This is a genomic window from Agrobacterium sp. 22-221-1 (assembly GCF_053522445.1).
This window is the reverse complement of record NZ_JBNWCL010000002.1, coordinates 456,355-500,755: the sequence shown is the minus strand read 5'-3', so window position 1 is coordinate 500,755 and position 44,401 is coordinate 456,355. Positions and strand designations below refer to the sequence as shown.

Annotated in this window: 39 protein-coding genes (1 of these 39 cut by a window edge); 26 read left to right on the top strand and 13 right to left on the bottom strand. The window is 60.5% G+C overall.

Annotated elements, in window-relative coordinates:
• Positions 1-226 precede the first annotated feature (226 nt).
• From ACQZ5N_RS05725 to ACQZ5N_RS05715, 3 genes are all read right to left on the bottom strand, one after another.
• On the bottom strand, positions 227-1,825 hold the full coding sequence (locus ACQZ5N_RS05725) for an ABC transporter substrate-binding protein (protein ID WP_448732368.1): 1,599 nt from the start codon (positions 1,823-1,825) through the stop codon (positions 227-229).
• Between the two features lie 81 nt (positions 1,826-1,906).
• Positions 1,907-2,536: an SGNH/GDSL hydrolase family protein gene (locus ACQZ5N_RS05720; RefSeq protein ID WP_448732367.1), complete on the bottom strand. Its 630-nt coding sequence runs from the start codon at positions 2,534-2,536 to the stop codon at positions 1,907-1,909.
• A gap of 6 nt (positions 2,537-2,542) precedes the next feature.
• The gene (locus ACQZ5N_RS05715; protein WP_448732366.1) at positions 2,543-3,691 is read right to left on the bottom strand and encodes a mandelate racemase family protein; all 1,149 of its coding nucleotides are present in this window, start codon (positions 3,689-3,691) and stop codon (positions 2,543-2,545) included.
• A gap of 436 nt (positions 3,692-4,127) precedes the next feature.
• Here ACQZ5N_RS05715 and ACQZ5N_RS05710 point away from each other — a divergent pair, with 436 nt between their 5' ends.
• Positions 4,128-5,156, top strand: coding sequence for an LLM class flavin-dependent oxidoreductase (locus tag ACQZ5N_RS05710; RefSeq protein ID WP_448732365.1), 1,029 nt, complete (start codon positions 4,128-4,130; stop codon positions 5,154-5,156).
• 75 nt (positions 5,157-5,231) lie between these two features.
• Here ACQZ5N_RS05710 and ACQZ5N_RS05705 read toward each other — a convergent pair whose 3' ends face one another.
• Positions 5,232-6,539, bottom strand: a complete 1,308-nt coding sequence (locus tag ACQZ5N_RS05705) for an NtaA/DmoA family FMN-dependent monooxygenase (RefSeq protein WP_448732364.1) — start codon at positions 6,537-6,539, stop codon at positions 5,232-5,234.
• A gap of 358 nt (positions 6,540-6,897) precedes the next feature.
• Here ACQZ5N_RS05705 and ACQZ5N_RS05700 point away from each other — a divergent pair, with 358 nt between their 5' ends.
• The 8 genes from ACQZ5N_RS05700 to ACQZ5N_RS05665 all read left to right on the top strand — a co-directional run bounded on the left by ACQZ5N_RS05700 (position 6,898) and on the right by ACQZ5N_RS05665 (position 16,766).
• Positions 6,898-7,965: an ABC transporter substrate-binding protein gene (locus ACQZ5N_RS05700; RefSeq protein WP_448732363.1), complete on the top strand. Its 1,068-nt coding sequence runs from the start codon at positions 6,898-6,900 to the stop codon at positions 7,963-7,965.
• 7 nt (positions 7,966-7,972) lie between these two features.
• Entirely contained in the window at positions 7,973-8,863 is an 891-nt protein-coding gene (locus tag ACQZ5N_RS05695) for an NmrA family NAD(P)-binding protein (protein ID WP_196380505.1), read from the top strand.
• On the top strand, positions 8,854-10,038 hold the full coding sequence (locus ACQZ5N_RS05690) for an LLM class flavin-dependent oxidoreductase (RefSeq protein ID WP_196380506.1): 1,185 nt from the start codon (positions 8,854-8,856) through the stop codon (positions 10,036-10,038). The genes ACQZ5N_RS05695 and ACQZ5N_RS05690 overlap by 10 nt, the downstream gene beginning before the upstream one ends.
• 90 nt (positions 10,039-10,128) lie before the next feature.
• Positions 10,129-11,328, top strand: coding sequence for a M20 aminoacylase family protein (locus tag ACQZ5N_RS05685; protein WP_448732362.1), 1,200 nt, complete (start codon positions 10,129-10,131; stop codon positions 11,326-11,328).
• A gap of 34 nt (positions 11,329-11,362) precedes the next feature.
• Positions 11,363-12,952, top strand: coding sequence for an ABC transporter substrate-binding protein (locus ACQZ5N_RS05680; protein ID WP_448732361.1), 1,590 nt, complete (start codon positions 11,363-11,365; stop codon positions 12,950-12,952).
• Positions 12,953-13,382: 430 nt separating this feature from the next.
• A complete protein-coding gene (locus ACQZ5N_RS05675) occupies positions 13,383-13,733 on the top strand; it encodes a DUF3088 domain-containing protein (protein ID WP_448732360.1) in 351 nt (116 codons plus the stop codon).
• Positions 13,734-13,772: 39 nt separating this feature from the next.
• A complete protein-coding gene (locus tag ACQZ5N_RS05670; protein WP_448732359.1) occupies positions 13,773-15,368 on the top strand; it encodes an ABC transporter substrate-binding protein in 1,596 nt (531 codons plus the stop codon).
• Between the two features lie 45 nt (positions 15,369-15,413).
• Entirely contained in the window at positions 15,414-16,766 is a 1,353-nt protein-coding gene (locus ACQZ5N_RS05665) for an LLM class flavin-dependent oxidoreductase (RefSeq protein WP_448732358.1), read from the top strand.
• A gap of 16 nt (positions 16,767-16,782) precedes the next feature.
• Here the strand turns inward: ACQZ5N_RS05665 and ACQZ5N_RS05660 are convergent, their stop codons facing one another.
• The 7 genes from ACQZ5N_RS05660 to ACQZ5N_RS05630 form a co-directional block, all read right to left on the bottom strand.
• On the bottom strand, positions 16,783-17,754 hold the full coding sequence (locus ACQZ5N_RS05660; protein WP_448732357.1) for a LysR substrate-binding domain-containing protein: 972 nt from the start codon (positions 17,752-17,754) through the stop codon (positions 16,783-16,785).
• 37 nt (positions 17,755-17,791) lie between these two features.
• Complete coding sequence (locus ACQZ5N_RS05655) at positions 17,792-19,030, bottom strand: acyl-CoA dehydrogenase family protein (protein WP_448732356.1); 1,239 nt, start codon at positions 19,028-19,030, stop codon at positions 17,792-17,794.
• A gap of 68 nt (positions 19,031-19,098) precedes the next feature.
• Entirely contained in the window at positions 19,099-20,154 is a 1,056-nt protein-coding gene (locus ACQZ5N_RS05650; RefSeq protein WP_003524705.1) for an aldo/keto reductase, read from the bottom strand.
• An 18-nt stretch (positions 20,155-20,172) separates the two neighbouring features.
• Positions 20,173-21,108 (bottom strand): ABC transporter ATP-binding protein, encoded by a 936-nt coding sequence (locus ACQZ5N_RS05645; protein WP_080854468.1) that lies wholly within the window; start codon positions 21,106-21,108, stop codon positions 20,173-20,175.
• On the bottom strand, positions 21,086-22,084 hold the full coding sequence (locus ACQZ5N_RS05640; protein WP_174057852.1) for an ABC transporter ATP-binding protein: 999 nt from the start codon (positions 22,082-22,084) through the stop codon (positions 21,086-21,088). Before ACQZ5N_RS05640 ends, ACQZ5N_RS05645 begins: the two co-directional genes overlap by 23 nt.
• A complete protein-coding gene (locus tag ACQZ5N_RS05635; protein WP_448732355.1) occupies positions 22,081-23,076 on the bottom strand; it encodes an ABC transporter permease in 996 nt (331 codons plus the stop codon). The genes ACQZ5N_RS05640 and ACQZ5N_RS05635 overlap by 4 nt, the downstream gene beginning before the upstream one ends.
• Positions 23,073-24,062 carry an ABC transporter permease gene (locus ACQZ5N_RS05630; RefSeq protein WP_020808892.1) on the bottom strand — a complete coding sequence of 330 codons (990 nt, stop codon included), beginning with the start codon at positions 24,060-24,062 and terminating at the stop codon, positions 23,073-23,075. Before ACQZ5N_RS05630 ends, ACQZ5N_RS05635 begins: the two co-directional genes overlap by 4 nt.
• A 269-nt stretch (positions 24,063-24,331) precedes the next feature.
• Between ACQZ5N_RS05630 and ACQZ5N_RS05625 the strand changes: the two genes are divergently transcribed.
• From ACQZ5N_RS05625 to ACQZ5N_RS05615, 3 genes are all read left to right on the top strand, one after another.
• Positions 24,332-25,939, top strand: coding sequence for an ABC transporter substrate-binding protein (locus ACQZ5N_RS05625; protein ID WP_448732354.1), 1,608 nt, complete (start codon positions 24,332-24,334; stop codon positions 25,937-25,939).
• A 69-nt stretch (positions 25,940-26,008) separates the two neighbouring features.
• On the top strand, positions 26,009-27,040 hold the full coding sequence (locus ACQZ5N_RS05620) for an ABC transporter substrate-binding protein (RefSeq protein WP_448732353.1): 1,032 nt from the start codon (positions 26,009-26,011) through the stop codon (positions 27,038-27,040).
• Positions 27,037-28,215 (top strand): acyl-CoA dehydrogenase family protein, encoded by a 1,179-nt coding sequence (locus ACQZ5N_RS05615; RefSeq protein ID WP_448732352.1) that lies wholly within the window; start codon positions 27,037-27,039, stop codon positions 28,213-28,215. Before ACQZ5N_RS05620 ends, ACQZ5N_RS05615 begins: the two co-directional genes overlap by 4 nt.
• A 60-nt stretch (positions 28,216-28,275) precedes the next feature.
• Here ACQZ5N_RS05615 and ACQZ5N_RS05610 read toward each other — a convergent pair whose 3' ends face one another.
• Complete coding sequence (locus ACQZ5N_RS05610) at positions 28,276-29,346, bottom strand: LLM class flavin-dependent oxidoreductase (RefSeq protein WP_448732351.1); 1,071 nt, start codon at positions 29,344-29,346, stop codon at positions 28,276-28,278.
• A gap of 400 nt (positions 29,347-29,746) precedes the next feature.
• On the opposite strand from ACQZ5N_RS05610, the gene ACQZ5N_RS05605 reads away from it, so the two are divergent.
• From ACQZ5N_RS05605 to ACQZ5N_RS05575, 7 genes are all read left to right on the top strand, one after another.
• Entirely contained in the window at positions 29,747-30,349 is a 603-nt protein-coding gene (locus ACQZ5N_RS05605) for an alpha/beta hydrolase (protein ID WP_448732350.1), read from the top strand.
• A gap of 263 nt (positions 30,350-30,612) precedes the next feature.
• Positions 30,613-31,542, top strand: a complete 930-nt coding sequence (locus ACQZ5N_RS05600; RefSeq protein WP_080854476.1) for a sulfurtransferase — start codon at positions 30,613-30,615, stop codon at positions 31,540-31,542.
• A 78-nt stretch (positions 31,543-31,620) separates the two neighbouring features.
• A complete protein-coding gene (locus ACQZ5N_RS05595) occupies positions 31,621-32,802 on the top strand; it encodes a YeeE/YedE family protein (RefSeq protein ID WP_448732349.1) in 1,182 nt (393 codons plus the stop codon).
• Positions 32,803-33,010: 208 nt separating this feature from the next.
• Positions 33,011-33,208 (top strand): hypothetical protein, encoded by a 198-nt coding sequence (locus ACQZ5N_RS05590; protein ID WP_448732348.1) that lies wholly within the window; start codon positions 33,011-33,013, stop codon positions 33,206-33,208.
• A 167-nt stretch (positions 33,209-33,375) separates the two neighbouring features.
• A complete protein-coding gene (ssuD, locus tag ACQZ5N_RS05585) occupies positions 33,376-34,545 on the top strand; it encodes an FMNH2-dependent alkanesulfonate monooxygenase (protein WP_020808882.1) in 1,170 nt (389 codons plus the stop codon).
• Positions 34,546-34,734: 189 nt separating this feature from the next.
• Entirely contained in the window at positions 34,735-35,280 is a 546-nt protein-coding gene (locus ACQZ5N_RS05580; RefSeq protein ID WP_003524682.1) for a flavin reductase family protein, read from the top strand.
• Between the two features lie 50 nt (positions 35,281-35,330).
• Entirely contained in the window at positions 35,331-36,275 is a 945-nt protein-coding gene (locus ACQZ5N_RS05575; protein WP_020808881.1) for an acyl-CoA dehydrogenase family protein, read from the top strand.
• A gap of 31 nt (positions 36,276-36,306) precedes the next feature.
• Here ACQZ5N_RS05575 and ACQZ5N_RS05570 read toward each other — a convergent pair whose 3' ends face one another.
• The gene (locus ACQZ5N_RS05570) at positions 36,307-36,756 is read right to left on the bottom strand and encodes an RrF2 family transcriptional regulator (RefSeq protein WP_059753414.1); all 450 of its coding nucleotides are present in this window, start codon (positions 36,754-36,756) and stop codon (positions 36,307-36,309) included.
• 302 nt (positions 36,757-37,058) lie between these two features.
• Between ACQZ5N_RS05570 and ACQZ5N_RS05565 the strand changes: the two genes are divergently transcribed.
• The 7 genes from ACQZ5N_RS05565 to ACQZ5N_RS05535 form a co-directional block, all read left to right on the top strand.
• Positions 37,059-38,063, top strand: coding sequence for an LLM class flavin-dependent oxidoreductase (locus ACQZ5N_RS05565; protein WP_443407412.1), 1,005 nt, complete (start codon positions 37,059-37,061; stop codon positions 38,061-38,063).
• Between the two features lie 22 nt (positions 38,064-38,085).
• Complete coding sequence (locus ACQZ5N_RS05560; protein ID WP_220318936.1) at positions 38,086-39,426, top strand: LLM class flavin-dependent oxidoreductase; 1,341 nt, start codon at positions 38,086-38,088, stop codon at positions 39,424-39,426.
• 82 nt (positions 39,427-39,508) lie between these two features.
• Positions 39,509-40,696: a M20 aminoacylase family protein gene (locus ACQZ5N_RS05555; protein ID WP_448732347.1), complete on the top strand. Its 1,188-nt coding sequence runs from the start codon at positions 39,509-39,511 to the stop codon at positions 40,694-40,696.
• A 21-nt stretch (positions 40,697-40,717) separates the two neighbouring features.
• Positions 40,718-41,272 carry a GNAT family N-acetyltransferase gene (locus ACQZ5N_RS05550; RefSeq protein ID WP_196380574.1) on the top strand — a complete coding sequence of 185 codons (555 nt, stop codon included), beginning with the start codon at positions 40,718-40,720 and terminating at the stop codon, positions 41,270-41,272.
• 13 nt (positions 41,273-41,285) lie between these two features.
• A complete protein-coding gene (locus tag ACQZ5N_RS05545; RefSeq protein WP_448732346.1) occupies positions 41,286-43,091 on the top strand; it encodes an amino acid ABC transporter permease/ATP-binding protein in 1,806 nt (601 codons plus the stop codon).
• 23 nt (positions 43,092-43,114) lie between these two features.
• A complete protein-coding gene (locus tag ACQZ5N_RS05540) occupies positions 43,115-44,053 on the top strand; it encodes an ABC transporter substrate-binding protein (protein WP_448732345.1) in 939 nt (312 codons plus the stop codon).
• Positions 44,054-44,178: 125 nt separating this feature from the next.
• Positions 44,179-44,401, top strand: partial view of an ABC transporter substrate-binding protein gene (locus ACQZ5N_RS05535; protein ID WP_448732344.1) — the 5' portion only. It continues 713 nt past the right edge of the window; 223 of the gene's 936 nt are visible here — the first part of the coding sequence; the start codon lies at positions 44,179-44,181; its stop codon lies off the right edge, out of view.

Here is a 44,401-nt window from a genome sequence, read left to right as displayed (position 1 = left end):
GGCGGAGGTCCAAAAGCCAGCAGGCGGTCTCTAACGACCAGGATTCCGACGGCCTTCCGCCCGCACTCTACATAGCACAAATCCAATACACAGGATTCCGGCTCAAGCCCGGAATGACGGAAGCGATATGTTTTGCCCGTCGGAGCAGTTCTACGGGGTCTTGCAGCAAACAAAAAGGCGCGGGGGTAAGCCGCGCCTTTTCCTGAGTAACCGCTGTGTCGGCGAATTACCGCTCCTTACTCACTTCTTCAAACCGCGAAAGCCAGGGGCTGACGATCATGCCCTTGACGTCACTGCGGAAGGCGGCGGTGTCGATGACTTCGGAGAAGGGCTGAATGGACATGACGATCTCGTCCATATAGCCCTGCAGCTCCTCATAAAGCTTCGTCTGTTTCGCCACGTCGCGCTCCACCAGCGCCGCCTCGATCATCTTGTTCAGCTTCTCATCGAAGAAGCTGGTGCGCCAGCTCTGGTAATTGGTGAGCTTGGCGTCATCGGCATTGTTGGGGTTATAGGCGATGGAGCGCAGATTATTGTCCGGGTGCGGCTGCTGGCCGCCGCCGCCGCGGCCGAGCAGCAGTTCGAAGTTACGTTCGCGCATCGCGCCGTAAATCTGGTCACCGGAGCCGCTGATCAGTTCGGCCTGAATGCCGGCCTGGGCCAGCGTGTTCTGGATCGCCGTCGCCGCCTTCATGAAGGGGTCTTCCGAAAGTACGCGCAGCGTGGTCTTGAAACCGTTCGGATAACCGGCCTCGGCCAGAAGCGCCTTGGCTTTTTCGATGTCGAGCTTGTAGCCCTGATCCGGCAGCGCGCCCATGACGCCGGTGCTGAGGGAGCGCTGATGCAGCTTGCCGTAATAGGGCATGACCGCCTTGTCGAGACCGTCGTAATCGATCAGGTAACGCAGGGCCTCGCGTACCTTCTTGTTCGCGAATTTCTCATCCTTCATCGAAACGCTGAGGTAATAAAAACCGGAGCCGGGTGTGGATTCGATGGTGACGGCCTTGTCGGCCTCGAGCGATTTCAGATCCGGGGCCTGCAGGGAATAGGCAACGTCGATATCGCCTTTTTCCAGCATCAGCCGCTGCGATTGCGATTCCGGCAGATGACGCATCAGGATGCGCTTCATCTTTGCCTTCTCACCCCAATAATCGTCGTTGCGGGTGAGGATGATATATTCGTTGGATTTCCACTGCGTCAGCTTGAAGGGGCCGGAGCCGGCGGAATTCAGCGTCAGCCATGCGCCGCCCAGATCGCCGTCCTTTTCATTCTCAAGCGCCGTCTTGCTGTCGATGATCGAGCCGGGACCGTTCTGTGCGAGGATCATGAGCAGCAGGTTCGGGTCGTCGGGCTTCGGGATATTCAGCACGAAGGTCTGGTCGTTTTCGGCGATGAACAGCTTGTCGGCCTCTTCCAGCTTAAAGCCGCGTGTTTTGAGGAAAGACGATTGCGCCAGATTGCGGGCGAGCAGGCGTTTCAGGCTCCATGCCACGTCCTTGGCCGTCACGGCGTTGCCGGAAGCGAATTTGGCATCGGCACGCAGATGGAAACGGATGGATTTCCGGTCCTCGGCAATTTCCCAGCGTTCGGCAAGGCGTGGCTGAACGCTGCGGTCTTTCGGGGAAAGCACGACCAGCGTGTCATAGACATTGTTCAGAACCTGCACGGTCTCGCGGCCGGTAATGGCGGCGGGATCGAGGGTGAGGATATTGCTCATGGTCGTGGCGACGATGAGCTGGTCCTTCGGCGTTTCGGCAAAGGCGCTGAGCGGCATGGCGCCGATCAGCAGGGCGCCAAGCGCTGCGGTTGCAAGAAAATGTTTCATCTTTCCTCCCAATACGGCCGGTTCATACGGCCTTTCCACGTTTCGATCCACACGCCCGGTTCCTCCTCGGGCGTCGCAGGATCAGCCAAGAATCTCTCTGACCGGAGCTGCGAGCGCCCGGCCGATTGCCGCCGTTGCCGGCGCATCCAGATGCACGCCATCGACCGGTGAGGCGCTGGCCACCGACCCGGCATCGAAGAAGGCATGTCCGAGTTCGGCGGTGAGTTTGCGGTAAAGCGGCGCAAGCCTGAGCGATTGCCCGATATCCCGCCCGCCGGCAGGTTCGCCGCCCGGGCCTGCGACGCAGGGCGGCGGGGAGACGATCAGCAGTTTCGGCACGGCCTCGCGCGGTTTGTAGATGAAGGTCTCGACGATCTGCGCCAGCCGCCGCATGCCGGAAACCGCAGCTTCCGCCCGCCCGCCATGCACTGGCTTGATGTCGTTGGTGCCGAGCATGATGATGACCAGATCGAGCGGCATGTGGCAGGACAGCGCGATCTCCAGCGCCCGCGCGCCGTTGCGGCAGGCGGGGCCTGCATGGTCGTCATAGCAAGTGGTGCGCCCGCCAAGCCCTTCCGGGTGAACCTTCGCTTTCCCGGAAAGCGCGGCCTCCAGCACCTCCGGCCAGCGATATTCGGCGGGGTGCCGCAGACCCGTTGCCGGGTCCGCGCCCCAGGTGAGGCTGTCTCCGAAGGCGAGCACCGTTTTCATCGCCCGTTACCTCACCCGGTTGTTGTCGATGAAGGTAAAATCGATGTCCTCGCCAAGGCCCGGCCGATCAGGGACATGGACGAAGCCGTCGCTGTCCATCGGGTCGGACAGCGATTTTAGATAATCGTGGCCGTCATCATATTCGAGGAAGGGGTGCAACAGGCCGCGCTCATACCAGCGGCAATTCTTGGTGGCGGCGACAACATGCAGGTTCATGGCCGTGTTGCCATGCACCTCGCATTCCATGCCGAAGGCTTCTGCCAGATGCATGGTCTTCAACGCCGGGGTGATGCCGCCGACATCGTTGACGCCGGTGCGCAGAATATCGCAGGCGCCGGCCTTGATCCATTCCGCGCGATGCCAGTGCTTGCCGGCCGCACTTTCGGGGCCGACGACCGGAATATCGAGATTGTCGGAAAGCCATTTGTAGGAGGATAGCGACTGCTCATCCATCGGCTCTTCGATCCAGTCGAAGCCGAGTTTTTCGAGGCCACGCCCAAGCGCCAGCGCATCGGTGCGGGAATACCAGTGGAAGGCGTCGATCATCAGGCGAATATCGGGGCCGACCGCCTCGCGCACGGCCGCGCAGGCCTTGAGATCCATCTTCACATCCGGCGCCCAGCTGACGGGCGGCATCCAGGTGTGCAGCTTGATGCCCTTGTAGCCGCGCTTCACCAGCGTTTCGGCAAAGCGGCCGTAGTCTTCAGGCGTCGCAAGCCCGCCCTCCAGCTCGTCGCCGCACATGATGGAGCCATAGGCGAGCACCTTGTCGCGATAGCTGCCGATTAACTTGTATACAGGTTGATTGAGCGAGCGGCCGGCAAGGTCCCACAGGGCGCAATCCACCACCGCCAGCGTACGGTCGGTCAGCTGCGCGGCCGAACCACGCTGCCAGTGGGCAAGGTCCTGCCATAGCCGTTCGCGGTCGCGATGGTCTTCACCGATCAGAACTTTCTTGACGAATTTTTCGATGACATGCGGGCGAACGATCTCCGGCGCGGTGAAGGAGTGGCCTTCCTGACCGTCTTCGGTGCGGATGGTTAGCATGGCCTGTTCCACCTGATGCGCCGGCCCCGGATGCGCGTGACCGGCACTGTCCGAGTGCCGACGGGTCGTCGTGCGGAAAACACGGACCTCGACGTCGGTGATGATCATAATTCCTCCCTCATGCAGGTATGGCAGCGTTTGCGGTTGCTGCAATGTCATACATGTATTCGTTATTTGTCAACATGTATGATAATCTGTATTACATGTTGATGCGGAAAATCAAGGCCATTTGCGCACGGTGTTGCACAGGTCATCGGTGAGACCGGGCTCCTGAGGGGGATTTTGCGTCTTGGCGGAAGAAAATCTGAAGGGAGGCATGAGCGTGGCCTATGCCGAATGGGATGTAATCCATAATTTTAGTAGATTATTGAATCGCGCAATGATCTTTCAACAAAGGCCGGGACTATAAACGAACATGCCGTGCCAGCCGTGCCTGTCATCATGCATTCTGCGTGGGTATGCGCCGCATTGAACGGCTGTCCGGAACGTGGATGGCTGCATCTGCGCTGCTGAGCTTCAACACTCATTTCCGGACCTTACAGCCATGCCCCTTTCCCATATCTCCCACTTCGCCTTTCTGGTTCCCGGCAATTATCACGATGATGATCCTGCCGAGGGGCTGGAAGAAACCCTGCAGCTTTTCGAAGCCGGAGAGGCGCTGGGTTATCACAGTGCCTGGGTTCGCCAACGCCATCTGGAAAGGGGCGTGTCATCGGCGGCTACTTTCCTCGCCGCGGCATCGCAGCGCACGAAACGGATCGGCCTCGGCACCGCTGTCATTCAGCTTGGTTACGAAAATCCTTTCAGGCTGGCGGAAGATCTGGCCACCGTGGATGTCCTGTCGCGTGGGCGATTGAATGTTGGGGTTTCCGTTGGCGCACCGCCCTTCGCCCATCTCATTTCGGATTATGTCGATACGGTTCCCGATGCGGACTACAGCCACGCCCGCGCCGAAAGGCTGGCGAGGGCTTTGAGATCGGAACCGCTGTCCAGCGAGACGGAAGCGGGCAATGCAGCCGGTGCGCAGGTGCCGCGCCTGCGGCCAGTCGCCGAGGGGCTGACGGATCGGTTATGGTATGGCGGCGGATCGCAGAATTCCGCGCGCTGGGCGGGAAAGGCGGGCTTCAATCTTCTGACGGGCAATATCGTCAGTGGCGAAAATACCGATGATTTTCTGACCGCGCAGGCGGCGCTGGTCAGCCGCTTCCGGCAGGAATGGGCGCATGAGCGCCAGCCGCGTGTCGCTCTTGGCCGAGTGATCCTGCCGACCGATAGCGCGAGCCCCGCGACCCGCCGCCGTTACAAGGAATTCGCCGCCGAGCGTGACAAGCGCACGACCTCGCCGCATGGCGCGCGCCGCACGCTTTTCCTGCCCGATATCGTCGGGACGACGGACGAGATTCTGGAGAAGCTGTCGCGCGATCCCGTTCTGCCGCTCGTCTCGGAATTCCGTCTCGAACTGCCCTATGAATTCCAGCCGGAAGATTATCGCCAGATCGTCACGGATTTCGCCTCCACCCTGCCGCAGCTTTCGGGCGGGCGGCCCGTTTTGAAAGTGGCGACGGGCCAATAAAATGCCCCGCTCCCGCTATTCCCATCTCCAGCGGGAATAGCGGGAGGACACCTTCAACAGTGCCATATCTGCCGTTCAATCTGGATAAGGCAGGCCATAGCGGTCACGTATTGTCGCGCCTTCGTATTCGCGCGGGTAAACACCGCGATCCTGCAACACCGGCACGACCTTTTCGACGAATTCGGCAATATCATCGGGCGCGCGCGGTGGCTGCAGGGTGTAACCATCCACCGTGCCATCCTGCCAGAGGTCGATGATGCCATCCGCCACCTCTTCCGGCGTGCCGAGCAGCAGTCGGTGGTGCCCTTCGGAGCGGCGCACGGCTTCACGCGCGGTGAGCTTTTCGTGGGTCAGCAGTTCGGAAAGGCCAAGCCCCATGCCAACGGCCCATTGCCGGTTCTGGTCGGGAATGAAGCGCTCGCCATCGAGTTTTATATCCGGGTTGAAGTCGCGCGGATCAATGCCGTTTTCTTTGGCGAAACGCACCAGAAGCCCGTCTTCCGAGCCTGTGCCGCTGAAGAGTTCATGCTTGCGCAACGCTTCCTCACGGGTCTCGCCGAGAATGACGACAAGGCCGGGAACGATGCGGATGCCGGAGGGATCGCGGCCGAGGGAGATGGCGCGGTCACGAACCTTTTTGCCGAAGGCCTGACCCGCCGGGCGGGACAGGATGTTGCAATAGATGATCTCGCCATGGCGTGCCGCCAGATCGATGCCGCCTTCGGAGGCGCCGGCCTGTGCGATGACGGGATGCCCCTGCGGCCCGCGCGGAACGTTGAGCGGGCCTTTCACATGGAAATATTGTCCCTCATGATCGATGGTCTCGGCGGTCGCCGTATCCCAGAAACGCTCTTCCGGCACCTCGCCTTCGCGGCGTGGATCCCAGCTCGACCAGAGTTTTTTCGCCACGTCGAGAAATTCGGTGGCCTTGGCATATCTCTCGCTGCGCGGTGGCAGCGGATCGTTGCCGAAATTGGCGGCGACATTGGGATTGAAGGAAGAGACGATGTTGACGATCAGCCGGCCGCCGGTAACGAGATCGATGGATTGGGTTCGTCTGGCGAAATTATAGGGCGAGTTATAGGTGGAGGACACCGTCGCCACAAAGCCGATATCCGGCACCTGTGCGGCAAGCGATGTCGAGAGAATGAGCGGGTCGATGGTATGAAACGGGCGGCTTGCCGGGTCGGTCAGCAATGCCGGGTGGTCGGAAAGGAAAACGGCGTCGAACCGGCCCTTATGGGCCAGTTCCGTCAGCCGGCGATAATAGCCTATGTCGTTGATGTCGTGCCGGTCTCCGCTCCGGTATTTCCAGGCATTGGCGAGGTATCCGGTGGTGTTGATGCCGACATTGAGATTGAGCCGGCGTTTGGTCTTGCTCATGCTGCCACGTTTCTTTCAGGTCTGTTGGATTACCGGCCCGTATGACCGGCGCAATTGCGGGAAGCGTAACAGCCGGGGGTCCGGTCGCGAGTTAAAAATCCTTGCTGCTCGGAGAAGAAAAACTTTCATCCGTGGCAGCCCCCAAGCGGCGGTCGACTGCGAGAAAGGGGTGAGGCGGGCTGGGGAATCCGACCCGAAATCTTGCCATTCTCGAAAGGATATTCCGTTGTCTTGGCGAAGCACTCACAAGATGGAAACGAATTTCCCCAATCGCGCTTGAAATAGTACACTTTATCTATAGAAAATATTTTATGGCGTGTAGCGTGCCGTTCAGATCGCAATTTCGAGGACGAACGCCATGGCTGATGCCGCCCTTCGCCAGATAACCCAACCCGTAACCGTGTGGTACACACGCTGCCCGGCGCCCACGCCGCTTTCCATCGCGGCGCAACTGGGCTGGATCGAGGACAGTTTCTCCACCCATGGCATCTCTGTTTCCTCCATTCGCGACGCGGCCGATCCGGCCATTCGCCAGAGCCATTTCGATCATCGTCTGGACTGGTCCTTCCGTCAGGGCGGCAATATTCCGCCGATCTGGGCGAGATCCGGCGGCCGGAAAACACGGCTGGTGGGGTTGACGAGAACCGACGAGTTTCAGGCCGTCATCGCTTTGCCAGCAAGCGGAATAAGCAAGGGCGACGACCTGAAGGGACGGCGCATCGGCCTGCCGAGACGGCCGAATGAAACCATCGATTTCCAGCGTGCGACATCGCTCAAGGGCATCGTTTCGGCGCTGACGGTCTCGGGCCTCGCCGTTGCGGATGTCGAGCTTGTCGATCTCACGGCGAAAGAGCCGGTGTTGCTCGATCCCTCTGACGACAGGTTCCATGGTCTGCGCCGGCGGTTTCCTTATGGCGAGGAGATTGCAGCGCTGCATCGGGGCCAGATCGATGCGTTTTTCGTCAAGGGCGCGGAAGGCGTCACCGTCGCCAATCTGATCGGTGCGCAGGTCGTGGTGTCGACAGGTTTCCACCCCGATCCGAAAATCCGCATCAACAACGGCACGCCGCGCCCCTTGACGGTGGACGCCACCTTTGCCGATGAGCGGCCCGATCTGGTGGCGGAACTCGTCGCCACCGTACAGCGGGTTGCCCAATGGGCAAATGACAATCCGGCGGAAGCCGTGCGTTTCATCGCTCGTGAGATCGGCGTCAGCGAGGAGGCGGTTCTGGCTGCGAATGGCCCGGATGTGCACCGCAATCTGAGGCTCGATCTCGATCCGGACGAGCTGGATGCGCTGAGCCACTTCAAGGATTTCCTGCTGGAATGGAAATTTATCCCCGAAGATTTCGATGTGCGGGACTGGGCCGATCCACGCGCCCTTTCTTTCGAGCAAGATGCTGCGCAACGCAGTGCGGGAAAGTGAGGGCGTCATGACAGCCACCATTCTTGTAACGGGCGCAACCGGCAAGCTCGGCCGACGTGTCGTCAGCCGTCTCTTGCAGAAAGAGGCGAAGGTTCGGGTGCTGACCCGCAGGCGCGAGGATGCGCTCAAGCTCTGGGGCGACAGGGTCGATATCTCGGAGGGAAATTTCTCCGACCCGGCCAGCCTGAAGGAGGCCTCGCGCGGTATCGGGACCGTCTTTCTGCTTTCCCCCATTGGTGAAACGCTGGTGGCGGACCAGAATGCGGTCATCGATGCCGCCCTCTCAGCCGGTGCGTCGCGGATCGTGAAAATATCCGGCTCCGACTGGACCATTGAGAATGCCGGATATTCCATTTCGGGGGCGGCGCATGCCGAGGTGGAAGCGCATCTGGCTGGAAGCGGTATCGCGTATACCGTGCTGCGGCCGAATGCCTGGATGCAGGTTGCGCTGGAACCCGTTGTCGCCGCGCTGCGCAAGGGGGAGGATGTGCCCGCCCGCTTTGGCGACGCGGCTGTCTCCTTCATCGATGCGGACGATATTGCCGATGTCGCGGTTCATGCGCTCACCACAAGCGCACCTGTTTCCGGCGTCCTGGTGCTGACCGGTGGCGAAGCCCTGTCGGCGCTGGAAATCGCCCGCATCGCGGCGCGCATCCAGCATCGGCCCGTGGGAATTTCGGACAATACCGCCCCGGCCTTGCCGCCACATATAGGCGCGTTTGAACAGAAGGCGATCGGCGAATTCGGCCAACTCATCCGCAAAGGTCTTGCGGCGTCCGTCAACAATACCGTCCAGCAGATTACCGGCCGGTCGCCCCGCAGCGTGGAGGACTATCTGCGTGTCCGGCTGGCAACCACCCCGCAGGATCATTCCGAGGGAGAAAAGACATGGCGCTGACTGTTCCGCTGCCTGAAGGTCCCGAGCTGAAAGATCTCGACTTGAAAAGCCCGGCCGATTTCGAAGACAGCCCGCTCAGCCGGGCGGTGAAGCAGCCGCTGATGCTGGGCCTGTTCCTCAATTTGCAGGACATCAATTTCTCCAGCCTGCCGACCAGCAACAGCTGGACCTTCGATTACAATGTCGAACTGGTGAAGCGCGCGGAAGAGCTTGGTTTCGAAATCGCCTTCAGCCGCACGCAATGGCTGCCCAAGGGCGGTTATGATGGCGAATCCTCGCTCGACAGTTTCATCGCGCTTGGTGCCATGGCGGCGGTCACGAAGAACATTCTGCTGATCTCCACCATCCATGTGCTTTATGGGCCGCTGCATCCGCTGCATCTGGCCAAATATGGCGCGACGCTGGATCATATCGCCAAGGGACGCTGGGGCATCAACATCGTCACCGGCCACCGCGCCATCGAGCATGAAATGTTTGGCTGGCAGCGTATCGACCACGACAAGCGCTACGACATGGCCGGCGAATTGTTCGATGTTCTTCATCGCCTTTGGGGTGAGACCGAGAATTTTTCCTATGAAGGCAAGCTCAATCCCTGGGCGATCAACAATGGCTGGATCACGCCGAAGCCTGCTTTCGGACGCCCGCCGCTGGTGACCGCGACAGGTTCGCCCGCAGGCATCGATTTCGCCGCCCGGCATTCCGATCTGGTTTTCGTCACCTCGCCCGGTGGCGCGCATATAGACAGCGCGCTGGAAACGCTTCCCGATCATGTTGCGACCATCAAGAACCGCGCCAAGGCCTATGGCCGGCAGGTGAAGACGATCATCAACCCGATCATCGTCAGCCGCGATACGGAGAAAGAGGCGATCGCCTATGCGGATGCCATCGAGGCCGGAAAACCTCAGCCCGGCACCCGCGCCTTCGCCACCAATAATTACGACAGCGACGCCCATGCCTGGCGCGGCCGCGGCGATGCGCGCCACAAGCAGGGGCGCAATCTTGGCGGCAATATCGAGATCATCGGTTCGCCGGAGCAGGTGGTCGAGCAGCTTGTCGGTCTGAAAAAGGCCGGGATCGATGGGGTTCAGCTGAATTTCTACGATTTCCGCGAGGACCTCGACTATTTCGCCGAGCGCATTCTGCCTTTGATAAAGGAGGCTGGCCTGAGGCTCTGAGGCCTCTCCCGCTGCATTTTCCAGTTCCGAAACCCACACTTCGCAATCGCCCGATTGCGAAAACGATATTTTTTGCCCTGAGGAGATACCGTGAATATCGCCGTCGATCCCGTCAAAACGCCCGTACCTAAAATCATAGACCGGATCGGGACCTATGTTCCCGAACTCGTCTCCATCCGCCACGATCTGCACCAGCATCCGGAAATCGGTTTCGAGGAGGTCCGCACCTCCGGCATCGTCGCCGAAAAGCTCGCCTCCTGGGGCATTGAGGTGCATCGCGGATATGGCAAGACCGGTGTGGTCGGCGTGCTGCGCGGCCGCCATGCGGACAACCGCTCTATTGGGCTGCGGGCGGACATGGATGCCCTGCCGATGCCGGAGGAAACCGGTCTGCCCTATGCGTCGGTCTATCCCGGCAAATTCCACGGATGTGGGCATGATGTGCACACCACCATCCTGCTCGGCACCGCCCGTTATCTGGCGGAAACCCGCGATTTCGCCGGCACGGTGGTGTTTATTTTCCAGCCGGCCGAGGAAGGTCTCGGCGGGGCGCGCGCCATGATCGCCGACGGGCTGTTCAAGGACTTCCCCGTCGATGAGATTTACGGGCTGCACAATTCCTCCCATGCCGCGCCCAATCATCTGAAGGTTTCACCCGGCACCATTCTGGCGGGGGCGGATTTCTTCGATATCCGGCTGAAGGGCAGGGGTGCCCACGCCGCTCACCCCGATGTTTCGCGTGATCCGGTGCCGGCGACGGGTGAACTGATCCAGGCACTGCAAACCATCGTCAGCCGTAACGTGCCGCCGACCGATCCTGCCGTCCTGTCGATCACCCGCATCGAGGCGGGATCGGCCTATAACGTCATTCCCGAAACAGCAGCGATTGCCGGCACGGTTCGGGCCTTCTCCGACAGCGTGCGCGAAACCATAAGGGAGCGCATCCGCACGATTTCCGATCACATTGCTGCGGCTCACGGCCTCACCGCCGAGGTGGATATTCGCGACATATTCTCGGTTCTTACCAATGACGATGCATCTGTGGGGATCGTCGCCGGCGTGGCGCGTGAGGTTCTGGGGGACGAGCGCGTTTCCACCGAGCCCGGCCGTTTCATGGGTAGCGAGGATTTCGCCGATCTCCTGAAACACGCGCCCGGCGCGTTTTTCACCCTCGGCCATTCCGGCACGGTGCCCGCCCATAATCCCGGTTTCATCGTCGACGACGCCATTCTGCCCGTCGGCGCCACTCTGTTTGCCCGGCTGGTGGAAACCCGGCTGAAACCCGCGTGAACATTTAAAAACAAGCCTGCAAGAGGAAACATCCATGGATATTACAAGACGTAAGACATTGCTTTTGAGTGCAGCGCTAACCGGGGCCATGCTGTTGCCCTCCCTGCCGGCTCTGGCGGCCGAAACGCCGAAAAAGGGCGGCATCGTCACCCTTGCGGGTCTTGGCGAGCCGACGACGCTGGTGCCGCTTTCCGATTCCAATACCCGCACCCGCGCCATTTCCACGAAAATCCTCGAAGGGCTGGTGCGGTTTGACAGCGAGTTCAAACCGCACCCGGTTCTGGCTGAAAGCTGGGAAACATCCGCCGACGGGCTGCGCCACACTTTCAAGCTGCGCAAGGGCGTCAAATGGCATGACGGCAAGGATTTCACATCGCAGGACGTCAAATTTTCCCTGCTGGCCTTCAAGAAGGTCGGTCCACGCGGGCGCATCACTTTCGCCAATGTTGCCGATATCGAAACGCCCGATCCGCTGACGGCCGTGGTGGTGCTTTCCAAGCCCGCGCCCTATCTCCTGCGGGCGCTGACCGGTGGCGAAACACCCATTCTGCCGGCCCATGCCTATGCTTCGGAAAATTACAATGAAAGCCCGAATGGGAACGCGCCAGTCGGCACCGGCCCCTTCGTCTTCGAGGAATGGAAGCGCGGCAGCTATGTGAAGCTGAAGAAGAACCCGAACTACTGGCAGGCCGATCTTCCCTATCTTGACGGTTTCGTGGCCCGTTTCGTCGCGGATTCGGCCTCCACCACCATTTCCGTGGAGACGGGCGAGGCCGATTATACCGCCGATGTGTCCTACAGCGATCTGGAGCGTCTGCGGCAAAATCCGAAGCTCGCGGTGGAGGTCTATACTGACTCCTATCTCAACAATGCCGCCGTGTTCGAGTTCAATCTGGAGAACCCGATCCTTGCGAAAAAGGAGGTCCGGCATGCGCTGGCGCATGCGATTGATCGCAACTTCATCAACGATGCCATTTTCTTCGGGACGGCGAAACCTGCCGGTTCAAACATCCCGGCGGTCTTCACCGCCTATAATGACGAGAAGCCTTTCACCTATCCCTTCGATCTCGCCAAAGCGAACGAATTGCTGGACACGGCCGGCTACCCGAAGGGTGCGGATGGCACCCGTTTTTCGCTGCGGCTGGCCTTCCTGCCTTCCGACGTCTTCCGTAAAACCTCCGAATATCTCCGCTCATCCTTCGGCAAACTCGGCGTGAAGGTGGATATTGTCGAAGGCGATCTCGCCACTTTCATCAAGCGGGTCTATACGGAGCGCGGTTTTGATCTGACGGTGAACGGCATCAGCCGGTTGTTCGATCCGACGGCGGGCGTGCAGCGCCTCTATTGGTCCGACGGGATCAAGAAACCCGCGCCCTATGTCAATGCCGCTCACTACAATAATCCAGAGGTGGATGATCTTTTCCGTGCCGCCGCGATTGAAGTGGACGAAACGAAACGGGCGGAGCAGTTCCACGATATCCAGAAAATCACCGGCGATGACCTGCCGAATTTCTCTATCGTCGCTTTGCCGACCGTCATTCTGCGCAATACCAGCCTGAAATCGCTCGTGACGACCATCGACATTGCTTATGGCGATCTGGCGACGGCCTGGAAAGGCGAGTGAGTGTTTGTCAAAAGGGGCATCCAAGCTCCGTCACCCCGGACTCGATCCGGGGTCCAGCGCGATCAAGTCCTTGATCGCGAGAAACTTTCTTCACGGCGCAGACGCGCCGTGGCTGGATGCCGGGTCAAGCCCGGCATGACGGAGGAGGGGTCTGCGATCATCAACATTAACCCGGCAATTCTGCCGGGTTTTTTATTGCCGAAATCCGCCTTTCATCCCTTTTTGCACCTTCGCGCCGCACGCCCGTTTCCGGGAAAAACTTTGCGCATGAAACAGGTCGGGCGAAACAGCGATACCACCCGTGAAAATTTCGAAAAAATAAGTTTCATCAATAATTTAGCGCAAAGCATTTCTTCGCCGCGAAGCAAGAATTGCTTTCTGGACCCGCGCTCTGGCCACCTGCACTGTGAGCTGGAAATCTCACCCTCACATGATGGATGCCATGGCCAAGGATACGCTTTTTTTGATCGCCCCCGGTTTTGAAGACCCAAAACACCCCGGTGTCCGCTTCGTCTGCCCGCATTGCAACCAGATCGAAGGCCTGCTTGCCGCCTTTCCGGATCTTGCCGCAGGTATCGATATCCGCCGTGTCGGTTTCCAGCGCCCGCGTGAGGCTGTCATCGCCGCCGTGGGAGAGGAAAACCAGTCGCTGCCGCTGTTCATCTTCGCCGGCGACGCGCCCAGCGACGCTACGGCCACGGGCGAGACGCATTTCATTCAGGACACCAAACGCATTTTGCAAATCCTCGCCGAGCGCCACGGGTTCCCGCAGCTGCACTGAGTTGCCGCGCCCGCATATCGGATTTTTTCGGAGACAGACATGACCATTTCCAGACGCCAGTTTCACAAAATTGCACTTGCCGCCGGCGCTTTCGTCGCGCTTCCAGGCGGTTCCTTTGCGGCTGCCGAAGAGCCGGTTTCGGGCGGCACGCTCAAGATTGTTTATTTTCCCGAGCCGACCCAGCTCGTGGCGATCAATACCAGTGCGGGCGGTCCGCAGTTTATCGGCTCGAAGATTTACGATGGGCTTTTGACCTATGATTACGAGCTTTCACCCAAACCGAGCCTCGCCAGGGAATGGAGCGTTTCGGCCGATGGGCTGGAATACGTCTTCCATCTGCAGCCGAAGGCGAAGTTCCATGACGGTAAACCGGTGACATCGGCAGATGTGGAATTTTCCATTCTGCGGCTGAAGGAAGCCCATCCGCGCGGTCGCGCCACTTTCTCGCATGTTGAAAGTGTCGATACCTCCGATCCGCTGGTCGCGAAAGTGAAGCTTTCCAAGCCGGCGCCGGGCCTCATCACCGCGCTCGCCTCGTCGGAATCGCCAATCGTGCCGAAGCACATCTTCGAGACCTTCAAGCCGACCGATAATCCGAAACCCGCCCAGATCATCGGCAGCGGCCCCTTCGTGCTGAAGGAATGGGTGCCGGGCAGCCATATTCTTCTGGAAAAGAATGCGGATTACTGGGATGCGCCGCGCCCTTATCTCGACCGCGTCATTATCCGCCTCATTAACGATGCGGGCGCCCGCGCTGCGGCGCTGGAAACCGGGGAAGGCGATATCGGCCCCAACCCGGTGGCGCTTGCCGATCTGGAGCGGTTGAAATCCATTCCGACACTGAAGGTGGATGACCGCATCTATGCCTATGCCGGCCAGCAGAACCAGCTGGTGATCAACCTTGAGAATGAATATCTCAAGGAATTGAAGGTCAGGCAGGCCATCGCCCATGCCATCGATGTTCCGGCGCTCATCGATACCGTGCTTTATGGTTACGCCGTGCCATCGCCGACGCCGATCAGCCCCGGCCTTGCGAAGTTCCACAATCCCGATATCGGGTTTGCCAAGTTCGATGTCGCACAGGCTGAAAAACTGCTGGATGAGGCCGGTTTCCCGCGCAAGGATGGCGGCAAGCGCTTCAAGCTTCGGGTTACCACCAATCCCTTCAACCCGCAGACCTATTCGGATTTCATTGCGCAGGCGCTGTCAAAGATTGGCATCGAGGCGGATATCCAGAAATTCGATTTCGGCACCTATGTGAAGGTGGTCTATACCGACCGCGCCTGGGACCTTTCGGTGGAATCCCTCTCCAATACCTTCGATCCGACAGTGGGCGTGCAGCGCGTCTACTGGAGCAAGAACTTCAAGATCGGCCTACCGTTCTCCAATGCCAGCCACTACGCCAATCCGGAGGTGGACCGGCTGCTGGAAGCAGCGGCGGTGGAGCCGGATATCGAAAAACGCGCCGCCTTCTTCAAGGAGTTTCAGGCCGTTATCGCAAAAGACCTTCCCGTCATCAATCTCGTCTCCCCCATCCAGCCGGTCGTCGGCAGCGTGCGCATCAAGGACTATGCGACAGGCGCAGAGGGGCTCAGCGGCAATCTCGCCAAGGCCTGGGTGACGAAGGAGGCGTGAGAGCCTCCCAACCCTTCGGTTCAGAGCGAATAAGAGGTCATTTCCATGAGCACAAAATCCGAGAAGCTGGTTCTTAACGCCTTCATCTATCCGGGCGGACATCACGAGGCGGCCTGGCGGCATCCGGACTCCGAGCCGCATCGCGTCACCGATATAAAGCTCTATCAGGATATCGCCCGCAAGGCCGAGGCGGCGAAGCTCGATGCCATCTTCTTCGCCGACGCGCCGGTGCTGGACGCCAATATCCGCTATGCCGCCCGCCACCGGCTGGAGCCGATCACCATGCTGGCGGCCCTCGCCGCCGTCACCGAAAAGATCGGCTTCATCGCCACGGCCTCCACCACCTATTACGAGCCGTATAATCTCGCGCGGCTGTTCGCGTCGGTCGATCATATCAGCGGCGGTCGGGTGGGCTGGAACATCGTGACGACTTCGGCCGATGCGACTGCCGGCAACTTCAATCTCCAGAAGCATCCGCCGCATGCCGATCGTTATCGTCAGGCCATCGAGTTCGTGGATGTGGTGACGAAGCTCTGGGACAGCTGGGAAGATGACGCCATTGTTGCGGATAAGGAAAGCGGCCTTTTCGCCGATACCGACCGCATCCATCCTGCCAATCACGATGGCGAATTTTATCGGGTGCGGGGCGCGCTGAACGTGCCGCGTTCACCGCAGGGCCGGCCGGTCTATGTGCAGGCCGGCTCCTCGGAGGAGGGGCGTGGTTTCGCCGCCCATTATGCCGAGGCAATCTTTACCGCGCATCAGACTCTGGAGAGTGCGCGGTCTTTTTATTCCGACATCAAGCGACGCGTCGCGGCCACGGGGCGCAATCCCGCCCATGTGAAAATCCTGCCGGGCATCAGCCCCTTCATCGCGTCAACCGAAGAGGAGGCGCGCAGACTCGAGGCGTCTTTCAACGATCTCATCCAGCCGGCCTTTTCTCTCGGGCAATTGCAGCGCATCACCGGCATCGATCTCTCATCTGCCGATCTCGACCAGCCGCTGCCGCACGAAGCCGTCGAGGCGACGCGGGCGCAGGCGGATAGCAGCCGCCATCAGCTGGTTCTCGATGTCATCGACCGGGAAAATCCGACGATCCGGCAATTACTGCACCGGCTTGCCGGCGGACGTGGCCACAAGGTGATTTCCGGAACGCCGGAGCAGGTGGCGGACTGGATAGAGACCTGGTTCCGTGAGGGTGCGGCCGATGGCTTCAATATCATGCCGCCATGGCTGAATGGCGGCTTCGACAACTTCGTCGACGGGGTTGTGCCGATCCTCAAACAGCGTGGGCTGTTCCGCGAGGATTATGACGGCGATACGCTGCGCGATCACTATGGCCTGCCTCGGCCGGAAAATATCTATGCGGCCAGAGAGTTGCAAAGGGAACGCGCCTGAGGTGGGACGGGCGTGTTCAGGCGGCGGCCTCGAGAGAGCGCATATCCTCGCGCAACAAAGCGAGTAGAGATGCGACCTCCGGCAGCCGCCGCCTGTCAGGACTGGTCAGCAGGTGATAACGGCTGGCGGTCGGCTGCGGTGCGCCAAAGGGAGCGATCAGCCGGCCGTTTTTCAGCTCTTCCGAAATCAGCGAATGGCGCACGAGGCCGATGCCGTGGCCGGATGAGATCGCCTCTATCAGTGCCGTCTGGCGTGAAAAACGCGGGCCGGTCGCTGAAAGCCTGAGCGGAATGCGGCAGGCGCGAAGCCAGTTCGCCCATTCGAAGGCCGGGTCCAGGCCATTGCCACGCAACATCGCAAAGCCGAGATCCCGCAAGCGCTCCGGTTCTTCTGTAAGCCCATGGCGGGCCGCGAATTCCGGGGTGCAAACGGCGCTGACGGTGTCGGCGAAAAGCGGCTCATGAATGAAGCCCGGAATCTGCGCATGGGTGGCGACGATGGCGCAATCGGCATCGAAATGGGTGAGGTCGATGGTTTCGCTTTCAAGGGATTCGATGGAAAGCTCCACGTCTCCGAGCGCCGGAACGATACTGCCCAGCCGCGGCGCCAGCCAGCGGGCGGCAAAGCAACCCTCCGCCAGAACCTTCAGTTGCGGTCGGGCGTTTGAAACCATCAGGTCGGAAAGACTGCCGATCATGGTCTCGAAAGCATCGGCAAGGCCGGGATAAAGCGCGCTGCCGGCATCGGTCAGCAGCAATTCACCGCGCTGGCGGCTGAAAAGCGGCTGGCCGAGATGGGTTTCGAGAATTCGCACCTGCTGGCCGATGGCGGCGGTGGAGACATGCAGCTCCTCCGCCGCTCGCGAAAAGCTCGCATGGCGGGCGGCGACGACAAAGGCGCGCAAGGCGGTCAGCGGCGGCAGCCGGGAAAGTGTCGGCAGGCGAAAAGCCGCCCGGCTCCCGGCGGGAGCGATAAACTCCGTTCTCATTGCTGTTTCTCCTTTGCCGCCTGCATCGTCTGTATGGTCAGAACACCCGGCCTTCCCTGAGGTGGGTCGTGGTGCCGTTGAGGTAATAATCACCGATCACCCGCGCCTTGTGGGCGAGCGGATTGTGATTGTAGACCGTGCGGATATTGCGCCAGTGGCGGTCGAAATTCCGCTCGCTCGATGTCGCCGAGCCGCCTCCGAGTTCATAAAGATTGGTGGCGACCGTCAGCGACAGCTGCGAGGCGATGATCTGGGTGCGGGCTGTGGCGAGCGAGCCTTCCAACAGGGCTGCCTCTATCGCCTCTTCGTCCCCGGTGGCGAAGGCGGCCGCGGTGCGGTCGAGCGTTCTCGCCGCTTCGCGGATCAGGGTCTTCACGGCGAAAGCGCCAGCGCTGATTTCGCCGAGCATCTTCTGCACGAAGGGGTCCTGATTGGCGGTTTCGGCGCTGCTGTGAAGCGTGGTGCGCGCCTGGCGCAACACATACTCCACGCCGTCCTTCAGCGCGCCCTGAACGGCGCCGGCGGCCGAGGCGGCGAGATGCAGCTGCCGCATGGCCGAGCTGTGGCGGCCGATCTGGCTGCCGAGCTTGCGGGTCGTCAGCTCATGCGGCAGGACCTCGACATTCTCAAGCAGCACCCCGCCGCTTGCCGTCATGCGCTGACCCATGCTGTCCCAGTCGTCGAGAATGGTGATGCCGGCGCGATCGAGCGGAATGAGCACGCCGATCGGTTGTTCGTCATCGCCAATGGCGCTGAAGGTGCCGAAATCGGCAAAGGCCGTGCCTGTCGCATACCATTTGCGGCCGTTCAGCCGGTAACGGTCACCATCCGCACTCAGCCGTGTGGTAATTTCGCCGGGGCGCTTGGTGCCCTGTTCGGTGCTGGCGCCTGCGAAGAGCTTGCCGGCAAGCACATGTTCGAGGTGCCGCCGGTCCTCCAGTTCGATGGGTGCGAGAGCGAGATTTTCGGTGAAATTGAAATGGCTGCGAAGCGCGTGCGGAATATTGCTGTCGGCTTCGCCGAGGATCATCAGCACTTCGATATAGTCGGCAATCGAGCCGCCCGGTCCGCCCTTGGCTTCGGGAACGCGCAGCGTGCCGATCTTCGCCTCCTTGATAAGGGCGAAGATATCGAAGGGCAGTTCCCGCTGGCGTTCGCGACGGGCGGCATCCCTGGCCGCGATGGCCGCAATGTCCTTTGCCCGGGCCAGAATCTCGTCACGGCTCGGTACGCCAGAATTGTCGGTGGTGGTGGTCTGCAGTTTCGGATTGGACATTGCGGTTTTCCCTGAGCGGATGTGAGGGCCTGCGGCACGAGGCGCCGCAGGCTTGGTCTTCTGGACGATCAGGCGACCGCGCGCGGCTTGAGCGCCGGGCGGTGTGCGGGCTCGAGATTGCGCGGCACGCGGCCTTCGACGGGATGACTCGGATCGTTGAAGCCGGGTGTCGAGGGATGGCCGGTGGTGACGAGGCTGTCGACCAGCGCTTCATCTTCGGCGTCGATCTTCACATCGAGCGCGCGAATATATCCGTCCCAGTGCTCTTCGGTGCGCGGGCCGGTAATGGCGGCGGTGACGAACTTGTTGTTCAGCACCCAGGCGAGCGCGAAATCCGCCGCCGAAACGCCCTTCGAAGCGGCATGGGCTGCGACCTTCTGCGCGATCTCGACCGATTCCGGACGCCATTCCGTTTCCAGAACGCGCTTGTCGCCACGGCCAACGCGGGTATCGGCACCCGGCTGTTCGCCCGGCTGATATTTGCCGGTCAGCACACCGCGTGCGAGCGGCGAATAGGACACCACGCCAAGACCGTAATGATTGGCCGCCGGCAGCTGCTCGGCTTCGGCCGTGCGGTTGACGATGTTGTAGAGCGGCTGGCTGGCAACCGGCCGGTCGATGCCGAGCTGGTCGGCCAGATGCGAAATTTCGGCGATGCGCCAGCCACGGAAATTCGAAACGCCGAAGTAACGCAGCTTGCCCGCACGGATGAGATCGGCGATGGCGCGCACCGGCTCTTCCAGCGGCGCATCGAAGACGGCGCGGTGGAAATAGAGAATGTCGATATAGTCCGTGTTGAGACGGCGCAGCGAATTTTCGACGGTCTCGATCACCCATTTGCGCGAATGGCCGCCGAGGTTCGGACCCTTTGTGTGGGAATTGACGAATTTCGTCGCCAGAACCCAGTGATCGCGGCTGGCCTTGATGCCGCGGCCGACGACTTCTTCCGACTTGCCATCGTGATAGACATCGGCGGTGTCGATGAAATTGATGCCCTGTTCGCGCGCCTTGTCGATGATGCGGAAGGCCACGTCATCCGGCGTCGGGCCTCCGAACATCATCGTGCCGAGGCTCAGCGGTGAAACTTTCAGCGCGCTGCGTCCGAGATAGCGATAGTCGACCATTATGGTTGCTCCTTCAAGTTATTGGGCATGGTGGCAGGCCACGGCGTGGTTCTTGCCGAAAAGGGTGTAATCCGGCGCTTTTTCGCGACAGAGATCGGTGGCGAGCGGGCAACGGGTGTGAAACCGGCAGCCGGATGGCGGGTTATGCGGGCTCGGCAGATCACCGGAAATCGGTGCTGCCTGTTTGCGCCGCGCGGGATCGGGAACGGCGGCCAAAAGGGCACGGGTATAGGGGTGCTTTGGCGACGCCCAGAGTTCCGATGTCGGCGCGCTTTCCACGATCTTGCCGAGATACATGACCAGCACGCGGTCGGAGAAATAACGCACCACGGAAAGGTCGTGAGAGACGAAGAGATAGGAGAGCGAAAGCCGCTTCTTCATCTCCACCAGAAGATTGAGGATTTGCGCCTGTATCGAAAGATCGAGCGCCGAAACCGGCTCGTCGCAGACCACCAGTTCCGGTTCCAGAACCAGCGCGCGGGCAATGCCGATGCGCTGGCGCTGGCCGCCGGAAAATTCATGCGGATAACGGTCGAGCGAATCCGCCGGCAGGCCGACCTGCGCGACGATGGCCTCGACGATCTCTCGCTGGCGTGCCCGGTCGCCGATGCCATGCACCTTCAGCGGCCCGGTCAGGATGGTGCGCACCGTCTGGCGCGGGTTGAGCGAGGCGAAGGGGTCCTGAAAGATCATCTGGATGCGGCGGCGGATGCCGCGCAGTTCGGATGACGTCATTGCCGTCACATCAGCGCCCTTGAAGGTGATCCGGCCGGAAGATGGCTCGACCAGCCGCATCAGTGACTTGCCGAGCGAGGATTTGCCGCAACCGGATTCGCCCACCAGCGCCACGGTCTCGCCCGCCTCGATATCGAGGGAGACGTCGTCGACAGCGCGCACGGTGCCGCGTCCGCCCGCATAATGGGTGGAAAGACTATGCACTGACAAGAGCGCCATCGGGTACCTCGTGGGAAGTGGGAGCAACGAAGGGGCAGGCGGCGTAACGGCCTTGCGAGATTTGCCGCAGCGGCGGTACGAACTGCCCGCAGAAACCGCGGGCGCTCGGACAGCGCGGCCGGAAGGCGCAGCCGCGTTCCCCCGTGGCGGAAACGATGGAGCCCGGAATCTCGATGAGCGGCCCGTCGCGATAATGCTGCCCGTCTTCCGCACGCGGCGAGGCGGCGAGCAGGCCGCGCGTATAGGGATGGTAGGGGTTGGAGAAAACCGGTTCCGGCAGCCCTTCCTCCACCTTGCGTCCGGCATACATCACCATCACCCGGTCCGCCCATTGCGCCACGATGCCGAGATCGTGGGTGATGAGGATGACTGCCATGTTGAGGTCGCGGCGCAGATTATCGAGCAGTTGCAGGATCTGCGCCTGTATCGTCACGTCGAGCGCCGTCGTCGCCTCGTCGGCGATCAGCAGTTTCGGATTGCAGGCGACGCCGATGGCGATCATCACGCGCTGGCGCATGCCGCCGGAAAGCTGGTGCGGATAATCATCCACCCGGCGGCGGGCGTCTGGAATATTGACCAGTTCCAGAAGCTCGATGGCGCGTTTGCGGGCCTGATGCCGGTCGATCTTCTCGTGGATGCGCAGCACCTCGATGATCTGTTCGCCAACCGTGAGAACCGGGTTCAGCGAGGTCATCGGCTCCTGAAAGATCATGCCGATATCCCGGCCGCGAATGCCGCGCCATTGCCGCTCGGAAAGCGGCAGCAGATCGCGGCCCTCGAGCAGCACCCGTCCGCCGGTCTTGGCGTGGGATGGCAAAAGGCCGATGAGGCCGAGCGCGGTCAGGGATTTGCCGGAGCCGCTTTCGCCGACGATGGCGAGCATTTCGCCGGGGCTGACATCGAAACTGACGCCTTTGACCGGCTGGGCGGAGCCGAAGCTGACGGAGAGATCATGGACTTCGATCAATTTGCTCATCGGCGTTCCTCCGAAAAACGGGGATTGAGCGCATCGTTGAGGCCGTCGCTGATGAGGTTCAGCGAAATGACGGTGAAGACGATGGCAAGGCCGGGAAGGGCGGTCAGATACCAGGCGGTGCGGATGACATCGCGACCCGAACCGATCATCGAACCCCAGGACACGCGGTTTGGATCGCCAAGTCCCATGAAGGAAAGCGCCGCTTCCATCAGGATCGCACCCGCCACCATAACCGAGGAGGTGACGATGATCGGCGGCAGCGCATTGGGCAGGATTTCCTGAAAGACGATGCGCGCATGGCCGTAACCGAGGCTGCGGGCGGCGAGCACATAGTCCTTTTCGCGGATGGCGCGGAACTCGGCGCGCGTAAGGCGCGCCACCAGCGGCCAGGTGATGATGCCGATGGCCGATGTAACCGTGGTGACCGACGGCTGGGCGATGGCGACGAGCACGACGAGCAACACGAAATTCGGCAGGGTCTGAAAGATTTCGATCAGCTTGACGAGAATATCGTCAATGACGCCGCCGAAATAACCGGCGAAAGCGCCAACCGCGATGCCGATCGTCAGGCCGATCAGCGTCGCGACGACCCCGACGGTGAGCGAGATGCGTGCGCCATGCACGATGCCGGCCAGAACATCCCGGCCCATGGAATCTGTTCCGAGCGGATAGGCGGCATTCTGGCAGGGCCACAGGAACGGGCGGGCCACCATTTCCAGGGGATCACCGGGATAGATCAAGGGGGCGATCAGCGCGGTGACGATGACGGTTGCGAGAAACAGCAGCCCGACGATGGCGTTGGGATTGGTAAGGAAGATTTTCAGTTCCCGCCGCAGGCCGCGCCGTGGCACGGAGACGGAGCGGGCAGAGAGCGCATCCGGCGCATGGATATAGGGCCAGGCTTTTTCTTCCGGTTTCTTCGGTTTGGGATTGTTGTCTTCGGCGCTGAGGTCGGCCGCGTTGAGAACCGCTGTTGTGTGGGAGGAATTCATCGGCTTTCTCCGATGCGGGGGTCGAGCCAGGCCTGCAACAGGTCCACGGCTGCATTGACGATGATGACGACGAGGGAGGAGAGAAGCAGAATGCCGAGCAACACGCTGAAATCCCGCGCCATGACGGCTTCGAAAGCGAGACGGCCAAGGCCCGGCCAGCTGAAGACGGTTTCAACCACGACCGCGCCACCCAAAAGGCCGCCGATATGCATGCCGGCCATGGTGGTGATGGGGATGAGCGCGTTGCGCAGGATATGGCGTGTGGTTAGCCGGAGCGGAGAAACGCCCTTGGCGCGCGCCGTGCGCACATAGTCCTGGGATTTCACTTCCAGCATCGCCGCGCGGGTAAGGCGGGCATAGATGGCCAGAAAATAAAGCGCGAGCGAAAGGGCGGGGAGAACGATATAACGCAGCCTGTCCAGCAGGGCATCGAAGCCGGTTAGGCTGCTGCCGATGGTGCTGTCGCCGCCCGAGGGAAGCCAGCCGAGCTTCACTGAGAAGGTCAGGATGAGCATCAGGCCGATCCAGAAACCCGGCACGGAATAAAAGATCAGCGAGCCGATGGAAATGATCCGGTCCGGCAGCTTGCCGGAGAAAAGCGCCATGATCGAGCCGAGAAACACACCGACAAAAATCGCAATGCCAAGTGCTGCGCCCATCAGGGCGAGTGTGCCGGGCAGACGCTGGCCGATGAGGTCTGCCACCGGCATGCCGTATCGCGGTGAAAAGCCGAGGCTGAATTGCGCGAGATTGCCGAGATAATTCATCAGCTGGTGCAGAACCGGCAGATCGAGCCCGAAGCGATTGCGGATTTCCGCCATGGTCTCGACGGTCGCCGAACCCGCTTCCGCGGCCAGCACATCGGCGGCATCGCCCGGTGCCAGTTGCAGCAGGAAAAAGTTCAGGATGACGATACCGAGGACCGTCGGGACGGCCTGAATGGCCACCCTTTTTGCCTGCGATAAAATCCGTTTCGAATTCGACATCGGCTCCAGTCCGTAAGCGTGGAAATATGAAATCGGCCCCTGAAGGCGTTGGTATTAGTTGACTAATTTTATGGAATTTGTCAAAGAGTAATAGAATTATTTTCTGAAATTTACGGAAATATGCGCCATAAAGAAAAGATAATTCCTGTTTATGAGAATGGTTGGTTCTTCATGCCAAGCTCGCTCTCGTCTGCGGAACAAACTTCTTCCTAAACGCGGCCGTTCAGTTTGCCGGTTTTTCGCCGGTTCAATCAAGGAGAGGGTATCGTATGACTGTTTTCAACCAGACGACGCGGCGTGGATTTCTGCTGGCGTCCGTGGCGCTTGGCGTGGTGTCGTTGCCGGGGCTCAAGCTCAACGCGGCGGAGCCGGCAAGCGGCGGCACGGCCACTTTGCTGATTTCGTCGGAACCGCCGGTGCTGACGACGATTGCGCATACGGCCTATAATTCCGTCTATATATCGCCCAAGGTCACCGAAGGGCTGTTGACCTATGATTTCGATCTCAATCCCAAGCCGCTCTTGGCCAAATCATGGGAAGTGAGCGCGGATGGTCTGCGTTATACCTTCAATCTGAGGCCCGGCGTGAAATGGCATGACGGCAAGCCCTTCACATCTGCTGACGTGGCCTTTTCCATCAATACCATCAAGGAAGTGCATCCGCGTGGACGCAATACATTCCTGAACCTCACTGCTGTCGAGACGCCGAACGAGCTGACGGCGGTTCTGGTTCTTTCCAAACCTGCGCCCTATCTGATCACGGCGCTTGCCGCCGCCGAAACGCCCATCGTGCCGAAACATCTTTATGAGGGTACGAAGGTGACCGAAAATCCGGTCAATCTCGCACCCATCGGCACCGGTCCGTTCAAGTTCAAGGAGTGGGTGCGCGGCAGCCATATCGTTTTTGAGCGCAATGCCGATTATTGGGATGCGCCGCGCCCCTATCTCGACAAGCTTATCGTCCGCTTCATTCCTGATGCTTCGGCCCGGGCGATTGCCATCGAAACCGGTGAAATCGATCTCGCGCCCAGCACGCCGGTCGCCTATAGCGATCTCGACCGGCTGAAGGAACTGCCAAGCCTCGGCTTCGAGACCAACGGCTATCAATATACCAATTCGATCAGCCGCGTGGAATTCAACCTTGAAAAGGACGTGTTCAAGGATGTCCGCGTCCGCCGCGCCTTCGCGCATGTGATTGACCGCAACGTCATATTCAATACGGTCAATTTCGGTTATGGCGCGACGATCACCGGGCCGATCAACCCGAAGCTGACGAAATGGTTCGTGGACGATCTGAAGACCTATCCGATCGATCTGAAGGCGGCGGAAGCGCTGCTGGATGAAGCCGGATACAAGCGCGGTGCGGATGGAATCCGTTTCAAGCTCAATCTGGACTATGTGCCGAGCACCGAGGCCTATCCGCGTGGCGCGGATTATATTCGTCAGGCGCTGGCGAAGGTCGGCGTGGATGTGACGGTGCGGACGCAGGATTTCGCCACCTATACCAAACGTATCTACACGGATCGCGATTTCGATTTTGCCTATGAGGGCATGAGCAATCTCTTCGACCCGACCGTCGGCGTGCAGCGGCTCTACTGGTCCAAGAACTTCAAGAAGGGCGTGCCCTTCTCCAACGGCGCTGCCTATAGCAATCCGAAGGTGGATGCGCTGCTGGAGGCCGCAGCCATCGAGATCGATCCGGACAAGCGCGTCGCGCAATGGAAGGAAATCCAGCAGATTCTCGTCGATGATGTGCCGGCAATCGATATCGTCGCAGCGCCGGAGATCACCATCTTCAACAAGCGCATTGCCGATCACACCATAGGCGCAGAAGGTGTGGCGGGAAGCCTCGCCTTCGCGCATATCGCCGCATCCTGATCGTTTCGCCAGACCCGGCTCGCCCCTTGCGGCGGGCCGGGACCTTTCCCTTTCATCGAGGCCAAAGCCATGAGCACGACACTTTCTGAAATCTGGTACACACGCTGCCCGGTGCCCACGCCCGTAGGGCTGGCAGCACAGCTCGGTTATCTCGGCGAGACTTTCGAGGAGGTCGGCATAGCGTTGAAATCCATCATCGATTCGCCTGACCGTTCAGTCCGGCAGAGCCATTTCAACCACACGCTGGAATGGTCCTTCCGCCATGGCGGCAATGTGCCTCCCATTCGAGCCCGTTCGGAGGGGCGCAATACGCGCCTTATCGGGGTGACGTGGACGGATGAGTTTCAGGCAATCATCACCCTGCCGGAGACCGGTATCCGTTCGCTTGCCGATCTCGTCGGCCGCCGTTTCGGCGTGCCGCGCAGACCGGAAGGCATTGTCGATTTCATGCGCGCGACGGCGCTGAAGGGCATCGTTTCGGCGCTTTCGCTGGAAGGGTTAAAGGTCGAGGATGTCGAACTCAAGGACATCGTCATCAAGGATTCGGTGCTGGCCTCGCAGGAAGGGCCGTCGTTGTTCGGCCTGAAGCGCCGGCAATCCTTCGGCGAGGAAATCATCGCGCTGCTGCGGGGTGAGGTCGATGCAATTTTCGTCAAGGGAACGGCGGGCATCGCCGCCGCGAACCTGATCGATGCGGTGCAGGTAGCGGAGTTCGGTTTTCATCCCGATCCGAAGATCCGCATCAATTCCGGTTCGCCACGGGTGCTGACGGTTGACGGGCGGCTTGCCGATGAGCGCCCCGATCTGGTGCAGCGGCTGGTTGGCGCCATCGCCCGGGCCTCGCTCTGGGCGGAACAGCACCCGGAAGAGACGCGCCGTTTCATCGCGCGCGAGGCTGGCGCGACGGAGGAACAGGTTCTGGCCGCCAATGGAGCTGAGGTTCACCGCCATCTCGGTCTCGGCCTTGATGCCGATCTTGTCGGCGCCGTCGGCCATTACAAGGACTTCCTGCATCAGTGGGGCTTCCTTGAAAACGACTTCCATCTGGGCGACTGGATCGACGACCGTTTCGTCACGGCAAATGAAAGGGCGGTGGCATGAGCGTTGCACTTTCCGCCGTTGCGAACGACCCGGCGCAGCGGCCAGATCCCGTCGCCGTTGCAACCGCGCTGGCCGGGGATTTCAGCCTGACTGCTGCGGACCACGACAAAAGCGGCGAATTCGCCGCCGGTAATTTCGAGGCGCTTTTCAAGTCCGGCCTGCTGGGTCTCGTCACGGCTGAAAAGGATGGCGGCTGGGGCGAGGGCATGGAAACGGCACATGCCGTCATTACGGCCATTGCCAGGGGCGATCCATCGACCGCCCTTATCCTCGCCATGCATTACAGCGTTCATGCTGCGATCGGTCGCGGCAAGTGGCCGGCAGCACTTGCTGCAAAGGTACTGGCCGCCAATAGCAGGGAACCGGCGCTCCTGAACAATGCGCAGGCGGAGCCGGGTGTCGGTTCGCCCGCCCATGGCGGCCTGCCGGAAACGACGGCGCGGATCGAGGGCGATTTCTGGGTGGTCAATGGCCGCAAGAGCTTCGTCACCGGCCTACCGGGCTTGAAATGGGCAATCGTGCTTGCCGTGACGACGGAAGAGACGCCGCGCCTCATCCAGCTTCTTGTTCCCCTCGATGCGGCTGGCATCGCTCAGGAAAAAGCATGGGAGGCGACCGGCATGTACGCCACGGCCAGCCATGATCTAGTGCTGGAAGACGTGCAGGTGCCGCTTGCCGACATTGTGGCCGAGCAGCCGGCGGATGAGCCGCTGCGGCGCGATGAAGCGGACGGGTATAATTTCTTCGTGCTACTGGCTTCCGTCTATCACGGTGTCGCGCTTTCGGCGCGGGACGATCTGTTGCGCCATCTGAATGGCCATATTCCGGCAAGCCTTGGCGCACCGCTGTCCTCCGTCCCCCGCATTCAGGAAGGTCTCGGCCAGATCGAGGTGCTGCTGGCGGCGAACCGACGCCTCCTTCTCTCCGTCGCCCGCGATGTCGATGCGGGGGAGAGGGTGGGAACCGATGCGCTGGCCGTCCGCCATGTGGTCATCGACAATGCGGTGGCGGTGACGGATCTGGCGCTGGAGCTTGGCGGCAATCGCGGCCTGCGCCGGGATTACGACCTTGAACGCCATCACCGCGATGCGATAACGGCAAGGGCGCATGCGCCGCAGAGCCATATGATCCGAACGATTCTCGGTCGTCAGAGCATCAAGGCGGCAGGCGGTTGACCGATGAAGCAAAAGGGCGGCCTTGTCCAAGGCGGGCCGCCCATGTTCAAGCTACGCCAATCAATCCCGCAGCAGCGGCAGCAAGCTCTCGCCCTGCCGTTCGATTTCCTTGAGATAGGGCGTGTCGGAAAGCACGAAATGGCTGATGCCCAGCGCGCGGTATTTGCGCAGTGACGCTGCGACATCTTCCGCCGAACCGACAAGCCATGTGGTTCCCGCCCCGCCGCCGCCGAATTTGCCCGGCGCGGTATAGAGATTGTCGTCCAGCACGTCGCTCTGATGGTGCAAATCCAGCAGGCGGCGCTGGCCGACCGCCACGGCCTGAAGATGGTCGTTCCAGCGTACGCCATTGTTTGCGGCCATTTCGGCAACTTTCGCTTCCGCATCGCGCCATGCCTCGGCTGTGGTTTCGCGCACCAGCGTGGTGATCCGCAGGCCGAATTGCAGCGGCGGCAGATCGCGGCCGAGCTTTTCGCTGAAGTTTCTCAGCCGCTCGATCCTTTCGCGCACACCAGCGAGCGGTTCTCCCCAGAAAAGCTGCACGTCGGCCTCGGTTGCGGCAACCTGCTCGGCTGCTTCGGAAGCGCCGCCGAAATAGAGTTTGGGATGCGGCCGGCCTTCGCGCGCGGCGATGCGTGGCGAAACGGTGGAGTTCGTCACTCGGAAATGATCGCCATTAAAAGTGACGTTTTCCTCGGTCCAGAGCCGCCGCACCAGCCGCATGAATTCTTTCGTGCGGGCATAACGCTGCGCCTGATCGCCTTCTTCATCGCCATAGGCGGCAAGCTCATCCCTGCCGGAAACGATGTTGATCCGAACTCGACCGCCGGAAAGCTGGTCGAGCGTGGCGGCGGCCGATGCGAGGTTGGCAGGCTTCCAGTAGCCGGGACGGATAGCGATCAGCGGCTCGAATGTGGTGGTGCGGGCCGCAAGCGCCGCCGCCACCGTAAATGTATCCGGACGTCCCCAGCCGGTGCCGATCAGCGCGCCTTTCCAGCCATGGGTTTCAAGCGCTTTGGCATGGCTCGTCAATGTATCGAGACTATTGTGGTTTTCGCTGACGGCGTCGCCCCGGTGGCCGGGTTTGACGTCATTGGGGATGTACCAGAGAAATTCGCTTGTGCTGCTCACATTATCCGCCTGAATTTTCGTTTTATGGTGCGGTGGAATGGTCCAGCTGACGTTTGGCCTTCACCGCTTGTGGCTCCCGGGAGGCGCAAGCCTCCGCAGGTGCGAGAATGGCAAAGCGGCGGCGACCCGGCGAAGCAGCGACGTTTCTTTTGTCATGCGGTGGAGGAAAAGCTTTCCGTCTGGAAAGCCTATATTGCACATATTTTCTATATAAAAAATTTGAGGAAATGATTCCCTCTGATTGATATTATCTGCATCTCTGAGAACGCATTTTCTGCATGATCGAAATTGTCTGGATCGATTTTTCGCGAGGCTTCGAAAGGTGAGCAAGGCAATAGTCGACGGAAATAGCGAAATTCACCATGCTTGCGACATACCGCCCACAACCCATGGAGCAGGCATGTGTACCACCTTGATTGTCCCTGGCCTGAATGGTTCGGACGAAGGACATTGGCAGCGGCACTGGTTGCTGGATGATCCCGACTCGCGACTGGTCGATCAGGACAATTGGCAATGCCCGGTTCTCGAGGACTGGCTCGATCGTCTCGAGGCCGCGCTGGCGACAGTCGAAAGCGCTTATATCGTCGCCCACAGCCTCGGTTGCCTGCTGGTGGCGAATATGGCCTCTCGCCCCTCCGCCGCCAAAATCAAGGGCGCGCTTCTGGTCGCACCCGCTCATCTCGACCGCGTAGAGGCGATGCATCCCTGTATCGTCCGGCTCGGTGCGTTTCCGCAGCAACCGCTTGCTTTCCCCAGCCTCGTCGTGGGCAGCATGAACGATCCCTATATGGATTGCGAAGAGCTCGCGCGCAGTGCGAGCCTGTGGGGGAGCGATCTCATCAATCTCGGCGCCGTCGGACATATCAATATTGCCAGCGGCTACGGACGATGGCCTGAGGGTTATGCTCTTCTCGAACGGTTGAAGGCAGATGGCGCACCTGCAAAGGCGGTGGCCGGATCGCGGCTGCGCAGATTGGCTGCCCTGGGCGACGCGCATTTTTAGAGAAAGGCTAGGGCTTTCCAGTCTTCCTTGGCGCATGAGATGAGTGCGGGTTGGTTGATCGCTTCTTTTGGTTTCGGCATCATTTACAACCTTTGGGCGCTTTATTGGCGATTTTTACCGATGGAATTTTGAATTTCTCCTGAAGATTGTTTTTGAGTGGCCGCATTTATTTTCTATAAAAAATATAGAAAAGCATTTCTTCGCTCCGGTCGGTTTTGCCGTCACCTTTCATTGGTCATCAAATCAGGGAAAGGGGTAAGGAAATGTCCAGGATCAAGCTTGTAACGTCGGCTCTCGGCGGGTTGTTGTTGTCGGCGGTATCGTTGGCCACGGCTGGGGCTTCGGAAGCGCTGGTAACGGCCGACTGGCTGAAGGAAAATCTCGACAATCCGAAAGTTCGGGTCTTTGAAGTCAGCGTTGATACGGGTGTCTATGAGCGCGGGCATATTCCCGGTGCGGTGAACCTCAACTGGCATACGGATCTCGTCGACAAGGAAAAACGCGACATTGCCGCACGCGACAATTTCCAGTCCCTGCTGCAGAAGGCCGGCGTGGGTGACGATACGACGATCGTTCTATATGGCGATAACAACAACTGGTTTGCCGCCTGGGGGGCGTGGATTTTCGAAACCTACGGTCTGGGCGACCGGGTGAAACTGCTGGATGGCGGCCGCAAGCTCTGGGAAGCGCAGGGACTGCCTTTCGACACATCCGCACCGGCAACGGCCGAAACGAAACTGAAGCTTGCCGAGCCCGACACCTCGGTCCGGGCGCGCTTTGTGGACGTCGTTGCGGTGGCCGAGGGCAAGCACAACATCAAGCTGGTGGATATCCGCTCGGCGGATGAATATTCCGGCAAGATTTTCGCGCCGGATGGCGTCAAGGAGCTGTCCGTCCGGGCCGGCCACATCCCCGGCGCCGTCAATGTTCCGTGGGGCACAATCGTCAACAAGGATGGAACCTTCAAATCGGCCGAAGAGATCAAGGCGATCTATGCCGAGAAGGGCGTCGACGGCTCCGCGCCCATCATCACCTATTGCCGCATCGGCGAGCGCTCCAGCCACACCTGGTTCGCGCTGAAAAAGATCCTCGGTTACGACGTCCGCAATTATGACGGTTCCTGGACCGAATACGGAAATGCGGTGGGTGTGCCGATCAGCAATCCGACGGGAACGGTCTGGACGGGCAAATAAGCCTTAGCTGCCTTCATCCGTGAGCCGGCGCGTCGGGTGGCGCGCCGGCATCCATTCTTCCGACATAGCCGGTATTCCATGCGCTCGACCCTTTCCCGCCTCGTGGCGCTTGCCATCTTATGTGCCGTGACGGTTGCTGCTTATCGAGTGGAGCTGCTTGAGAACGGCAGGCCGCTTGCATTTTCCCTTCTGGCCGGGGCCGCTTTCGGCATCGTGATGCAGCGCGGACGGTTCTGCTTTCTCTGCAATTTTCGTGACTTCATCGACGGCAGGCGTTCGGACGGTGTTGTGGCCATTCTTGTCGCCTTGCTGGCGGGGGTGGTGTTTTACCAGATCGTCACCGCAGCGTGGATGCCGGTGCCGCAACCCGGCCGCCTGCCGCCCAATGCGCATATCGGCCCCGTCGGCTGGATTCTGGCGGTGGCGGCGACCGTCTTCGGTTTCGGCGCAGCGCTCTCCGGCTCCTGCCTGTCAGGGCATTTTTACCGGCTAGGCGAGGGGGCTTTCGGTTCCGTGCTTGCCATAGTGGGAGCGGGGGTCGGTTTCCTGCTGGCGTTTCTCAGCTGGAATTTTCTTTATACGGTCAGCATTTTCGACGATTGGCCCATCTGGTTGCCGCATCATCTGGGATACGGCCCGGCGCTGCTGATCGCCTGCACTGTGTTGATCGTTCTGATCCTTCTCGTTCTGTTTTTCGATAAAACCGCCCCCGCTTCTGCGACTGCGACCCCGGAAAACCGGCTGCAACAGGCATTCCGAAGCGTCTTCATCGACCGCTGGCCACCCGTCGTCACAGGGGTTCTCGTTGCGGCCATCAGCGCCTTTTCCTATTTCCGTGTCGCACCGCTTGGGGTGACGGCCGAACTCGGCAGCATCGTCAGAACGGCAGGGGCTGCGGCGAACTGGGTGCCGGAAACGCTTGCGGGGCTGGACACGGTGCGGGGATGCATCAGTGCCGTTAAAACGACGATCCTGTCGCCGAACGGCCTCTTCGTTTCGGGACTGATATTTGCAAGTCTCGCGTCTGCGCTTTCGGCAGGAAAATTTCAGCCCGCATGGCCTTCCGCCGGTGGCTTGGCGACACGGTTTGCCGGTGGCGTGCTGATGGGCTGGGGCGGCATGACCGCACTTGGCTGCACCATTGGCGTGCTGCTGTCGGGCATCCATGCGGGCGCGCTTTCCGGCTGGGTATTTCTTGTTTTTTACGGTTTGGGCGCATTTGCCGGCCTTTTTCTCAAGCGCCGGTTTGCCCTGCCGTGAGGCCGGACACCTGAAAATCACCGCCGTCGCCAGATGAAGCGGCGATGGCCCCATTATCGGCGGCCGGAAACGGATTTTTTTCCGCCGCTGCAACCTTAGTCCACATTTGCCGTCGATCCTCCAATTATAGAATAGTAATTTTATGGAAAATATTGACGATTTCGGACGGCCGCCCGAGGATAAGGGGAGTTGAGCAAAGGAGGCGCACATGCCGCAGGGACTTCATGCGTTTACTTTCGATCTGTTCGGTTTGAACCGGCGTCAACCGCGGGAAGAGGAACAGGTCAGCCTTCATCCTCTGGATCATTCCGGACGCATCAGGCAGGAGAAAAGCGATCTCGAACTCGAACGGGAAGAGATTTGCGAAATGAACTTTGCGATGCTCGGCCTTTATCCGGTCTTCTGACGTCCATCAGCGAGGGCTCCTTTTCCCTTCGCAGCGCCGTTTATCCGGGAGAGAAACTCTCCTCGCCGGATGGAAATTGGAACAAAATTTCTTAAACGCGCCGGGGAATTGGCTACCCTTTTATCATCAAGCGCATTGCCCGAGGGCAGATTGCAAAGGACCTGCCGATGAGCACATCCGATAAACCACTCGATTTTCTGTGGTTCATACCCACCTCAGGCGATGGCAGCTATCTCGGCTCGGATGATCTTTCGCGTCCTGCCGATCCCGGCTATTTTCGGGAAATAGCCCAGGCCGCCGATCGGCTCGGTTATTCAGGCGTGCTCATCCCCACCGGTGTCGCCTGCGAAGAATCCTTCATCCTTGCGGCCAATCTTGCCGCCTATACCGAGAAGCTGAAATTTCTCGTCGCCATCCGTCCGGGCGTCGCTTCGCCCGCCTATTATGCGCGGCTTGCTTCGACGCTCGATCGCGTTTCCCATGGCCGGCTGCTTCTCAACATCGTGGTTGGCGGCAGTGCGCAGGAATTGGCCGGTGACGGCATTTTCCTGCCGCATGACGAGCGTTACGATCACGCCGATGAGTTCTTCCAGGTGTTCAATTCGCTGATCGAAACCGGCAAGGGAAGCCTCGACGGCAAATATATCAAGGCGGTGGACGCGAAACTCGGCCTGCCGCCGGTGCAGGAACCGCGCCCGCCGCTTTATTTCGGCGGCTCTTCCGATGCCGGCATCGAGTTTTCAGCCGGTATCACCGACAAATATCTCACCTGGGGCGAACCGCCGGCGCAGGTGGCGGAAAAGATCGCCAAGGTGCGCGCCGCCGCCGCCAAAAAGGGGCGCAAGGTTACCTTCGGAATCCGCCTGCATTTCATCGTGCGTGAAACCGACGAGGAAGCATGGGCCGATGCCGAGCGGCTGATCTCGAAGCTCTCCGACGAAACCATCGCATCCGCTCAGGAGGTCTTCTCCAGGGCTTCGGATTCCGTCGGCCAGGCGAGAATGCAGGCGCTGCACAATGGCCGGCGCGACCGGCTGGAAGTCTCTCCGAATTTGTGGGCGGGCATCGGTCTCGTCCGTTCGGGTGCGGGCACGGCGCTGGTCGGTTCGCCGAAGACGGTGGCGGCGCGGCTCAGGGAATATCAGGCGCTGGGCATCGATACCGTCATCGCCTCGGGTTATCCGCATCTGGAGGAAGCCTATCGGCTATCCGAACTGCTGTTTCCGGAAATCGGCCTTGGCGGACCCCGCAACCAGATACGATCTTCTTTCGGCGCGAAACAGGTTTTCGGTGGCGGCGGTCATGGCGGCAACGTCAAGCTGGTGTCCGGATCCTGATCCATCGGCGGGAGGCCACCTGTGCCTCCCACCTTTTCGGCAGATATCCTTGCGGTGGGGCGAAATCAGACGGCGGCACATAAAACATTATTTCTATAGAATATTATCATTATGGAAAACGATGTCTATTTCACCCCCCGCCGCCGCTGCTAGCTATTGAACAATTCAGCTGTTTTCAGGAGCAACCCGATGACATTGCAATATGCGGCCAAGGATCAACAATTCATCAACCTCCGCGACCCGGTCGCCGGCAAGGCGGCGGATGCCGACAGCCTCAAGGCGGCGCTGAGAACGCTGGGCGGCGGTGTCAGCGTGATTACGGCGGGTGAGGGCGACGAGCGAACGGGCGCGACCGTGACCTCGGCCACCGCTTTGTCGGTCGATCCGCCGCGCATTCTGGTGGCGCTCAACCGCTCCTCATCCACATGGCCGGTGGTGCAGCGTTTCGGTCATCTCGCCGTCAACATCGTTGGAGCGAACCACCAGTTCGTTGCCAATCAGTTTGCCGGCATAGGCGGCCTGAAGGGCCCAGACCGGTATCGCGGTGCGGAGTGGACACGGCTGTCGAGCGGTGCGCCCATTCTCGAAGATGCTGTTGCCGCGATCGATTGCACCATTGAAGAGACGATCGAACGGCACAGCCATGTCATCGTCATCGGCAAGGTGGAGGCGATCCGTATCGGCTCCGGCCATTCGCTGCTCTATCAAAACGGGCGTTATCATTCTCTGGACTGAGCGTCGGTCGTTCGGCGCTTTCACTTTGTCATTCTTTGAGGGAGTTGAGCATGGGATCCGTCACGCCTCTCGGCGAAAGACTTCGTTTCGTTCCTCCACGCCTCGGCGCGGATGTCGATGTGCTGACCGTTGCCCGCACGATCGCCGAAAACTGCGCCGTCGAAAGTCCGGGGCAAATCCATGCGCGGATCGCCCGCTCCGGTCTTCTTGCTCTTTCCGTTCCAACGGAACTCGGCGGGGCGGACATCACCAATGATGTGCTCTCGCAGGCACTCGCCATCATTTCCGCAGCCGATGCGGCGGCGGCGCATGATCTCGTCGAACATTTCACCGCGCTTGAATTCATCAGGAATGCGGGCAGCGAAGACCAGCGCAAGGCGCTTTTCGCCCGTCTCGATCTTGGCGAGACCTTCGCACTGGCAATATCTGCCGCGGATCTGGATCAGGCGGTTACGGTGACGGAAGACGACTACGCCCTGCGGCTTCCCGATGACGTTGCGGGGTCGGTGAGGGGCGACGCGGACTGGATTGTCGTGCCGGCCGTCAACACGGCCGGGCAGCCTTTGCTTGTCGTTCTGCGCAACCGCCCCAATACGTCATGGGAAGGTCTGTTACGCGCCGATCAGGTGGTGTTCCTGGCTCAGGGAGCCGGAAATCTGGCCGTTTCCGTTTCTACCCTTTTGAAAGCCGCGGTGGCTCTGGGGCAGAAGCAGCGTGAACTTTCGGCGCTGCTGATCGACAGGCTGGCCGGCGATGGCGCGGCGCGACCCGTGATAGGCGAAATATTTCTCGCCATTGAGCTCCTGAAGGCGCAGATATCCAGCCTTGCGGCCAATATCGATGCGGCGCAGGTGGGAGCGGAAAACGTCACCTTTCGTTCGGTTCGCAACAATGCCATCACGCTTGAAATCCTGATGGCGCGCCTCGGCCTTGTCGAAGGCGTCAGTGAAGCCGGGCTGATCGCATCGCTGGACGACGATCTGCGCAGGCAATAGGCAAAGCTCGAATGAAGGGCCGCGCGGAATCCTATTCGCCGGCCGGAATGGAGCGGGCGTTCTGCCCGTCCTTGGCCACGAATTGCGCAAGCGTCATGTTGTCCAGAATGGTTGCGATGGCGTCACGCACGTCCGTCATCGAAACCCTGACCTGACAGGTCTCCGGATCATCACAGTCGTCGCAGGCTTCAAAGGCCGTGCGGCTTGCACAGCGGATGGGGGCCAGAGGTCCGTCCAGCGTGCGGATGACTTGCCCGATCATGATTTCGGATGGCATTTTCGACAGCGAATAACCGCCATTCGGGCCCTTCTTGGAGCGCAGAATGCCGCTATTGCGCAGCTCCAGAAGAATAGTATCCAGGAATTTTTTCGGGATATTGTTGCGGGTCGCAATTTCGGTCACGAAGGCGGTCTCGCCCTGGGGCAACCGCGCCAGATCGACAAGAGCCTTTAATCCGTATTTGCCTTTTTTGGTCAACATCGCATGATCCGAAAAGAGAGCCGGCACGTTTTGCAGCGCCGGGCCATATTATTCCTAACTTACTAAGTAGTTTTTAGCGAATTCCGGCGCAAGCCCGTTTCGTCCGGGTGTGGCGCGGAAAACGGCTTGTTGCAGCCTTTTTGGGCCATTCCTTCGGCTTTACCGATGGCTTTGTCAGGGCTAGCTTCCGAAAACATCACTGAAAACAATATTTTCTCTGATCGCGCTGCAACGTGGAACGATCATCCTTTATTAGAATATAAAATCGGTAGACAAAGTATGCATAAAGGACACGCGAGGTGATGATGTATACGCTCAGTTTGCTGGACAAGAGCCCGGTTCCGACGGGTGAGGACGCGGCGAGTGCATTCCGCGACACGATCAATCTTGCCAGACGCGCCGAAGAGCTGGGTTACCGCCGTTTCTGGGTGGCCGAACATCACAATTCGCCGGAGCTTGCCGGTTCCGCACCGGAAGCGCTGGTTGCGTGGATATTGGCGAAGACCTCCCACATCCGCGTCGGCTCGGGCGGCGTCATGTTGCAGCACTATAGCCCTTACAAGGTCGCCGAGGTTTTCAACGTGCTGTCGTCGCTCGCGCCCGGCCGGGTCGATCTCGGCATCGGCAAGACACCGGGCGGGTTGCCGCTGGCGACGTCGGCCTTGCAGCAGGCCTATGATCCTGCCCGTAAACCCGATTTCGAAACGGCCTTTAGTGAACTCACCACGTTTTTGTCCGGCGCCGCGCCGCAGGACCACGCACAGGCCGGGCTGCGGGCAACACCTGCGCCGCCGGTTGCCGCAGAAAGATTTCTGCTCGGAGCCAGCCCGGAAAGCGCAAGGCTTGCGGCTTCAAGGGGATGGAATTTCGTCTTTGCCGGCCACCTCAATGGCGATGCGGAGGTTCTTCGCCGCAGCCTCTCGGCTTTCCGGGAAGAAAGCGGCGGAAGCGCTCCGATCCTTGCTTTGTCGGCTTTTGCGGCCAGCGACCCCGCCCATGCTGCGAGACAGGTGGAAGGTCAGCGCATCTACCGTGTATTCCTCAGCGACGGCCGGGCGTTCAACCTCGGCCGCCGAGAACAGGCGGAGGAATTCGCCCGCCAGTCCGGCGATACCGATTACCGCATCGAAGAGCGAAAACCCAACGTCCTGCATGGCGGGCCGGAGGATATTCACAAGGCGCTTCGTGCGCTTTCCGAGGAGCACGGCATCGAGGAATTCATCATCGAGCCGCCGCATGTCGGGGCCGATCAGCGGCTTGCCTCGATAGAACTGCTTGCCACGCATCGCCTTTCCCGGGCGGCGTAATTTTCTCTGAGGAGGCAATGACATGACGAGAAAGAAAATCCGTTTCGGCATCATGCTTCAGGGGCCCGGCGGGCACATGAATGCCTGGCGGCACCCCAAAAGCCCAGTGGATGCCAGCGTCAATTTCGACTTCTTCAGGAAGACCGCGCTGAAGGCGGAAGCGGCGGGCATCGCCTTCGCTTTCGTGGCGGATGGGCTCTATATCAATGATAAGTCGATCCCGCATTTCCTCAACCGGTTCGAGCCGCTGACGATCCTTTCAGCGCTCGCCTCCGTGACCTCGAAGATCGGTCTCGCCGGCACCGTTTCGACCTCCTATAGCGACCCCTTCACTATTGCCCGCCAGTTCGCCTCGCTCGATCTCCTGAGCGGCGGCCGCGCCGGGTGGAATGCCGTGACGACGCCGCTTGAAGGTACGGCGAAGAATTACAGCCGCAACCACCCCGAACATGCGCTGCGTTACGAGATTGCCGACGAATATCTCGAAGTCATCAAGGGCCTGTGGGATAGCTGGGACGACGACGCTTTCCTGCGCAATCGTGAGACGGGACAGTTCTTCGACCGCGCCAAACTCCACACGCTCGGCCATAAGGGCCGTTTCTTCCAGGTGGAAGGCCCGCTCAATATCCAGCGTTCGCCGCAGGGGCAGCCGGTGGTGTTCCAGGCCGGCTCCTCCGATGCCGGCATCGGTCTTGCGGGCAAACATGCGGATGCCGTCTTCACCAATTCCGCTTCGCTGGAGGAAAATCAGACCTTCCTCAAGCGTGTGAAACAGAGCGCCGTCGCGCAGGGCAGGTCGGCTGCCGATGTGAAGATTTTCCCCGGCATCGGCCCGATTGTCGGCGAGACGCAGGAGGAAGCGGAGGCGAAATACGACGTCATCCGCAACCTCATCACCATCGAGGATGCGCTGGCCTATCTCGGCCGTTTCTTCGATCATCATGATTTCAGCGCCTATCCGCTGGACGAGCCTTTCCCCGAACTCGGTGAGATCGGCAAGAACAGTTTCCGCTCCACGACCGACCGCATCAAGCGGCGCGCCAAGGAAAAGAACCAGACGCTGCGCGAGGCGGCGCTTGAGGCCGCGACCCCGCGTGAAGGTTTTATCGGCACCCCGGACAAGGTGGCCGACGAAATCATCCGCTGGGTGGAGCACGATGCGGCCGATGGCTTCATTCTGGGCTTCCCGGTGATTGCTGAGGGACTGGACGATTTCATCCGCCTCGTCATCCCGGTGCTGCAACGGCGCGGTTATTTCGATCCGCATCTGGAAGGGGCGACGCTGCGCGACCATCTCGGCCTGCCTTTCAGGGAAAGCGTCTATTCCCGACGCGAAAACGGGTCGGACAAGGCCATCGCCTGAGCTTGCAGCCGGGCGGAGACGATTGCCGCCCGGTGCAGATTTCAAGACGCGGCGCGTAGCGAGCCGCGCAGGAGACAGAACCATGAATATCCGCATTGACGGCGCGCGTCCGCAGGACGACGCCGAACGGGGAATCCTTGCCTTCATCGACGAGAGCATCGCCATCCGGCATGATCTCCACCGGCATCCCGAGCTTTCGCTCAAGGAAAAACGCACGGCGGCGCTCATTGCCCGCTATCTCTTGTCGTTCGGATATGAGGTGACGGAAGGTGTCGGCGGCCACGGCGTCGTCGCCACGTTGAAACGCGGTCATGGCGACAAGCGCGTCGGCATTCGCGCCGATATCGATGCCCTGCCGATTATCGAGGAAACCGGCCTTGCTTATGCCAGCCAGACGCAGGGCGTCATGCATGCCTGCGGTCACGATGGCCATACGACGATCCTGCTTGCCGCCGCCCGGTATCTTGCCGAAACATCGAATTTTTCCGGCACGCTGACGCTGATCTTCCAGCCGGCCGAGGAAATCGGCGCCGGGGCAAGGGCGATGATAAAGGACCGGCTTTTCGAGCGGTTTCCGGTCGATGCGGTCTTCGGGCTGCATAATTGGCCGGGTGTCGACACCGGGCAGTTCGGTTTCGTCGAAGGCCCCGCCATGGCCTCCGTCGACAAGGCGAAGGTGCGGATTGTCGGCAAGGGCGGGCATGGCGCCGCGCCGCATGAGACGGTCGATCCGGTTCTCGCCTCGGCAAGCTTCGTCACCGCCCTGCAGAGCATCGTTTCGCGCAATGTCGATCCGCGCGAGATGGCGGTGCTGACGGTCGGTTCCATCCATGGCGGAACCGCCTCCAACGTCATTCCCGAAAGCGTCGAGCTTCAGATCACCGCCCGGGCGTTTTCGCCTGCCGTGCGCGACAGGCTGGAGGAGCGACTTCCGGCGCTGGCGAAAGCGCAGGCCGAGAGCTTCGGCGCCAAGGCCGAGGTCGCCTATTCCCGCGGTTTCCCGCCGGTCATCAACCACACTCCTCAGACGGCCTTCGTCCGCGATGTCGCCAAACGGCATTTCGCCGCCGGGCAGATCGCCGAAGCGTTTCAGCCGCGCACGGCGAGCGAGGATTTCGCCTTCATGCTGCAGGAGCGGCCCGGCTCTTATCTCTTCGTTGGCAATGGCGACAGCGCGCCGCTGCACAGCCCCCACTACGATTTCAACGACGCGATCATCGCGCCGGCAGCACGCTTCTGGGTGCGGCTGGCGGAAGCCTATCTCTCCTGACGCGAAAATTAGGACAAGGACATGAGCGACAGTTTTTTCTACACATCGGTCAAGGATCCGCTCGCAACCCCGCTTCTGGAGGAGTTGCTGTTCGAATATGACAGCCGTTACGGCACGTTCTTCAATGCGGAAGGGGCCAAGGCGGAGCTGAACAAATATCCGCCGGAAGCCTTCAGCCCGCCATCGGGCAATTTCCTGCTGCTCCTGCGTGACGGCAAAGCGATCGCCGGCGGCGCCTTCATGCGCTACGACGAGGAAACGGCGGAATTCAAGCGGGTCTGGACCCATTCCGCCCATCGCCGGCAAGGGCTTGCGAAAATCGTGCTCCGGGAACTGGAGCAGCAGGCGATCCGGCAGGGTTATGCCCGCGTTTATCTGACCACCGGGTTCCGCCAGCCGGAAGCGGTCGGCCTTTATCTCACCAATGGTTATCGCGCTTTGTTCGATACCGCGGCCGATCCCGAGACGATCCGGTCCTTGCCCTTCGAAAAATTTCTTTCCGACACGGCCACCTCCATCCCGGACGGTGCGCCAATACAGGCCGCCCGGCCGCAACTCTCTCCGGTTCATCCCTGAAAGGCTTTCTCCGATGACAATAGCCTCCGATTTTCCGCATGTTGCGGTGAGCGAACAGAAGGATGAGCCGGCCAGGCACGGCTATGCGCATTTTCGCGTCGTCCCCGCCCGTTATCCGCTGCGCACGGCGGGCACCGTGCTTGCGGTTCTCATCATTGCCGCCATCCTGCATTCCGTCTTCGGCAATCCCCGCTGGGGCTGGAACGTGTTTGCGGAATGGTTCTTTGCCGAACCGGTGCTTGTGGGGCTTGGCCGCACACTGCTGCTGACCGTGCTCGGGGCTTTTCTGGGTTTCGTGCTCGGCACCGTTCTGGCGCTCGCCCGCGTTTCGGGTTCGCCCCTGCTTGTCGCGATCTCCTGGACCTATATCTGGATATTCCGTTCCATTCCGCTGATCGTGCTTTTGCTGATCCTCAACAATCTCGGTTATCTCTACGAGACCGTGACGATCGGCGTGCCCTATACCGGCATCAATTTCTTCAGCTGGAATACGACACAGCTCATGACACCCTTTGCCGCAGCGGTTCTGGGGCTGACATTGCATGCCGCGGCTTTCTCATCGGAAATCGTGCGTGGCGGTATCCTCTCGGTGGAGCAGGGTCAGCTCGAGGCGGCGGCCTCCCTCGGCCTGCCGCGCCGCCGACAGTTTTCCCGGATCGTGCTGCCGCAGGCGATGCGGACCATTTTGCCCAATGGTTTCAACGAGATCATCCTGCTCGCAAAGGGCACGTCGCAGGTCTATATCCTCGCGCTGCCGGAACTGTTCTATACGATCCAGATCATTTATCGCCGCAATCTGGAAGTGATCCCGCTGCTGATGGTCGCCACCGTCTGGTATCTGGTGATCCTGACCGCGCTTTCCATCGTTCAGCACCACATCGAACGGCACTTCTCGCGCGGCGCGCTGCGCAATCCGCCGCCCTCGCTGTTTGCCACGCTCTATCGCACATTCCTGCCGCGCAAGCCTTTGCCGGAAGCGGTGGAGACGCCAGCGCCCGCCATTGAAAGACCTGAACGACCGGCCGCCGCCAGGACGGGAAGTTTCCAGCTCGGCAATCGTGGCGGTTCGGTCAATATCCACGGCGTTTCCAAGTCCTTCGGAACACTGAAAGTGCTGGACGATGTCACGCTCTCCATTCCGGCAGGCAGCGTCACCACCATTCTCGGCCAGTCCGGTTCCGGCAAGTCCACCTTGTTGCGCTCCATCAACCATCTGGAGCGTGTCGACGACGGCTTCATCGCCATCGACGGTGAACTGGTCGGATATCGCCAGAAGGGCGACACGCTTTTTGAGCTGAAGGAAAAGGACATTCTGAAGCGCCGCGTCGAAGTGGGCATGGTGTTCCAGAGCTTCAACCTGTTTCCGCATCTGACGGCGCTTGAAAACATCGCCGAAGCGCCGGTCGTGGTTCGCGGCATATCGAAAGAACAGGCGGAAGCCGAGGCGCGCGATCTTCTGGCCCGTGTCGGTCTTGCCGAAAAGGCAGGCGCTTACCCCCGCCAGCTTTCCGGCGGGCAGCAGCAGCGCGTGGCGATTGCCCGGGCCTTAGCGCTGCGGCCGAAGGTGCTGCTCTTCGACGAGCCGACATCCGCGCTCGATCCGGAGCTGGTCAACGAGGTGCTGGATGTCATCAAGGAGCTGTCCCGCTCCGGCGTTACCCTCATCATCGTCACCCACGAAATCGGCTTTGCCCGCGAAGTCTCCGACAGGGTCGTCTTCATGGAACAGGGCCGCATTCTCGAAACGGGCACGCCGGAAAAGGTGTTCAACAAGCCGGACCACCCGCGCACGGCCGAATTTCTCGCAAAAGTTCTCTAATCAACAACAAAGGAAACACTCACATGGCATTTTCATCGAAATTATTGTCCCTGCTTGCCGGCGGTCTCTTCACCGCCACCGCTGCGCTCATCCCGGCCGCGCATGCGCAGGAGGTTGACCTGTCGCCCGAACAGAAGGGGCGGGTGCGTGTCGAAAAGGTGGAAGAGGCAATCAAGCTTCTGCCCGCCGGCCACAAGTTCATTGCCGACGGAAAGCTGACGGTCGCGACCGTCCCCTTCCGCCTGCCGCTGGTGGATTATGCGAGCGACACAAAAACGCCGATCGGCGTGGAGCCGGATATCGCCCAGCTGGTCGCCGACAGCCTCGGCCTTGAGCTGCAGCTTGTGCCCATCGCCTGGGCGGACTGGCCGCTCGGTCTTGCATCCGGCAAATATGACGCCGTTACTTCCAACATCACGGTGACGGAAGCCCGCAAGGAAAAGTTCGATTTTTCCAGCTACCGCAACGATCTGCTCGGCTTTTACGTCGGCAATAACAGCAAGGTCACATCAATCGGCAAGCCGGAGGATGTCGCAGGGCTGAAGGTCATCGTCGGGGCCGCCACCAATCAGGAGCAGATCCTGCTGAAATGGATCAAGGACAACAAGGCGAAGGGGCTGGCCGATACCGAGGTGCAATATTACGACGATCAGGCCGTGCTTGACGTCGCCCTGCAATCCGGCCGTGCGGATGCCTATCTCGGCCCCAACGCGACCTCTGCTTTCCAGGCGGCAAGCCAGAAGAAGACGAAGCTTGTCGGCACCTTCTCCGGCGGCTGGCCGGAAGCGGCCGAGATCGCCGTCGCTTCGAAAAAGGGCGCAGGCATAGCCGAGGCCATCACCGCCGCGCTGAACGCCCAGATCAAGAACGGCAATTACGGCAAGGTTCTCGCCCGCTGGAATCTCGGTTCCGAAGCCATCACCGAATCCCGCACCAATCCGCCCGGTCTGCCCAAGAGCTGAGGCCAGATTTTCCAAAAAGCTGAGTTGAAGGTGGGACATCACTCAGCCGGTAGCGCGGGCATCCTCCCGTCCGCGCTACCTCCGTCCCGCAGTCATTCTATCGGGCATTCTATCGGGAAACCACAATGACCTTCACCTCTCGTCTCGCCACGGCCACGCTCGGCGCCTTTCTCTCTCTCGCCGGTCTTGGGTCGGCTTTCGCAAACGATGTCTTCGACCTGTCGCCGGATCAGCCCGGCCGCATCCGGGTTGAAAAAGACCCCGGCGCAGTTGCCGCCGTTCCGAAGGATTTCAAATTTGTCACGCCGGGCAAACTCACCGTCGCGGTCGCACCCGGCGGACCGCCGC

What these genes read in the sequence shown, in the direction of transcription:
- ACQZ5N_RS05650 (WP_003524705.1), bottom strand. Translation starts at nt 20,154, where the DNA reads ATGGTCGACTATCGCTATCTCGGACGCAGCGCGCTGAAAGTTTCACCG.
- ACQZ5N_RS05665 (WP_448732358.1), top strand. Translation starts at nt 15,414, where the DNA reads ATGAGCACAAAATCCGAGAAGCTGGTTCTTAACGCCTTCATCTATCCG.
- ACQZ5N_RS05680 (WP_448732361.1), top strand. Translation starts at nt 11,363, where the DNA reads ATGGATATTACAAGACGTAAGACATTGCTTTTGAGTGCAGCGCTAACC.
- ACQZ5N_RS05570 (WP_059753414.1), bottom strand. Translation starts at nt 36,756, where the DNA reads ATGTTGACCAAAAAAGGCAAATACGGATTAAAGGCTCTTGTCGATCTG.
- ACQZ5N_RS05555 (WP_448732347.1), top strand. Translation starts at nt 39,509, where the DNA reads ATGAATATCCGCATTGACGGCGCGCGTCCGCAGGACGACGCCGAACGG.
- ACQZ5N_RS05695 (WP_196380505.1), top strand. Translation starts at nt 7,973, where the DNA reads ATGACAGCCACCATTCTTGTAACGGGCGCAACCGGCAAGCTCGGCCGA.
- ACQZ5N_RS05630 (WP_020808892.1), bottom strand. Translation starts at nt 24,062, where the DNA reads ATGTCGAATTCGAAACGGATTTTATCGCAGGCAAAAAGGGTGGCCATT.
- ACQZ5N_RS05675 (WP_448732360.1), top strand. Translation starts at nt 13,383, where the DNA reads ATGATGGATGCCATGGCCAAGGATACGCTTTTTTTGATCGCCCCCGGT.
- ACQZ5N_RS05705 (WP_448732364.1), bottom strand. Translation starts at nt 6,539, where the DNA reads ATGAGCAAGACCAAACGCCGGCTCAATCTCAATGTCGGCATCAACACC.
- ACQZ5N_RS05645 (WP_080854468.1), bottom strand. Translation starts at nt 21,108, where the DNA reads ATGGCGCTCTTGTCAGTGCATAGTCTTTCCACCCATTATGCGGGCGGA.
- ACQZ5N_RS05640 (WP_174057852.1), bottom strand. Translation starts at nt 22,084, where the DNA reads ATGAGCAAATTGATCGAAGTCCATGATCTCTCCGTCAGCTTCGGCTCC.
- ACQZ5N_RS05635 (WP_448732355.1), bottom strand. Translation starts at nt 23,076, where the DNA reads ATGAATTCCTCCCACACAACAGCGGTTCTCAACGCGGCCGACCTCAGC.
- ACQZ5N_RS05550 (WP_196380574.1), top strand. Translation starts at nt 40,718, where the DNA reads ATGAGCGACAGTTTTTTCTACACATCGGTCAAGGATCCGCTCGCAACC.
- ACQZ5N_RS05725 (WP_448732368.1), bottom strand. Translation starts at nt 1,825, where the DNA reads ATGAAACATTTTCTTGCAACCGCAGCGCTTGGCGCCCTGCTGATCGGC.
- ACQZ5N_RS05720 (WP_448732367.1), bottom strand. Translation starts at nt 2,536, where the DNA reads ATGAAAACGGTGCTCGCCTTCGGAGACAGCCTCACCTGGGGCGCGGAC.
- ssuD (WP_020808882.1), top strand. Translation starts at nt 33,376, where the DNA reads ATGAGCACATCCGATAAACCACTCGATTTTCTGTGGTTCATACCCACC.
- ACQZ5N_RS05545 (WP_448732346.1), top strand. Translation starts at nt 41,286, where the DNA reads ATGACAATAGCCTCCGATTTTCCGCATGTTGCGGTGAGCGAACAGAAG.
- ACQZ5N_RS05540 (WP_448732345.1), top strand. Translation starts at nt 43,115, where the DNA reads ATGGCATTTTCATCGAAATTATTGTCCCTGCTTGCCGGCGGTCTCTTC.
- ACQZ5N_RS05590 (WP_448732348.1), top strand. Translation starts at nt 33,011, where the DNA reads ATGCCGCAGGGACTTCATGCGTTTACTTTCGATCTGTTCGGTTTGAAC.
- ACQZ5N_RS05655 (WP_448732356.1), bottom strand. Translation starts at nt 19,030, where the DNA reads ATGTCCAATCCGAAACTGCAGACCACCACCACCGACAATTCTGGCGTA.
- ACQZ5N_RS05710 (WP_448732365.1), top strand. Translation starts at nt 4,128, where the DNA reads ATGCCCCTTTCCCATATCTCCCACTTCGCCTTTCTGGTTCCCGGCAAT.
- ACQZ5N_RS05670 (WP_448732359.1), top strand. Translation starts at nt 13,773, where the DNA reads ATGACCATTTCCAGACGCCAGTTTCACAAAATTGCACTTGCCGCCGGC.
- ACQZ5N_RS05580 (WP_003524682.1), top strand. Translation starts at nt 34,735, where the DNA reads ATGACATTGCAATATGCGGCCAAGGATCAACAATTCATCAACCTCCGC.
- ACQZ5N_RS05595 (WP_448732349.1), top strand. Translation starts at nt 31,621, where the DNA reads ATGCGCTCGACCCTTTCCCGCCTCGTGGCGCTTGCCATCTTATGTGCC.
- ACQZ5N_RS05700 (WP_448732363.1), top strand. Translation starts at nt 6,898, where the DNA reads ATGGCTGATGCCGCCCTTCGCCAGATAACCCAACCCGTAACCGTGTGG.
- ACQZ5N_RS05575 (WP_020808881.1), top strand. Translation starts at nt 35,331, where the DNA reads ATGGGATCCGTCACGCCTCTCGGCGAAAGACTTCGTTTCGTTCCTCCA.
- ACQZ5N_RS05600 (WP_080854476.1), top strand. Translation starts at nt 30,613, where the DNA reads ATGTCCAGGATCAAGCTTGTAACGTCGGCTCTCGGCGGGTTGTTGTTG.
- ACQZ5N_RS05620 (WP_448732353.1), top strand. Translation starts at nt 26,009, where the DNA reads ATGAGCACGACACTTTCTGAAATCTGGTACACACGCTGCCCGGTGCCC.
- ACQZ5N_RS05565 (WP_443407412.1), top strand. Translation starts at nt 37,059, where the DNA reads ATGATGTATACGCTCAGTTTGCTGGACAAGAGCCCGGTTCCGACGGGT.
- ACQZ5N_RS05715 (WP_448732366.1), bottom strand. Translation starts at nt 3,691, where the DNA reads ATGATCATCACCGACGTCGAGGTCCGTGTTTTCCGCACGACGACCCGT.
- ACQZ5N_RS05560 (WP_220318936.1), top strand. Translation starts at nt 38,086, where the DNA reads ATGACGAGAAAGAAAATCCGTTTCGGCATCATGCTTCAGGGGCCCGGC.
- ACQZ5N_RS05690 (WP_196380506.1), top strand. Translation starts at nt 8,854, where the DNA reads ATGGCGCTGACTGTTCCGCTGCCTGAAGGTCCCGAGCTGAAAGATCTC.
- ACQZ5N_RS05625 (WP_448732354.1), top strand. Translation starts at nt 24,332, where the DNA reads ATGACTGTTTTCAACCAGACGACGCGGCGTGGATTTCTGCTGGCGTCC.
- ACQZ5N_RS05605 (WP_448732350.1), top strand. Translation starts at nt 29,747, where the DNA reads ATGTGTACCACCTTGATTGTCCCTGGCCTGAATGGTTCGGACGAAGGA.
- ACQZ5N_RS05660 (WP_448732357.1), bottom strand. Translation starts at nt 17,754, where the DNA reads ATGAGAACGGAGTTTATCGCTCCCGCCGGGAGCCGGGCGGCTTTTCGC.
- ACQZ5N_RS05615 (WP_448732352.1), top strand. Translation starts at nt 27,037, where the DNA reads ATGAGCGTTGCACTTTCCGCCGTTGCGAACGACCCGGCGCAGCGGCCA.